The 57671-nt window shown below is 50.6% G+C and carries 53 protein-coding genes and 1 tRNA gene (1 of these 54 cut by a window edge); 20 read left to right on the forward strand and 34 right to left on the reverse strand.

Features of this window, described 5'->3' with window-relative positions; translation table 11 throughout:
• The 10 genes from BUA40_RS04135 to BUA40_RS04180 form a co-directional block, all read right to left on the reverse strand.
• Positions 1-424, reverse strand: partial view of a CDP-alcohol phosphatidyltransferase family protein gene (locus BUA40_RS04135; protein ID WP_072798704.1) — the 5' portion only. The gene continues 386 nt to the left of window position 1, outside the view; 424 of the gene's 810 nt are visible here — the first part of the coding sequence; its start codon is at positions 422-424; the stop codon falls past the left edge of the window.
• A gap of 107 nt (positions 425-531) precedes the next feature.
• A complete protein-coding gene (locus tag BUA40_RS04140) occupies positions 532-2253 on the reverse strand; it encodes an ABC transporter substrate-binding protein (RefSeq protein ID WP_072798874.1) in 1722 nt (573 codons plus the stop codon).
• Between the two features lie 179 nt (positions 2254-2432).
• Entirely contained in the window at positions 2433-4889 is a 2457-nt protein-coding gene (locus BUA40_RS04145) for a PQQ-binding-like beta-propeller repeat protein (protein WP_083585260.1), read from the reverse strand.
• 75 nt (positions 4890-4964) lie between these two features.
• On the reverse strand, positions 4965-5669 hold the full coding sequence (locus tag BUA40_RS04150) for a response regulator transcription factor (protein ID WP_072798709.1): 705 nt from the start codon (positions 5667-5669) through the stop codon (positions 4965-4967).
• 2 nt (positions 5670-5671) lie between these two features.
• Complete coding sequence (locus BUA40_RS04155) at positions 5672-7735, reverse strand: sensor histidine kinase (protein WP_072798710.1); 2064 nt, start codon at positions 7733-7735, stop codon at positions 5672-5674.
• 40 nt (positions 7736-7775) lie between these two features.
• Positions 7776-8957 carry a LysM peptidoglycan-binding domain-containing protein gene (locus BUA40_RS04160; RefSeq protein ID WP_072798711.1) on the reverse strand — a complete coding sequence of 394 codons (1182 nt, stop codon included), beginning with the start codon at positions 8955-8957 and terminating at the stop codon, positions 7776-7778.
• A 32-nt stretch (positions 8958-8989) separates the two neighbouring features.
• Positions 8990-10318 (reverse strand): hypothetical protein, encoded by a 1329-nt coding sequence (locus BUA40_RS04165; protein ID WP_072798712.1) that lies wholly within the window; start codon positions 10316-10318, stop codon positions 8990-8992.
• Positions 10319-10382: 64 nt separating this feature from the next.
• The gene (locus BUA40_RS04170) at positions 10383-12140 is read right to left on the reverse strand and encodes an AAA family ATPase (protein WP_072798713.1); all 1758 of its coding nucleotides are present in this window, start codon (positions 12138-12140) and stop codon (positions 10383-10385) included.
• A gap of 134 nt (positions 12141-12274) precedes the next feature.
• Positions 12275-13954 (reverse strand): glutamine--tRNA ligase/YqeY domain fusion protein, encoded by a 1680-nt coding sequence (locus tag BUA40_RS04175; protein WP_072798714.1) that lies wholly within the window; start codon positions 13952-13954, stop codon positions 12275-12277.
• A 46-nt stretch (positions 13955-14000) separates the two neighbouring features.
• On the reverse strand, positions 14001-15095 hold the full coding sequence (locus BUA40_RS04180) for a DUF3300 domain-containing protein (RefSeq protein WP_083585261.1): 1095 nt from the start codon (positions 15093-15095) through the stop codon (positions 14001-14003).
• A gap of 358 nt (positions 15096-15453) precedes the next feature.
• Between BUA40_RS04180 and BUA40_RS04185 the strand changes: the two genes are divergently transcribed.
• Positions 15454-17253, forward strand: coding sequence for a CotH kinase family protein (locus BUA40_RS04185; RefSeq protein WP_072798718.1), 1800 nt, complete (start codon positions 15454-15456; stop codon positions 17251-17253).
• Between the two features lie 61 nt (positions 17254-17314).
• Here the strand turns inward: BUA40_RS04185 and BUA40_RS04190 are convergent, their stop codons facing one another.
• The 3 genes from BUA40_RS04190 to BUA40_RS04200 are packed head-to-tail and all read right to left on the reverse strand — an operon-like array spanning position 17315 to position 19045.
• Positions 17315-17584 carry a hypothetical protein gene (locus tag BUA40_RS04190; protein ID WP_072798719.1) on the reverse strand — a complete coding sequence of 90 codons (270 nt, stop codon included), beginning with the start codon at positions 17582-17584 and terminating at the stop codon, positions 17315-17317.
• Positions 17585-17598: 14 nt separating this feature from the next.
• Positions 17599-18288, reverse strand: a complete 690-nt coding sequence (locus BUA40_RS04195; protein WP_072798722.1) for a hypothetical protein — start codon at positions 18286-18288, stop codon at positions 17599-17601.
• A gap of 7 nt (positions 18289-18295) precedes the next feature.
• The gene (locus BUA40_RS04200) at positions 18296-19045 is read right to left on the reverse strand and encodes a TPM domain-containing protein (RefSeq protein ID WP_072798724.1); all 750 of its coding nucleotides are present in this window, start codon (positions 19043-19045) and stop codon (positions 18296-18298) included.
• Positions 19046-19318: 273 nt separating this feature from the next.
• Between BUA40_RS04200 and BUA40_RS04205 the strand changes: the two genes are divergently transcribed.
• Positions 19319-19957, forward strand: coding sequence for an alpha/beta fold hydrolase (locus BUA40_RS04205; protein WP_072798725.1), 639 nt, complete (start codon positions 19319-19321; stop codon positions 19955-19957).
• Here BUA40_RS04205 and lnt read toward each other — a convergent pair.
• From lnt to BUA40_RS04220, 3 genes are all read right to left on the reverse strand, one after another.
• Positions 19954-21897: an apolipoprotein N-acyltransferase gene (gene lnt, locus BUA40_RS04210; protein WP_255369199.1), complete on the reverse strand. Its 1944-nt coding sequence runs from the start codon at positions 21895-21897 to the stop codon at positions 19954-19956. The two genes, BUA40_RS04205 and lnt, sit on opposite strands and share 4 nt — an antisense overlap.
• Positions 21898-21973: 76 nt before the next feature.
• Positions 21974-22657, reverse strand: coding sequence for a 16S rRNA (cytidine(1402)-2'-O)-methyltransferase (rsmI, locus tag BUA40_RS04215; protein ID WP_072798727.1), 684 nt, complete (start codon positions 22655-22657; stop codon positions 21974-21976).
• 1 nt (position 22658) lies between these two features.
• Positions 22659-23231 (reverse strand): hypothetical protein, encoded by a 573-nt coding sequence (locus tag BUA40_RS04220; protein ID WP_072798728.1) that lies wholly within the window; start codon positions 23229-23231, stop codon positions 22659-22661.
• A gap of 57 nt (positions 23232-23288) precedes the next feature.
• Between BUA40_RS04220 and BUA40_RS04225 the strand changes: the two genes are divergently transcribed.
• Positions 23289-24014: a UDP-2,3-diacylglucosamine diphosphatase gene (locus BUA40_RS04225; RefSeq protein ID WP_072798730.1), complete on the forward strand. Its 726-nt coding sequence runs from the start codon at positions 23289-23291 to the stop codon at positions 24012-24014.
• Here the strand turns inward: BUA40_RS04225 and BUA40_RS04230 are convergent.
• The 3 genes from BUA40_RS04230 to BUA40_RS04240 all read right to left on the reverse strand — a co-directional run bounded on the left by BUA40_RS04230 (position 24011) and on the right by BUA40_RS04240 (position 26318).
• Complete coding sequence (locus BUA40_RS04230) at positions 24011-24469, reverse strand: hypothetical protein (protein WP_072798731.1); 459 nt, start codon at positions 24467-24469, stop codon at positions 24011-24013. The genes BUA40_RS04225 and BUA40_RS04230 overlap by 4 nt on opposite strands.
• A 16-nt stretch (positions 24470-24485) precedes the next feature.
• Positions 24486-25235, reverse strand: a complete 750-nt coding sequence (locus BUA40_RS04235; protein ID WP_072798732.1) for a hypothetical protein — start codon at positions 25233-25235, stop codon at positions 24486-24488.
• Positions 25236-25370: 135 nt separating this feature from the next.
• On the reverse strand, positions 25371-26318 hold the full coding sequence (locus tag BUA40_RS04240; protein ID WP_072798734.1) for a hypothetical protein: 948 nt from the start codon (positions 26316-26318) through the stop codon (positions 25371-25373).
• A gap of 104 nt (positions 26319-26422) precedes the next feature.
• On the opposite strand from BUA40_RS04240, the gene BUA40_RS04245 reads away from it, so the two are divergent.
• The 10 genes from BUA40_RS04245 (at position 26423) to BUA40_RS04290 (ending at position 35106) form a co-directional block, all read left to right on the forward strand.
• Positions 26423-27274, forward strand: coding sequence for a TIGR02147 family protein (locus BUA40_RS04245; protein ID WP_072798739.1), 852 nt, complete (start codon positions 26423-26425; stop codon positions 27272-27274).
• Positions 27271-28674: a hypothetical protein gene (locus BUA40_RS04250; RefSeq protein ID WP_072798740.1), complete on the forward strand. Its 1404-nt coding sequence runs from the start codon at positions 27271-27273 to the stop codon at positions 28672-28674. The genes BUA40_RS04245 and BUA40_RS04250 overlap by 4 nt, the downstream gene beginning before the upstream one ends.
• 44 nt (positions 28675-28718) lie before the next feature.
• Positions 28719-28789 (forward strand) — tRNA-Gln (locus tag BUA40_RS04255).
• A 110-nt stretch (positions 28790-28899) separates the two neighbouring features.
• On the forward strand, positions 28900-29661 hold the full coding sequence (locus BUA40_RS04260) for an RsmB/NOP family class I SAM-dependent RNA methyltransferase (RefSeq protein ID WP_072798742.1): 762 nt from the start codon (positions 28900-28902) through the stop codon (positions 29659-29661).
• 45 nt (positions 29662-29706) lie between these two features.
• Positions 29707-31251, forward strand: a complete 1545-nt coding sequence (locus BUA40_RS04265) for a hypothetical protein (protein WP_072798744.1) — start codon at positions 29707-29709, stop codon at positions 31249-31251.
• A gap of 15 nt (positions 31252-31266) precedes the next feature.
• Entirely contained in the window at positions 31267-31866 is a 600-nt protein-coding gene (locus BUA40_RS04270; RefSeq protein ID WP_072798745.1) for a DUF1007 family protein, read from the forward strand.
• Positions 31867-31916: 50 nt separating this feature from the next.
• Entirely contained in the window at positions 31917-32564 is a 648-nt protein-coding gene (locus BUA40_RS04275) for a DUF3575 domain-containing protein (RefSeq protein ID WP_072798746.1), read from the forward strand.
• A gap of 37 nt (positions 32565-32601) precedes the next feature.
• On the forward strand, positions 32602-32925 hold the full coding sequence (trxA, locus tag BUA40_RS04280; RefSeq protein ID WP_072798747.1) for a thioredoxin: 324 nt from the start codon (positions 32602-32604) through the stop codon (positions 32923-32925).
• A 5-nt stretch (positions 32926-32930) separates the two neighbouring features.
• The gene (gene hisF, locus BUA40_RS04285) at positions 32931-33722 is read left to right on the forward strand and encodes an imidazole glycerol phosphate synthase subunit HisF (RefSeq protein WP_072798748.1); all 792 of its coding nucleotides are present in this window, start codon (positions 32931-32933) and stop codon (positions 33720-33722) included.
• Position 33723: 1 nt separating this feature from the next.
• Positions 33724-35106, forward strand: coding sequence for a TldD/PmbA family protein (locus BUA40_RS04290; RefSeq protein ID WP_072798750.1), 1383 nt, complete (start codon positions 33724-33726; stop codon positions 35104-35106).
• On the opposite strand, the gene BUA40_RS04295 is transcribed toward BUA40_RS04290, so the two are convergent.
• Both BUA40_RS04295 and BUA40_RS04300 read right to left on the reverse strand, forming a co-directional pair.
• Complete coding sequence (locus tag BUA40_RS04295; protein WP_072798752.1) at positions 35103-35936, reverse strand: radical SAM protein; 834 nt, start codon at positions 35934-35936, stop codon at positions 35103-35105. The genes BUA40_RS04290 and BUA40_RS04295 overlap by 4 nt on opposite strands.
• A gap of 2 nt (positions 35937-35938) precedes the next feature.
• A complete protein-coding gene (locus tag BUA40_RS04300; RefSeq protein ID WP_072798754.1) occupies positions 35939-36805 on the reverse strand; it encodes an NAD(P)/FAD-dependent oxidoreductase in 867 nt (288 codons plus the stop codon).
• 98 nt (positions 36806-36903) lie between these two features.
• On the opposite strand from BUA40_RS04300, the gene BUA40_RS04305 reads away from it, so the two are divergent.
• Positions 36904-38016, forward strand: coding sequence for a glycosyl hydrolase family 8 (locus tag BUA40_RS04305; protein ID WP_072798757.1), 1113 nt, complete (start codon positions 36904-36906; stop codon positions 38014-38016).
• Between the two features lie 24 nt (positions 38017-38040).
• Complete coding sequence (locus BUA40_RS04310) at positions 38041-38967, forward strand: FISUMP domain-containing protein (RefSeq protein ID WP_072798759.1); 927 nt, start codon at positions 38041-38043, stop codon at positions 38965-38967.
• A gap of 71 nt (positions 38968-39038) precedes the next feature.
• Here the strand turns inward: BUA40_RS04310 and BUA40_RS04315 are convergent, their stop codons facing one another.
• Genes BUA40_RS04315 through dtd form a run of 3 tightly spaced genes read right to left on the reverse strand, consistent with a single transcriptional unit; the run spans position 39039 to position 42179 of the window.
• On the reverse strand, positions 39039-39920 hold the full coding sequence (locus BUA40_RS04315) for a YicC/YloC family endoribonuclease (protein WP_072798762.1): 882 nt from the start codon (positions 39918-39920) through the stop codon (positions 39039-39041).
• Positions 39921-39935: 15 nt separating this feature from the next.
• Positions 39936-41729, reverse strand: a complete 1794-nt coding sequence (locus BUA40_RS04320; protein WP_255369200.1) for a homoserine O-acetyltransferase MetX — start codon at positions 41727-41729, stop codon at positions 39936-39938.
• Positions 41730-41744: 15 nt separating this feature from the next.
• Positions 41745-42179 carry a D-aminoacyl-tRNA deacylase gene (gene dtd, locus BUA40_RS04325; protein WP_072798764.1) on the reverse strand — a complete coding sequence of 145 codons (435 nt, stop codon included), beginning with the start codon at positions 42177-42179 and terminating at the stop codon, positions 41745-41747.
• 188 nt (positions 42180-42367) lie between these two features.
• On the opposite strand from dtd, the gene fabV reads away from it, so the two are divergent.
• A complete protein-coding gene (gene fabV / locus BUA40_RS04330; RefSeq protein WP_072798766.1) occupies positions 42368-43573 on the forward strand; it encodes an enoyl-ACP reductase FabV in 1206 nt (401 codons plus the stop codon).
• Positions 43574-43636: 63 nt separating this feature from the next.
• Here the strand turns inward: fabV and BUA40_RS04335 are convergent, their stop codons facing one another.
• From BUA40_RS04335 to BUA40_RS14500, 5 genes are all read right to left on the reverse strand, one after another.
• A complete protein-coding gene (locus BUA40_RS04335; RefSeq protein WP_072798768.1) occupies positions 43637-44584 on the reverse strand; it encodes an asparaginase in 948 nt (315 codons plus the stop codon).
• Between the two features lie 45 nt (positions 44585-44629).
• On the reverse strand, positions 44630-44917 hold the full coding sequence (locus tag BUA40_RS04340; RefSeq protein ID WP_072798770.1) for a hypothetical protein: 288 nt from the start codon (positions 44915-44917) through the stop codon (positions 44630-44632).
• A 2-nt stretch (positions 44918-44919) separates the two neighbouring features.
• Positions 44920-45222: a type II toxin-antitoxin system RelE/ParE family toxin gene (locus BUA40_RS04345; protein ID WP_072798880.1), complete on the reverse strand. Its 303-nt coding sequence runs from the start codon at positions 45220-45222 to the stop codon at positions 44920-44922.
• Positions 45223-45478: 256 nt separating this feature from the next.
• Complete coding sequence (locus BUA40_RS14750) at positions 45479-45613, reverse strand: hypothetical protein (RefSeq protein ID WP_255369201.1); 135 nt, start codon at positions 45611-45613, stop codon at positions 45479-45481.
• Complete coding sequence (locus BUA40_RS14500) at positions 45610-45792, reverse strand: hypothetical protein (RefSeq protein WP_178299537.1); 183 nt, start codon at positions 45790-45792, stop codon at positions 45610-45612. The genes BUA40_RS14750 and BUA40_RS14500 overlap by 4 nt, the downstream gene beginning before the upstream one ends.
• A 22-nt stretch (positions 45793-45814) precedes the next feature.
• On the opposite strand from BUA40_RS14500, the gene BUA40_RS14210 reads away from it, so the two are divergent.
• Positions 45815-46594 carry an FISUMP domain-containing protein gene (locus tag BUA40_RS14210; RefSeq protein WP_178299539.1) on the forward strand — a complete coding sequence of 260 codons (780 nt, stop codon included), beginning with the start codon at positions 45815-45817 and terminating at the stop codon, positions 46592-46594.
• Positions 46595-46893: 299 nt separating this feature from the next.
• Here BUA40_RS14210 and BUA40_RS04355 read toward each other — a convergent pair whose 3' ends face one another.
• From BUA40_RS04355 to BUA40_RS04365, 3 genes are read right to left on the reverse strand one after another with little or no spacing between them, the layout of a single operon-like run.
• Entirely contained in the window at positions 46894-47880 is a 987-nt protein-coding gene (locus BUA40_RS04355) for a hypothetical protein (RefSeq protein WP_072798774.1), read from the reverse strand.
• Positions 47877-48443 (reverse strand): DUF4416 family protein, encoded by a 567-nt coding sequence (locus BUA40_RS04360; RefSeq protein WP_072798776.1) that lies wholly within the window; start codon positions 48441-48443, stop codon positions 47877-47879. The genes BUA40_RS04355 and BUA40_RS04360 overlap by 4 nt, the downstream gene beginning before the upstream one ends.
• A gap of 4 nt (positions 48444-48447) precedes the next feature.
• Entirely contained in the window at positions 48448-49707 is a 1260-nt protein-coding gene (locus tag BUA40_RS04365; RefSeq protein ID WP_255369202.1) for a hypothetical protein, read from the reverse strand.
• Positions 49708-49803: 96 nt separating this feature from the next.
• Between BUA40_RS04365 and BUA40_RS04370 the strand changes: the two genes are divergently transcribed.
• Complete coding sequence (locus BUA40_RS04370) at positions 49804-52134, forward strand: DNA internalization-related competence protein ComEC/Rec2 (protein WP_072798779.1); 2331 nt, start codon at positions 49804-49806, stop codon at positions 52132-52134.
• Here the strand turns inward: BUA40_RS04370 and BUA40_RS04375 are convergent, their stop codons facing one another.
• Positions 52135-52842, reverse strand: a complete 708-nt coding sequence (locus BUA40_RS04375) for a hypothetical protein (RefSeq protein WP_072798781.1) — start codon at positions 52840-52842, stop codon at positions 52135-52137.
• 46 nt (positions 52843-52888) lie between these two features.
• Here BUA40_RS04375 and hisC point away from each other — a divergent pair, with 46 nt between their 5' ends.
• On the forward strand, positions 52889-53980 hold the full coding sequence (hisC, locus tag BUA40_RS04380; RefSeq protein WP_072798783.1) for a histidinol-phosphate transaminase: 1092 nt from the start codon (positions 52889-52891) through the stop codon (positions 53978-53980).
• A 14-nt stretch (positions 53981-53994) separates the two neighbouring features.
• Positions 53995-54810, forward strand: coding sequence for a histidinol-phosphatase (gene hisN / locus BUA40_RS04385; protein ID WP_072798785.1), 816 nt, complete (start codon positions 53995-53997; stop codon positions 54808-54810).
• Between the two features lie 88 nt (positions 54811-54898).
• Here the strand turns inward: hisN and BUA40_RS04390 are convergent, their stop codons facing one another.
• The gene (locus BUA40_RS04390) at positions 54899-57451 is read right to left on the reverse strand and encodes an ATP-dependent Clp protease ATP-binding subunit (protein WP_072798788.1); all 2553 of its coding nucleotides are present in this window, start codon (positions 57449-57451) and stop codon (positions 54899-54901) included.
• Between the last annotated feature and the right edge of the window lie 220 nt (positions 57452-57671).

The raw sequence follows: 57671 nt of genomic DNA on the forward strand, positions 1-57671 counted from the left end.
CGGAGAAGTGGTGGTGATAGGTGTCAGAGTCGCAGGCGTTGTACTTGGCGAGGCGCATGGCGGCGCAAAGCACGTAAATGGAGAACGTCACAATCAGGAGCACTCCGTTTGCCTGGAACCAATCCGGGGACAATGTCTTGTAGGTGAAGAAAACCGTAAAGGCCGGAGCGAGGCCAAAGGCAATCAGGTCGGCGAGGCTGTCGAACTGGGCGCCGAATTCGGAGCTTGCATTTACGAGGCGGGCGGCAAAGCCGTCCAGCTTGTCCAAGAGAACGCTCAAGATAATGAAATAGGCACCGGTACGAATAGGATCAGATGTCGTAAAGGAACTGAATGCGCCGGTCACCCAACAGATGGCAAAAACGCCAAGAAGAAAATTCATGCTGGTAAACGCATTCGGCAAAATAAAACGAGATTTACCCATAGGGGCCTCCACTAAGAAGTATCACGCTAAAAATAGTTTTTTTATAGGCTAAAAGCAAAAAAACGCCCTGTAAACGGGCGCTTTCAAAAGCAGTAAATCTGTTTTTTTTATTTCGCAGGTTCTGCGATGGGAGTAATCTTCCAAAGGGCTTTTACGCCGGCTGCGACAACGAGACTCTGGGGCGGAGCATAGGGATCTTCTTCGGTGGGGAAGTTGGTCCAATGCTTGGTCGAGAACTGGTAGTACTGCGTCGGGCGGTACATCACCGGAATCACCGGAATCGTTTCCATGAAGATGCGGTTCAGCTCGCGGTATGCCGCAATCAGGTCCTTCTCGTTGGTGAGGGCGGGAATTTTCTGGAGCAACTTGTCGGCGTCTTCGTTCTTGTAGCGGCCCTGGTTGGCAAAGGCTTCTTCGCCAATTTCCTTGAAGGAAACGGAACCCATGACCTGGTCAAAGCGGTTCCAGGGAGAAGCTGCAGAAAGTTCTGCCGTCTGAGTCTTCATGGCAAGGTCGAATGTGCCCTGTCTCAGGTTCTTGTCCCATACGCTATAGTCGACAAATTTTTCTTCGGCGGTAAGTCCGATTTCGTGGAGCGATTCCACAATCACCTTGATGGCGTCTTCCCAGTCGGTCCAACCCTGCGGACATTCGATGGTGAAGCTGCGAACGGGCTGCTTCTTCTTGTCGATTAGCTTGCCGCTATCGTCCCAGTTGTAACCGGCGGCAGTCAAGATAGACTTGGCCTTTTCGATGTCGTAGGCGTAGCCGTACTTGTCAGCATCTTCCTTGTTGAAGAACTTGGATTCGGTGCCGAAAGGCAGGATGAATCCCGGCTGAATGACGGGGGTGTAGTTCGAAACGGCGCGGGACTTGATCTTCTCGAAGTTGATGGCGTGCATCATGGCGCGACGGAGTGCCACGTCGTTGAAGGGGGCGCTCTGGTGGGCGATGAGAAGAGTCGTGATGGACCCAGGGAGGTGGTACGGTTCGTTGCGGCTCCAGGCGCGGATGCTATCCTTAGCCTTGTCCCAAATGCGGGGCAGGAACACCGACGAAATGTCCAAGTTGCCCTTGGTCATGGCGCTGTTGAAATGGTTGTTTCCGTTGTACAGGGAATGGATGATGTACTTGGGAGAGGGCTTCTTGCCGTTATATTTGTAGTTGCCCCAGTAATTGTCGTTGCGTTCCAATACGATCTGTTCGGGAGAATAGGTCTTGATGTTGTAAGGACCCGAAACGACCGGCATGGAATCGTTCTTGAAGGCAGTAATGCGGCTCATATCGTATTTCTTGCCGGACTTCGCCCCCTGGACAAGGGGTTCAAAGACTTCTTTGGGCAAGATGGAGGTTTCCGCAATAGCGTTCAGGATGATTAAGGGATTTTTGTTCTTTCCAAAGTGGAAGGAAATGTTGTTGTCGCCGTCGTCGGTGATTTCGCTCAAGAATTCCCAGTTGCCGTGACGCGGCGTGGGAAGAATGGAGTCAATCTTGAAGGTGTACAGGACGTCGCTAACGGTAACGGGCTTGCCGTTGCTCCACTTGGCCTTGGGATCGAGGTGGACGGTAATCTTGTCTTCGCTGCTGGTGTAGCTGTCGGCCAGCATGGGTTCCAGTTCGCCACTCAATTGGTTATAGGCAAGCAATGCTTCGTAGGTGATTCGGCAGTTGCCATCAATGGGGAAGTTGGGATCGTAGTCCAGCGGGTTAAACGTAGAAGGAGGCGCCCAGTCGAAACCGCCGATATACAGAGTTTCGCTACGGCTGTATTCCGATTCCACCTTTTCGGGTGCGGCCTTGCTTTCTTCGTTACAACCAACTAAAAGCATGGCCCCGAGGGCGGTCGCCAAAGTGAAAAACCTCGATGCATGTGTTTTAACCGTGCATCCCAAAGAATTCTTTATATTCCCATAATCCATACCTTAAATTTAGTGTGTTTTAGATAAAAAAACCACCAAAATTTATTTACAAGAGTTAAAAAGCACCCGTTTCAAGGGTGTTTTTTATGTTATAATGAAAATCCGTACAAAAGACGTTTCGGAGAAGCGCTGAATAACGTATGATTCAGGATAAACGGCGTGCTGGCACCGCCCGGAGTGCTGAATTTTTGTTCTTTTTTGCCGGTCTTGATGGAAATTCCGATGACTTCGTTTCCTTGGTCTATCCAGGCAAAGCCGTCTTTTACGAAAGGTTTCGGGAAAATGGCGTTCTTGCCGGTGTATTTCCACAGGGGTGCGCCCGCTTCGGTGTAAAGCAGAATGGATTGGTCCGAAAGACCCACGAGGAATTTTCTTTCGTTATGGTCCTGGATGACTTGCAATGAAGAAATCGCGTTTTCCATCAGGATTTGGAGCGGAGCGTCTTTCTTTTTCTGGTTGAAAAGGTAAAGCTTGTTTCCGCTAGCGACGGCGGTAATGGAATCTGTACTCAGCAAGTGTGAAACCTGTCCCGGTATCTTGCGGGTGGAATTTTCCTGAGTCTGTCCGGCTTCATCGTCAAGGGAAACCATTTCTCCTTCCAAATTGCAGGCGTAAATGACCTTGTCCGATTTGGAATGCAAGAAGGGTACAGAGAAAATCTTTCTGGACCAGGCGAGCTTATTGTCCGGCTTTAGAATCTTGAGCAGGAATCCGTTCCAGGTGGAAATGTAGATGGCATTCTCGGTAATGTTCATTTTGAAAGCCTTGCCGGGAAGTTGCAACGTAACGGGGGCGCCGTCCTTGTTCAGGTCGTAAATGGCGATGTTATAGCCAGTCGCGATAACCAGGGTGTTTTCGTCGTTTTCGATAACGGGGCTGTTGTCTAAGGCGCCAATGTACTTGGCCCAGCGAAGTTCCCCTGACTCGGCGTTAATGCAGAGAAGCCTATCTGCGGCGGGATCGATGGTGTACAGGTATTTCTTGCTGCTAAAGAATTGAGGGTAACGAGTCTTCGGCGAAATCGGAAGCAAGGTGACGAACTTGGCGCCGATGGCTTTGCCGTAACGGTTTAAAATCAGCTGGGTCGCTTGCGGGTTGCTACTCGAAAGTCGAACGGCTTCGGACCACGCCTTCTGTTTATCGCGTTCGTTGCCTTTATTCTGCTCCAGATAAAGGGCCTTGAAGAACCAACCTTCGGCGTTTCCGGGTTCCAGCTTGAACAGGGAATCAAGAACCGGCGGCAAGTCTTCCCATTCTTCGTGCTCGGTGATATCGGCTGCCTGTCTGGCAAGAATTTCGGAAAGCAGAACCTTTTTACCATAGTAGTGCGGCGAGAGCGATACCAACTTTCGATCGCCGAAATACAAGTAGAGATTTCCGTTGGTGAAAATGGGGGACTGTTCCACCGGCTTTGCAAAGTTAAAATGCCACAGCGGATTCAAGAGCGTGTCCACGGCAGTAATGGCGCCTTCGGCAGAAAACAGCCCCAAGGTTCCCTTGGCAAGGGGATAAATGGAGGAGGCGTCGCTTCGAATCGTTTTGCGGGTGAGACCGCTCTTTTTGTCGATGAGGGAAATTCTTCCGGAGGCTTCAAACAAGGCGAGTTCCCTTTCAAACGGGAAAATGCTTTCGATATTGCTGGCTGAAATTTTCCATACGGGCGCAACTCTCTGCTTGGGATAGTAGGCGTAAAGGTAATTGCCCGATACCAGGTAAAGCATATTCTTGTCAATCAGGACTTTCTTGATGACGTCGAACTGGGCGATAGATTTCTTGGTCATTCCGTCTTCGGACGAAATGAAGTGAAGGGCGTTATCGGTGCAGTTCAGAATGAATTCGTTAGTGGGCGCGAAGAATCCTTCGGGGACGCAGCCGCTGTACTTGTCTTCGACCTGCGCCACGATGCGCTTGTTGTTCAGAATGAAAAGTTGCTTTTCCGTTTGAACGACGGCCTTGTTTCCGTCAATCAAAAAGTGGGTGATGTTGGTAATGGGGAAACTTTTGGTAGATGTGCTTGTGTAGAAAGCCTTGAATACAAGACTGTCCTGGTCGACAGGCTGATACCAGATGCCTTGACGGTCAATGTTGAAGATTTGCTTGTTCTCGGGAGCCGTTGCGATATTCTCGATTCGGTCATCCTTGATTTTGCAAATGGTGCCGTCGTTTAAAAGCAGGTAGGTGGGGTTCTTTCCAAAAGTCCTCTGAATGGAATTCTTTAATTGAATGGGGGCGCGCAACAAGGCTTCGGGCTTGCTGCTTGTGGCGCTTTCTCGTTCTGACAGCCAGTAGGCCTTAGCGACTTCGTTTGTCCTTGCCAGGCTCTGTTCGTAGTAGAAATTTGCCGAAGTCTTGTTGTCCGAAAGTTCCTGGATTTTGCCTAGGTAAAAATAGGCTTGCTCCTTGTCGTCTTCGTCGCCTTGCATTGCGGCGTTTTCAAGCATCTTGATGGCTTCGGAAGTTTCGCCCTTCATTTCGAACAGGTAAAGAGCTTCTTGAATACTCGATTCCATTTTTTCGGCATTGGCGAATACGCCGAAAAACCACACTAGCGATAGTGCCGCCCGTAGCGTTCTGGAACAAGATTTTAATTCAAAGAAATTCACTTCCTACTACCTATTCCTCTATGCGTCAAACTTGTAGCCTGCGCCTCTCACGGAAATAATGAACTTCGGGTTGTCCAAGTCGTCTTCGATTTTACGGCGAAGGTTGGCAATGTGGTTGTCTACCGTTCTGGTCGAGGGCATGTTTTCGTCGGTGTAGCCCCAGATTTCCTTAAGCAATGTTTCTCGCAAAATGACTTCGCCGCGGTGAGCCCAGAAGAATTTCATAATCAGGTATTCGCGGGTGGTCAAGTCCAGAGGCACGCCGCCCTTGGTGGCTTCGAATTTCTTCACGTTGATGCTGATGTTTGCAAATTCAAGGACGTCTGGCACGGCCACGTTGTTATTGCCTGCTTGCGGCTCGATGCGGCGGCGGAATGCCTTGACGCGGGCGAGCAATTCAAGAATCGAGAACGGCTTCGTCACGTAATCGTCTGCACCCATTTCAAGCCCGGCCACCTTGCTCGTTTCTTCTGTCTTGGCAGTGAGCATGATGATATAGGTTTCGGGATGCTTGTTGCGAATGTAACGGCAAACTTCAAAACCGCTTTTCTTGGGAATCATCAAGTCCAAAAGCACCAAATGGGGCTGGTAGGAATCCGCTTTTGCAATAGCCTCTTCTCCATCGCAGGCAGTTTCTACGGTGTAACCCTCCATTTCAAAATTGTCCTGGAGACCCAAGCGAATGATTTCTTCGTCTTCGACGATGAGTATTTTGAAGTTCATGGTTATTCTGCCTTTTTGAATTTGACGGTGAACGTGGATCCTTTCCCAGGCTTGCTGACTAGCGAAATGGTTGCCTTGTGGGTTTCGGCGACGCGCTTGACTGTGGCTAGGCCGAGTCCCGAGCCCTTCGTGCTGCGGGTCATTTCGTCACCCACTCTATAAAAATCATTAAATATATTTTTTTGTTCAGAAGCAGCGATGCCGATACCCGTGTCGGCAACCGAGAATATGACCCATTCGCTGTCGCTCTTGACATCGACCTTGATATCGCCGGGGGCTTCGGTGTACTTGATGGCATTGTCAATCAAGTTCTGAACCAAACTATAAAGCGCCGTGTAGTCTCCCATCACGAATACGTTGGGCTCAAAATGCGTGTAGAACGTAAGGCCCTTTTCGACACCGATGTCTTCGACGGCGTCAAATACTTTCTTGGCGCAAATAGAAAAGTCTAGGCGTTCCCACTTGAAGGCGCCTGTGCCGTGTTCCATGCGGGTGTAGTTGAGAATGGCGCCAATCAGGTTTTCAAGTCGAGAGGCTTCTTTGCCTATGAGCGTGGAATATTCCTGCACCTTTTCGGCACGCTGCAAACGGCCACGGGCCATCATCTCGGCAAACATCTTGATGGAAGTCAGGGGAGTCTTTAGTTCGTGAGAAACGCTGGACAAAAAGTTCGCTTTCATAGCCAGAAGCTTGCGCTCCTGCGTAATGAATCTGAACATGAAGAACGATCCGAAAATAACGGTGATGAGGGCGAATAGCATCAATCCGTACATCAAGAACATGCGGTGTCTGGTTTCTTTATGAATGTCCTGCATGTCTTTTTCGTACAAGGTAAATTCCCAGTTCAGGGCCTCAGAAATGTAGTGCTGCGCAATGACGGGGGCGTTCTCCGGAATTTCGCCCATAATGACTTTGTCGTTGCTCTCGGTAATCGAGAAGGGAATGTTCTTGAAGGTCTGTACGACGGTTTTCAACTTGCTTTGAAGTCTGGCCTTGTACGAATCCCTGTTGATGACCGCGATGACCACCTGGTCGCCCGAAAGGTAGGGGTAGGACATCTTGAACATGGTCATTTCGTCGGTGTTCTTGTAAAGAATGCCTTCCTTGGAAGAAACATCGTCTTCTAGAATTTCATGGAACAAGTCGCGGTTGTAGTACAGAATGTCCATGTAGCCTAGCTGGCGGTTGAAGTTTTCGCGCAGGTTCCAGAAGGCTTCACGTTTTTCTTGAGACAGGTTTTCGAAAGAAAGAATCTGGGTGAAGGTCGATTCAAAGAAATACCTGGACGAAGAAATGTCGTCAATGTTCTGCTTTTCCAGGAACTGGGCCAGAACCGAAAGGCAGTAGTCCTGGGCTTCCTGGTGCTTTCTTTGATTCACTAAAATTTCAAAGTGGAGCAAGTGGACGGCGTAAGTCAAGTCGGCATGCAAGTATCCCTGCTGGTGGGGATTATTCTCAAGAATGGCGAGCAGGTGCAATGCTTCGTCGTATTTCTTGTTCTTGTAGTAAAAACGAATCAGACCGAGAATGTTCTGAATCTGTTCATCCTTGGATTCAAAGAAAAAGCTTGCGGGCCTAAGGCTGCGGGTGCGCTGTTCTAGATACAGCTTTAACGAAATACTGTCCTTGAGGCCTTTCGTTTCTTCGTGGTACAGTTTCTTGTCCAAGGTCGAAGGGACACTGTTTGAAAAGTTGGAAGACTTGAAAAACTTCTTGGAAGAAAGGTCCGGGTAAATCAGATTCCCGTTGTTGAACAGGAAGATGGCGTCAATGCCTTCGACGGACTTGAACTCGGCTGCATGACCGAAGTCCAGGAGGCCTTGAGGTTGCTCGTACAGGAACAGGGAGGCCGCTTTGGTTTCCTGGTAAATCTTTGCCTGTTCTTTTTCAATAGCGTCTTCGACTTCGTTCTGAAATGCCGTCAGGTTTTCGTCGAAGTTTTTCTGCGAAAGGTAAATCTCGTTTTGGATATTCCTGAAACTCAGGAACGACAAAATAGCCGTCGGGAGGACGATTCCTCCCGCGAATAAAAGGACGAATAGCAGATTATTACGTGAAACCTGCATTGCCAGTCCTTACGGTAATTGAGGACTTAAGTCGATGTTCTTATTGGACAATCTTTGCACGGTGGGTCACCGATACCCTGTGTCCAACTTCGATACGCCTGCTGTTGGAGTAGATTTCGCGAATCAGGATGCTGGCTTCGTTTTCAGCAGCCCTTGCGACAATGCCACGGCCAATCAAACGAGGCGGAAGAGATTCGTCGGTCTTGTCTTCTTCCCACACGGCTACAGCGTCGCCGGTGTTGTAACCCTGCTGGGCGCCCTTGTCGATAAGCACGTAGGAGAACGCTCCGATAATCAGCATGGGGTCCATGGAGTAACGGATCATGGCCAAGGAATCCATCTTGGCTTCCTTCACCTTGGAGTATCCGGCCACGTTCAGCGTCTTGAGAGGCTGTTTCATGCGGGCTTTGGACTGGCTCATCTTGATTTCGCGGAAGGTCGTTACAATCTTTGCGCGGGAAAGCGTATCACCGATGGCGGTAATCTTGGCAATGCCGGAGAGGCGGAGCAAAGCGTAACGGTCAAAGCCGCTACCCTGAGCTGCCGGAACGTCAATGGCCTTTGCGTCGACAATTTCGACGAGATCGCCACGCTTTAGGTTTGCGTCAGTCTTCTTGCCGATACCTACCACGACTTCAGTTTCGGGCATGTGAATCAGGGGTTCCTTCTTTTCGCCCGATTTGATGGAAATAAAGCGCTTGTCCTTTTTCAGGGAGTCGAGCGTATAGATTTCAGGAGCGTGCAGCTGGTAGTAGCCATTGAAAATCTTCGGAGCCGGACGCTGCTTGTAATAGTATTCGTCGTTGGCCTTGGCTTTCTTTACGCCCTTCTTGTCCTTGTCGCGCAAATTGCCGAGCATTCCTTCGAAGTCGGAATTGCGTTCGTCGCCGTTGTCGCAACCGGCGTTAGCGACAGTAAGTCCCTTGCCCTTGGGGAGGGCGGAATCCGAAATGCTTGCATTGCAGGGGTATTTGCTTTTCTTGTCGACCTGCAGAACATTGCCTTCGCGAATGGTGTCGCCCAGGTAAATGGAGTCGCCCGGATAAATCCAGTGCGGGTCCTCGATGTGGCGGTTGTTTTCCCAAAGGTCCGGCCAGGCAAAGGGGTCTTTGAGGAATTCGTCACTCAAATCCCAAAGGGTATCACCTTCTTTAACGATGTAGGCTGACGCCAACAAGGCAGAAAGTCCCAGACAGATGGATGCACATTTCAAAAATCGCATAATAATCCCTTACAGGCTGTTATACCAATAATTTAACCTTTTCTTTGCTTAAAGGTAGGGGCTTTTTGGCTAAAACGTGGAATTTCTTGCGTTTTTTGGCTAAAAACGCGTTCTTGCGGGCGCTGAATAGTTCTAGAACGCTGCTTTTGGGCCGGATTCTGCCCTAAAAGACCGACACGGTCCGGCACGAACAAGAAGAGCAACTCAAATTTTCCGGAACCTGGTTCCAGGTACAGCGGGATATTCTTGCGGAGCATGTAGCCCTCGTTGCGGAACTGTTTGATCGAACGTGCGGCAATTTCGAGGTTCGAAGTCTGCAAGAGAATGCGTTCGGGTCTCGAGAAAGCGGCTGCCTGCACAACGCCCGGAGCCAACGGTTCGTCACCGGGCAAGTTGAAGTAGAATGTCCAGCGGCCTTCATTTTCTTCTTTCCCGAAGAATTTCCCGAAGAATTCCTGTTCCACGTGGGAACGGATGAATTTCATGTTTTCACTCATGGCGCTGCGGGCATTCAGTCGAGAAGACATCATGGCGTATTCGCGGCAGTCCATGGAAACCACTCGCTTGAACTGGTTTGCAAGCGATGCCGATACAAAAGATGAACCCGAATAGAATTCAAAGAAGCAATCTTCGGCGTTGGGGTGAATGGCATTCTGGATGCGGAGGGGGAGTCCAAGCCAAGGATCGCGAATGCGGGGTGCCCAGTCCAGCACATGCATGCTGATTCCTGTTTCGCCGATGGGCATGAAATCCCTGCCGAAAGCACTCTTCGCTTCGACTTTGACAGGAGTTGTTCCTGCGGGGTCGAATACGATGTCCGGCATGCACTGAATGTGGTGGCAACTGATGACTTCAGGACAGCTTCTCTGTACAAATTCGATAAAGGTCTTGTAGCCGTGTGCCGAGAAACGCCCCTTCAGATTGACCTGGACCAGCAAGGCGTAGCGTCCGTCGCCTGTAGCGCGGAACCAGATTTGACGCAGAGCTTTTTTGAAAATATGCAAGTGCTCTTTTTTGAGCTGCTCGAAAATACTGGTGACTACTTCGGGAGCTTCCATGTCGCGGGCAGGGGCTTCGATGGAGAGCTGTTCTTGTGCACCGCGGTAGGTCTTGAGAATGCGCCAGTCCGAATGTTCGGGCACGGCGTCCGCTGTATACCAGGCCTGGATTTTGCCTGGAATGTGCTCGTTTTCGGCCCAGGCGGCAAGCTGTCGCTTGATATCTTCAAAGGTTACCGGAGCTTTATGAGCTGGCTTTTCTGCTTTCGGGGCTTCGGCTTGAACCTTGCCGCGACGTGCGGAATTTCCGCGTGCGCGATTGTTTGTGCTTCTCAAATTGTTCTTCATTCTTTCGTTCTTCATTATAAACTCATGCCTCAAAGCAACGTAGTTGCGACCTCTTTGCTCAAAGAGCCGTAGGCTCGTGCTATACAAGGAATCTCGGGTAAATCCAAGAGCATTCGCGGGCGAGCATCTTCGGGAATTCGCGGAAGGTTCCGTTAATCTGGTAAAGGTTCAGGCTGCCTTCCACCGGCGAAAGCTTGATCAGCGAGTCGGCGCGGGCTTCCAGGTAGGGGTACTCGTCCAGGTTGCAAGACGATACCACTGCACAACCCGTGAGTGCGATGATGGTATCGACCATCTGCATCAGAATCTGGTGCGGAGCGCCGTTCAGACGAGTGGATTTCGGGTTATGCAACACAGCAGAAATCGGGTCGATTACGACAACGCGGTAATCGTGGTTTTCGAGTCGCTTGGCACCTTGAATACGCTTGGCAATGAGCTGTGCGGTTTCAATGGGCGAAAGGGCCGTGCCGCGCAGGTTCAAGAAGCCGAACTTCGGAGTGCTGGCGTTCAGGTTGCGCTTTCCGCCTAACAAGTAGAGACGGTTCAGGAACACGGACTTGGTCAGTTCGAAGTTGATGAACAGCACGTCGCTCGAAGAGGTTGCGTTGCCGAACCAGTCTTCACCATAGCAGATGGAAAGACCTAAATCCATGAGTGCAAGAGACTTACCGCTCTTCGGAGGTGCGGTGAACAAGAAGAATTCACCGGCGCGGAGCATGTTTTCGACAATCGTCTGGTCTTTCTTGGGGGCTTCTTCGGTGTCGCTCGCCAGTTCAATAAGGGGCTTCCCGTCCAGGGAGTATTCCACCCATTCTTGCCATTCCTTAAAGTTCTTGGCGCCTTGTTCGAGCCCAATCAAATATTGTTGCTTTCCGCCACGGAGCACGCCCGGCATGCGGACCATCATGTGGGGGTTGCGGTTGCTGGGGTCGACCTTGAATCCCTGGGAATCCAGAGTCTTGAAGAGGAAGTCTACGCGTTCGTAGTATTCTTCTTCGTCGTTGGCAAAAATCTTGATCCATGCCTGCACGGAGTTTGCGCCTGTGTTTACCAAGGCGGCGCAGGGGAGGTTCAATGCTTTAAAGTATGCAAGCTGCTTGGCCAGGGACATCTTGGGATTGTCCACGACGGCATAGCGGTAACGCCAGGATTCGTCGGCGGCATCTTCGCCACCCTTGACGGCGTTGATGCAAAGCAGGGCGCCTTCGGGACTGTCGAGACTCTTCATGATCTTCTTGATCGAGTCATCTTGTCCGATGATGTTTGAAACGACTTCTTCGGTGGTGTCCGGCGTGTTGGAAACCTTGAACGAAATGGATTCGTCCGCGTCGAAAGTTGCTTCGAGGAGCTTGGCTAAATCTTTTCGCCAGTCAGCTGCAGGCCAAGGAATAGAAAGTGCTTCGGGGTCAATCTTGAAATTCTGCAACAGTTCCAGGGACTGTGTGTCAAGACCCATGGCCAGCATCTGTTCCATGGAAATCATATTCGCCGAGAGCGGCGTAATGATTGGCATGGCCATCGTCTGCGGAGCTGCAGCTTGAACGGGGGCGCCTTCCGCAGACGGTGCCGCGTTCTGTGCCGGCGCGGACTGCTGTTCCTGAGGACGTTCGGTAGAACGTTTTTCGGCAGAGAACGCGCGGCGAAGGGTCTGTTCGACCTCTTCGCCATCCATGCCATCGTCGCGGGCCTTGCCGCCCAGCTGGAAACTAGCGTCCATGAACGTCCAGCCTTCTTCCATGGCGGCAACACCCGCCTTGTACAGCTCGGCCTTGAGTTCGTTTACGCTGTTGTACTTGTTCTTAAGGAACAGGTTAATGGTCTTTTTTGCGTTTTCCATAAGCGCCTCAGATTCTTTATCATACTGAATGTAGCTTTTTTATGGGCCGAAAGGTAAACTTTTTTTATTTAGAACCTAAAAAACGCCCCGGAATTGCTCCGAAGCGTTCTATTTAATTTGTTTGTAGTCGCGGATTACTTCGACGGGTTGAAGGAATCCTTCAGACCAACCGTTCTATTGAAAACGAGATGGCCCGGCTTGGAATCTTCGCTATCCAGGCAGAAGTAACCTTGGCGCATGAACTGGAAACGGTCTTCGAGCTTGGCGTTGGCGAGGCTCGGTTCCACCTTGGCCTGCTTGATGACCATGGATTCCGGGTTCAGGTAGTCGTGCCAGTCTTCGCCTTCCGGGACCTGAGACGGGTCTTCGAGCGTGAAGAGGTTGTCGATCAGGCGCACTTCGGCGTCTACGGCGTGAGCGGCAGAAACCCAGTGGATGGTGCCCTTGACCTTGCGGCCGTCGGGAGTTTCGCCACCTTTGCTCAGCGGGTCATAGACGCAGTGAATCACCTTCACCTTGCCGTCGGCGTCCTTTTCGACGCTCTTGCAAGTTACGAAGTAAGCGCCCTTCAGGCGGACTTCGCCTTCCGGCTTCAGGCGGAAGTACTTCTTCGGCGGTTCTTCCATAAAGTCGTCGGCTTCGATGTAGAGTTCGCCGCTGAACGGAACCTGACGCGTACCGGCGTTCGGGTCGTTCGGGTTGTTTTCCACTTCGATCATTTCGACCTTGCCGGCTTCCCAGTTGTCAATCACGAGCTTGACCGGATCAATCACGGCCATCACGCGGTTGGCGGTCTGGTTCAATTCTTCGCGGATGCAGAAGTAGAGCAAGTTCACGTCGACCATGGAGTCGGCCTTGGAAACGCCGATGCGGTCGCAGAATTCACGGATGGAACTCGGGGTAAAGCCACGGCGGCGGTAACCGCAGACCGTCGGCATACGCGGGTCGTTCCAGCCCATCACGGCTTTCGTCTGCACCAGTTCAAGGAGCTTACGCTTACTCATCATGGTGTAGGTGAGGTTCAGACGGGCAAATTCAATCTGCTGCGGACGGTTGTCGAGGCCAAGCTCGATCAGAAACCAGTCGTACAGCGGACGGTGTGCTTCAAATTCAAGCGTACAGATAGAGTGCGTAATGCCTTCGATCCAGTCGCTGAGCGGGTGCGCAAAGTCGTACATCGGGTAGATGCACCACTTGTCACCGGTGCGGTGGTGGGTGCAGTGCTTGATGCGGTAGATGACCGGGTCGCGCATGTTCATGTTCGGGCTAGAAAGGTCCACCTTGGCACGGAGGCACTTTTCGCCGTCGGCATACTTGCCGTCGCGCATTTCGCGGAAGAGCTTCATGTTTTCTTCTACGCTGCGGTCGCGGTAGGGACTCGGACGGCTCGGCTTACCGGCATCGTTGCCGCGGTATTCCTGCATCTCGTCGCGGGTCAGGTCTTCCACATAAGCCTTGCCCATTTCAATTAGCTTTTCAGCAAAGGCGTAAATCTGGTCGTAGTAGTCGCTGGCGAAGTATTCGCCGCCCTTCCATTCGAAGCCGAGCCACTTCACGTCTTCGCGGATGGAGTCGACGTATTCCACATCTTCTTTCGTGGGGTTCGTATCGTCGAAGCGCAGGTTCGTAACGCCGCCGAAGTCCTTATACTTGTTTGCCGTACCGAAGTTCAGGCAGATGGACTTTGCGTGTCCGATATGGATGTAGCCGTTCGGTTCCGGCGGAAAACGGGTGTGCACCTTGGTGCGTTTGCCCGTGGCGAGGTCGTTAACGATAATGTCCTGTACAAAATTCGAAGATTCGGGGATTTCCATAAATGGGTCCTTTAAAAATTTACGCCCGAAATATAGAAACTTGGGGCTACTTTCTCATGCTCTTGCCGAAACCGCCACGGCTATTTCTGCTATGTCCATCGCTTCGGCTGCTGTTTCCGTTGTTGTGGTCGTGGCGGACATTTCCGGGGCGCTGCCTGTTGTTGCCTTGGTCGGAATTGTCGTCTTGCCAGTATTCGCTAGAGGTTCGGGCCATGGGCTTTGCCGTCGTGACGGGCTGGGCGGGGGCTGAACTCCGTACAGCGGGGGCCGTATGGTGGTTCATCGGAACCTTTGTGGGCTTGCTGGGCGGTACAGCGTAACGGTCGTTCCTCGACGGAGGCGGGTTATGGGTCCGTGACGGGGCCGGGTTGCGGGGCCTTGGGGGCGGAGGATTGTTGTAATGATGCGGATGGTGCGGGCGCGGCCTGTTGTGGTACCAACGGTAATCGTGCACATAAATCAGGTGCGTGTCCCATTCAAAACGGCTAGTGCCCCAGCCCCAGGTGTCGTAATAGCCACCGACCCAGACGCCTGTGCGGTAGCGCAGTCCCGGGTAGCCGTTGGAATAAACGTAGTAGACCACATGCGGGTTGTATACGGGAACGTACACGTATTCCTTTTGTACGGGCTCGATGATGATCGTCTTTTCCTTGATGATCTTGACCTGCTCGTTACTTTGTAAGTGACCGTGGTTGTAGGCGGCGTTACGCATGCGTTGCACGGCGTCCATCACAGCTTCTTTTTGTGTGGAAACGGCGTCTCCCAGCTGGTCGGTCCATACTTGGTACTTTGCCATGGTAGCAAGGACCGTCGGGAAGGGAATCAGTGCCTGAACGCTTTCGTCGTAGGGGAGGTCTTCGAGCTTGATTCGGTCGGCCAGTTCCTGGCCCTTTAAGTGCTTGTTCTGGTTAGCCCAATCGGCGGCACCAGGAATTTCGTCGCCGTGAACAGAGGCCGCAAGCACCTGTACCAGGAGCGGGTCCGGGTAGAGAGCAATCGTCGAAACGAGGGTGTCGAGTTCGGCGGGCGTAAATTGTTCATTGGCGCGGCTTGTAGCGGGCAACGCCAAAATAACGGCCATGACGCACCATAGCCACGCCTTTTTCAGGCTTACAGCAAAAATTCTAGAATCGGTAAACATAGTTACCTCCCATAGCCTTAAGTTACCAATATTATACAAAAATTCTATGCCAATTAGATGCTAAAGAATCGCTTTTGGTTGCGAACGGTCGATTTTCGGGAATAAAATTCCCATGTTGAGATTTATCCATTATGGACGAATTTATTCTTACACACTTCTTAAACGAAAATATGTTTTTCTTGTTGTTTGCGAAAAATGCGAAAATGCCCGAAATTTGCCTTAAAATAACCTTATTTCTTTAAAAATTAGGCGAATTTGGGTGATTTTTGCGTTGTTGTGAATGTCAACACATAAATAAAATTTAACTAAAAAATTTGCACACTTTAATATATCTTTAGAGTATAGATTGGAGGCATGTATGGGCCATTGGGCTAAAATTATATCTACAACGGCGCTATTTGCGTCATTTACATTTGCGCAGACATACGATTTGCCTATAGTGTTTATTGACACCAAGCAGAAATGTCTTGACAAGAGTGTCACTGAAAAGATTCCTGCAACCATGAAGGTGCTGGACGGAAAAACGAACAATGTGGCTGACAGTGCCAAGGGCACACGCTATGATATCGGTATCAAGGTTCGTGGTCAGTCTTCGGCCTTGTTCCCGAAGCCTGGTTATGGCGTGGAAGTCCGCGACGAAAAAGGCGAAGGCATGGACGTGAGCCTGTTTGGGCTCCCTCCTGGTGACGACTGGGTGTTCCACGGTCCGTATGTAGACAAGAGTATGATGCGTAATGCGCTTGCCCATTGGCTCTTTAGGCAGGCCGGGCATTATAGCCCCCGTAGCAGACATTTTGACTTGTACATCAACGGTGTTTATCGCGGTGTGTACGTGCTTCTCGAAAAAATCAAGCGCGGCAAGTATCGTGTGAACGTGAGCAAGCTTAAAGAAACCGATGTCGCGGGCGACAGCGTTACCGGCGGTTACATTTGGGCATTTGACAAGACGGGTACCAATACGGGTGGTGCAGGCAGCGGTCCCATCGAAAAGGAAGGCTTCAATACTTCGGACGGCCTGAACGTCATTTTGCATTACCCGAAAAAGGAAAATATCCAGAAGGCCCAGGAAGAATACCTGAAAAAATACCTGAACGATCTTGAAGGCTTGTTCAAGAACGGCAAGAACGGTAGCGGATACGAAAACTATGTGGACATGACTTCGGCACTCGATTACGTGTTGCACGAAGAAATTACCAACAATGCGGACTCTTACTGGTGCAGTTTCTTCTTGCACAAGCCCAAGGACAGTAAGGGCGGTAAGGTGACGCTTGGCCCGGCATGGGACTTTAACCTTGCCATGAGTAACGGAAGCCAGCCTGAAAATGGCGGTGGCCAAGGCGGCCAGGGTGGTATGTGGGGCTTTGGCGGCGGTGGAAACGGCTTTGGAAGTTCCGGCGTCACCGGTTGGCAAATCGAAAATAGCCAGAAATCAGGCAACGGTGGCATGTGGGGTATGGGAAGCTCTCTGAAAGCTCCGAACTGGCTTTTGGGAATGTGGAAAGACAGCCATTACCAGAGCGAACTGAAGAAGCGCTGGGCGGAACTCCGTAGCGGTGTATGGCACACCAAGACGATGGATGCATACTTGGATTCCATGAAAATCTATTTGAAGAACGCTGCCGACAGAAACTTCAAGCGTTGGCCGAACTTGGGCAAGGCTAGTGGCCAAAACGATACTGACCCGGAGCCGATGAAGTACTGCAATAGCCAGAGTGGCGGCTTTGGAATGGCTATGGGCGGCTATAATGCCGACACCTGGGACGGCGAGTTTGAACATCTTCGCAAGAAAATGAAAGAAAGAATGGCCTGGATGGACCAGCAACTCGGATTTACCGAACCGGCTAATCCGATTGTAACGGAACCCGTGATTCATGATCCGGACTGGCAGAACGACGAAAAAAACAAGACAGACCCCCCTCCGATGAATGTCGGTTTGGATGATTTCAGCAGACTTTCTCCGACGAACTTCTTTACTGTAAATGGCGATTATCTTGAAATTCAAACAAGCCTGGGCGGAACCTTTGCACTCATAGACTTGAATGGCACAGTGTTGTTCAAGACCCGTATCAATAAGGGACTCACGACTCTGAGAATTCCGTCTAAGGCCATGAACAGGCACTGGATTGCGACGCTCAACGGAAAAATGCTGAGTAAATAGTAGTACGAAAAAAGGGAGTCTGAATTCAATTCCGAAATCTGAATTCAGATATCCGGAATCGCTATAGATAATGCTTGACCTTGTTTACAGGGTCAAGATTTTCTTTTGGGGGCTTGGGAACATAAATCTTGACGGCGTACACGTAGTGGTCGGTTTCGACCAGGATGTCGCCTTCTTGCATGTCTTCGTTGATGTCTATTTCGATTTCTACACCGTCGCGGGCGATGCGGCGGATAGAGTGTTCCTTAAGTTCGTGTTTTTCGAACAGAACGTCGACGACTTTCTTGTAGGTGCCGTGATGGATGGTGCCCAGAATGCTATTGCAAATCATTTATAATTCCCGTATTAAACCGCATCCATGGTATCGACCTGGTTTACGATTTCAGTGACGGTCGCAATATAGCTATTTATGCTTTCGATGAAAGCCTTTTCATTCCGGCTACTGATGGGAGCGCGGAGGGCGGGGTAGGCACTAAAGATCTGCTGGTGGTTTTCGGGGTAGACCTTATGAATCAGGTAGTAAACCCCGTACATAATGGGGAGTAGCGTCGCATTGGCGCGGGCAAAGAATCCGAGCGGGTTGCGATCTTGCTGCAGGTAGATGTAGGCTTCGCGCAGGTGAATGAGCAGGCCGCGGAGCTCGCGTTCGCATTCAAGACGCAGGCATTCTACATTCGGCTGGTAATTCGGCAGGGGCTTTGCTCCGGCGAGGGCTACGTTACGGTTTGCGATATGCAAAAATTCGAGAGGGAATACGTCTTCGGAAGTTTGGATTTCTTTAAGAGTAAAGAAATAGCGAAACTCGATATTTTCTTTCTTGGCTTCGCGCAACAGGTTCTGCAGAGGCTTGATGCTTGCCGTAGAATTGTTTCGCAAGATAAAGCTTATGGTCCAGGGACTTTCGAGTGCGTTGAACCCTTCGACTAGGCAGTCGCCATGAATGAATGCCGAAATTAGGTTGTCGCCCAGGGCTTGTTGCAGCATGCCGGGCCAGTTGGACCTTTGAAGTTCTACGATGCTCAGGTTCTTTTTCATAATCACCTCACCAGGAATTCCTGTTCCCGAATCCGCTGTTGCCAAAACCGCTTCCAAATCCACCGCCAAAGCCTCGTGGACTGCTTCCGAATCCGCCGCCGAATCCGATTTCGGGTTCGTCCTTCTTTTTGTTCTTGATGGCGCCGCCGAACAGGAACCAGAAGATTCCGTTGCCGCGTCCGCCGCTGAACTTTGCCATCAGCAGCAAGAACGATACAAAGAGGATAAACAAAATCATGAGCGAAGATGTACTGTTCGTGCTGATTTTGTAAGGGGTTTCATCAATGTCAAGCTTGACGCCTTTTGCCTTCGCCCCCATCTGGGCGATAGCGTAAGAAAGGGATAGAATGCCTTCGCCGTAGTTGTATTCGCGGAATGCAGGAAGTAGAGTCTTCTTTTGGATTTTGGCGAGAGACTTTTCGCTGTAATACTTTTCTGCACCGGGAGTGACGACGATATTTTTCCAGCGTTGCTTCTGGGAAACGAAAATCATGACGCCTTCGCCGCTTTCTTTGCCAAGTTGCCATGCGTCTGCTGTATTTTGGGCGTACTTGTCGCCTTTTTCGAACTGGTTTGCGTGTCCGATGTCGTCAACGATGACGCAAGTGAGTTCAATTCCAGTCTTTTTGTAGAGTTTGTCTGCTAAATCGTCGAAAAGACGAGTCTCAGTCGCATTAAGCAGGTGGTTGTCGTCGTAAATATTGCTTTCGGCGGGCTTTAAAGGGTATCTAGGCGCTTCAAAAACTGCCTCTGCCATTGCCCCCTGTGCAAGACATAGGCAGAGGAGTGTAATACATATGGAAAATCGCCTTAATAGAAACATCACTTTGAAAATATAAAGTTTATTTCCAAAAAGGTGAGCGTGAACTTAATTTTTCATATGATTTTGGCTATAAAGTTTATATGTATCTTATGAAATGGAATATTCCTACTTGGAATATGTTTTTTTTTCTTCAATAGGTGTTCTATCCAAAAAAAACTCTATATATTTAGGAGTGGGTTACGAATAGAACAATAGGATTGGATAATTATGAACGAGAAATGGACATGGCTCCCGGATTTTGCCTCGAATATGGGGATATGGGAAGATGATCTGATCGGCGTTGCGCCTGATGCAGAACATGTTTTTGTACCGTACGAAAACATGGTGTCTGTTCTTGATAATATTTACGAATTGCCTGAAATGGCCGAGGCGTCTACCATTGTCGGATGGGGTTTCGGGGCGTTTGTACTTTTGAAAAATGCAAAGAATCGCCCTAAGAACCAGAAATGGATTCTGCTTTCGCCATATGCCGACTATTGTTCGGAACATAGTGAATGGAATAACGAGAACTTGTCGTTTATTGCCCACCAGACGAAGACCGCTGTCGATGCGACTTTGAATGCCTTTTACGAATTGATTGAAAATGAATTCGGCGAATGGCAAGACGACTGGATGAAAGAGGCTAAAAAAATCAATCCGGAATCGATGTACAAGGGACTCTTGTATATTGCCAAAAACCGAATTGAAGAACCTGTTCCTATCACAGGCGAAACCCAGGTGCTCTATGGCAGAATGGACGGCGCCGTTCCGTCGGCCATGACGCTGGAACTTAAGGAATTCCTGCCTGGCGTAGAATTCAAGGAACGCCCCAAGGCGGGTCACTGGCCGCCCATGTTGTTGTTCTAGCCGGCTTTGCGCTTTTTAAGGGCGCTCAACAGGGCGGTTAGCAGGTAAACAGCAAAGAAGAAGAGCAAGAAAATTTCAACCGTATCGCCAATGTGGCTGTAAAGGGTGTCGCGAGTCTTGAGCGGCACCTTTCTCTGTACAACGCGGTCGGTGAAAATTTCAGTGTTCTTGTCGAAGTGTCCGTACTGGTCGATGAATGCGGAAACGCCACTGTTGGCGAGGCGTGCCACCGGCATGCCGTTTTCGATGGCGCGGTAGCGGATCAAGTTCAGGTGCTGGTAAGGGGCGGTGCTCCGGCCGAACCAACCATCGTTGGTGATGTTGACCATGAGGCGGGAGCCTTCGCGGATAGCTTCGCGTACCAAGTCGCCAAAGATGGCATCGTAGCAAATGTAAGGCGTCCACAGGAACGGCTGGTAGACGGGAGTCTCTTTACCGGCGACAAAGTCACCTTCGCCCAAGTCGACATAATTCAGGATGGGGAATACCTCGTCGAAGGGAATGCGTTCGCTGAAGGGAACCAGGTGCTTCTTGATGTAACGTTGCGGGAATTTAGGAACTCCTGGCGTAAACAGGAAGGAGGCATTGTAGATGTCGAACTTGCGAATGCTTTCGCGCGGGTTGCGGCGGTAATCCAAGGCGCCTGCCAGAAGCTGAGCGTTTTTCTGGTCGGCAACGCGGTGAAGCCTTTCGATGACACCGGGCTGTCGGCGGATATGGTCGGGAATGGCTGTTTCGGCAAGCAGGATCAAGTCGGCGTGTTCCTGGATGCTGTCGTTTACCATGCCGAGAGTCTTGTTGACGATGGAATCGAAACGGTCCTTGCTCCACTTGGCGCCTTGTTCGATGCTAGGCTGCACCAGGGCGATGGAGGGATTGCCTTCGGCGTCTGCGTTATAGAACGGTTGCGCTTCGGTTCTGGAAAGAACAATGGTTCCTTGAATGAGCAACAGTGCGAAAATTGCAACTGGAACCGCTAAAACGGGAATGGCCTTTTTGATGTCCTGCACCTTGCAGAGCGTTTGTGCCACGGCCTGGTTGGAAGCGACCACCAAAATGGTATAGCCGAAAATTCCGATATAGGGGAGCATCTGCAAAAGTTCGAGGCTGTTGCCGAAAACATAACCCAGGTGACTCCACGGGAAGGCGAAGTCGCCGTAGGTGCGGGTCATTTCGAGACCGGCATAAAACACGGGGAAAAGAATCAGCAGAAGAGTGCGAATTTTAGCGGGGGCGTCTTTTGCTAAGGTGTAGACGAATCCGGCCAAGGTGTTGTAGGCGCTGAAGAAGGCGATGAGCAGGAACAAACCGAAGAGAATGAGGCCGGACGGGGCTGTTTCAACATGCATCACATTGTAGATCCAATAGTAGTTGATGGTGTTGTACAGCATGCCAGACCAGAATGTGGCGAACATGGCTTGTCCGCGGTTGAATCGGTTGAGGACGATGAACCACGGCACTAGAATCAAGAGTGCTGCAGGGCCCAGGGGCATGGGCGGGTAGGCTAAAGCGAACAGGCCCCATGCGAAACAAGAAAGAATGAGCGCCGTGCGAGATTCTTTAGTCTTGATATGTTTGAAGTTCCAGCGGGCAAAAAGGGTAATCCAGAAAAGTCCGATGGGGCATGCGGTTAATATAATCTGAATCAGGCCGGCGTGTCCCACGTTGTTCTTGTCACCCAAGTTGTAGTCGAGAGCCAAAAACAGGAAGGAAAGTAAGGCGAATGCGTATAGGGTAGGCTTGAAATTCTTGCGGATGTTCTTGAAGAATAAAAATGGAAGTGCCGCTAGCAACGGCAGGCATTGAGCGCCGTGGGTGTAAAGCCCGGGGGTGCTTGGATGCTGCGAAAACGCGATGATCTCGGCAACAAAGAGTACCGCTATATAAATCCAAAAAATTTTCGGAAAATCCTTGAGCTTTTGTTTAAATCGTTTAATCATTGTCACCATTAATCACTACCAACAACCAACTGCCTACTGTCTACTTCCTACTGTCTACTTCCTACTTCCTACTATATTACAGTCCGCTTTTGTCTTGAGGATTGAATATCAGTACGAATTCGCCTTTGGGCGGGTGAGCCTTGAAATGAGCCGAAATCTCGGAGGGCGTTCCAATGAGGTGCTCTTCGAATTTCTTAGTGAGTTCTCGCATCAGGGCAATCTTGATTTCGCCAAAGACTTGACCGATTTCTTCGACGAACTTGTCGATGTTGTGGGGACTGGCGTAAAAAATCTGGGTAGCTTCTTCGTCTTTCAGCTTTTCGAGTAGGTGAATGCGTTGTGCACTCTTTTTAGGCGAAAAATACTGGAAGGTGAAATGGTCTGTCGGCATGCCGCTTGAAACAAGTGCGGTAATCATGGCGCACGGGCCGGGAATGGCGCGCACGTCGATTCCTTCGCGGACGCATTCGCGTACCAGATTGAAAGCCGGGTCTGCAACACCGGGAGTGCCTGCGTCGCTGACCAACGCGATGTCGCCTTCATTCTTCAAGTATTCCACATACTTGGGTGTCACTTTTTCCTTGTTGAAATCGTGATAGGCTTCCATGGGCGTATTGATGCCGAAATTGTCAAACAGCACGCGAGTGTGGCGCGTGTCTTCGGCAAGCACCAACGGGACTTCCTTTAGTATCCGCACGGCGCGGTAGGTGATATCTTCCATGTTCCCGATGGGGGTCGCGACGATATAGAGTGTATGCATATCAGTAGTCTTGCGCTAGGTTCAAATCGGTGCTGCGACCGAGACGGGTTTCAAATTTCAGTCGTTCCAAGAGCTTGCGGTGCATTTCTTGGGAGGCGTTGTTTACCAGGTCGGAGCGCATGCGCCCGTACCAGAATGCCTTTACGTGCTCGCTTTCTTCGAATTCGACCTTGAAGGTCAATGAGCCGTGACAGAAAATTCGGGCTTCCATGCGGTAGTGCCAGGTTTCGCTTACAGGAAGTGCGGGCCAAAAGGGAATGATGGTGGCGCCGATATTCCAGGAACTGGGCTCGTTGTCGGGAGTGACGCTTGCGTCAATGTGGGCGACTCCGCGGCAACTTTCCATGGGGTAGCTGGCGGTGTCGACGGCAAGCGAGTAAGCTCTTTGCAGGTTCGTGTCCAGGTACGCTGTGGTTCCTGCATAAGAAATGGTAATCGGCTCGAAAAAGGGAATCGTTTTCGGGTATTCCTGCAAGTCGTATTTCGTGAGACTCGTGGAACAGCCTGCGAAAAATGCGGCTAAAACGCCTGCGCATGCCACGAATACCGATGATTTTGGTAAGGATAATTTCATCGCCATAAATATAACTAATGACCAATGACTAGAGTCCAATTACTATATTCTTTTGCGATGAACTTGTCTGCTTACTTTATTTCGGATGCACACCTCGGGGTAAACCCGCCGAGGGCCGTTCCCGATCGTGAAAAAGCGCTTGTCCGGTTCATTGAATCGATCAAGGGCAAAGCTTCGCATCTGGTAATTGTGGGCGATTTGTTCGAATTTTGGTACGAATACAACGATTATGTATGTCGTAACCATTTTGATTTGTTTTTTGCTTTGCACGAACTGGTAAAATCCGGCTGTGAAGTCCATTTATTGCAAGGAAATCACGATTTTGCCTACGGAGATTTCTTCCCGAAGTCCATAGGAGCCCAAGTTCACAAGGAATTGGTGCTAGAGATCCAGGGAAAGCGTGTTTATTTCCGTCATGGCGATGGCGTGGCCAAGTCCGACTTCGGTTACCGGTTGTTCCGTCGCATTCTAGATTTTCCGCTGAACCGGTTCCTGTTCCGTCAAATTCATCCGGATTGGGGAATGGCTCTGGCCCGATTTGTGGGCCGCAGTAGCCGTAAGGCGGGGGAGTCGCGCGTCATCAAGATGGAAGAGTACCTGCAGTGGGCCAACCGTATGCTCAAAGAGACGGGCGCCGACTATTGCGTCCTAGGCCATCATCATATTTCGGGTATCTGGAATGTGGAAAACGGCGTAGTGGCTTCTGCCGGGGACTGGATAAAAAAACTCACCTGCCTCCAGATGGATGCAGGCGAGATTAATATTCTGAATTTTGACGATTAATCGCCGGATCCTGCGTTGTTCGCGCGGGTTTCTGTCGACTTCATCATCTTCTTGCTGGCGTTTTCACCCCAGATCCAAGCCACAATATCGGTATTCGAGAAACGATCCCACATGTCGTCCACCCAGCACCAGTGATGGGTTTCGCCCTTTTCGTCGGTAACGGACCACTTCTCCGGAGTAGCGGAGAAGGTCATCTTGATCGGCTGCGGCTTGCTGTAATTGCCGTATCCATCATTCACGGCAGTAGTTTCCGGCGGATCGATCTCGATGGTCCAGGATTTACCTTCGGTTCGTTTGTAGATGCCGACATTGTACACTATAAGAAGGATGCCTACAATAATGGCCCCCTTGAAGTTCTTCTTGGACAAGAAGAAAATCAAGAGCATGAGCATTAAGATTGCTAAAGCACCCAGGTTATAGTGGGTCGTATAAAACAACTTGAGAATGTCGATCATATTATTCCTCGGCTAATTACTTCTTGGCGCCCTTTTCGGCGGCCTTCTGTTCGGCGACCAGGGAGGCTACGCTGAAGGTAACCGTCTTGCCTTCGACCTTACATTCGGTACGGAAGCTCTGCTTGGGGAGGGCGAGTCCGTGGGAAGAGAAGGTTCCCATGAAAGAGGCGTTGGCATGACTTGCGATGGTGCGAACGTTGATGAAACCCTTGTCCTTACTGAAGGACAGCTTGAAGACCTTCTTCGCGCGATCGTAATCGGCGATCATGGTCTTGTTCACCTGGGTGTTCACGGCGTCTCTCGTGTGACGGTCGAAAATGATGGTTCCGCGAGAGTCAATGGAAAGCATTGTTTTGTTAGCAATGGAATTGCGGCAGGCGATCAGCTTCCACGGGCCTTTCTTCTTGGTAGAATTCCTGCTGGTGAAAATGTACTTGTTGCCTTCCTTTTCGAGTTCGTAAGGACCGGTCACAATCTTTTCGCCGATGGCGTTCAGGGCGCCATTGAAGTAGAGGAACTTGGACTTGGTGGAGTTGACACCCACGATGAAACGGAAAGACGTTGTCTTGGCTTCTTTGGTGGGGGTGATGGCGACGCGCTTTCCGATGGGGTCTACTTCGATGTCGGCATAGGGACCGATCTCAACGATTTCACCCTTCTTGGAAGATTCCTGCTTTGCCATCTTGTCGAGTTTCATCGTCTTGATGGCCTGATCCGGAAAACGCAGAAAACCGCGAATATCCATTTTTACAATGATCGTTTCCATAAACACCTCTTTTTGTTTATTTGTGGTTTTCAATGTAAACTAATAATTTTTTCAAATACGGGCAATACCGATAAGAAAAAAAACAACAAAATCTGTTCCCAAAAGGTTTTCTTGGGAATTAGAGTTTGTAAGGGTTTATTGGAATAAATTGCCTTTTAGAGCCGAAAAAAGCAGTTTTTGCAGGTTTTCTCCGTTGCGGAGAATCAGTTTTGCGTTTCCCAACTTGGAATATTCCAAGTAAGTACGAGCTTCAAATTGCTTTTTGTCACTGACTACAGTTGTGTTATTTTGTGCGCTTTTTAGCTTGTCTGTGGCAGCCTTGAAATTTGTTCGTATGAGGAATTTCGGGTACAGAAAACCATACTTTTGGTGAATTGCGTCAGCGATATCCAGGATGGGATCGATTAAGATAATTTGTTCGTTTTTTGACTGCTGGTTAATGGCGGCGATTGCGCCCATGCCGCGTCCCACAAGGGCTCGCGGCCATTGGCCGTTGACTTGGGCGGCGCATTCTGCAATTTGTGCGGCGTCTTGTGCGAAGGTTTCTTCACTGGGGGTTCCCTTGTTTTGAGCGGAACCTCGATAGTTAAATGTGACGACGCTCACACCCGGAAGCGAATCGATCTGTGCTAAAAATTGTGCAGCGTCTTCGTCGGCTTCTGGATAATAAAGTAGTGTGGGATCATTTTCGTTTCCGAGACTGAATCCGTTCAAGACAGTTCCGTCTTCCAGAGTACAAGAAAGCAGTTTCACTTTATTCTGGATTGCCTCGTTCGCTTCTTTATGATAGATTGCTCGCGGGAATGCATTTCTGCGTTCGGTCAGTGCGAGGTAAAATACCATGCTCACATATATGACTGCAAGAATCCCTGCCAGGCGGAGAATGCGGAATAGGGTGTTCTTCAGAAACGAGGTGATTTTGGAACTGTGAGTCATCGGGCGCAAATTTAGAAAAAAAAGAAAAAAGGGGACTATAAAGAAAAAGGACTTTCGCCTGGTTCCAGACGAAAGTCCAAAGGATGGGATTGGGTGTTCCTTGAATATATCTAAAAAAATCGGCAAGCGTATCACTTCTTTTTTCAAAAGTGTTCACGAATTGTTCTTTTTTGCAAGATTTACGGGAATTTACAAAACTATTTTGAAAAAAGGTGTTCCCAAAAATTGACAAAAAATTTATATTTAGACTGATGAACGTATACGCTTACTACAACTACCGAAAGTTCTTGCAGGACTATTACGACTACCGTAAGTCCGTGCAACGATACTTTTCTTATAGGTCCTTTGCCAAGAAGGCGGGGTATTCCTCGTCTGGCTTTTATTTGGACCTGGTCCGCGGGCGCAAGTCCCTTACGCCCCAAATGTTGCCCAAGTTTATTGCGGCTTTAGGCCTTAACGAAAAGGAAGGCCGCTACTTCACGTTGATGGTGGACTTTACGCACGCCACCACGCCGGCTTCCAAGCAAGCCATCTTCGAGCAGATGTCCGCTCTGCTCCCGAACGCCATCAAGTCTTTGACCAAGAGCCAGCAGGAATATTATAGTAAGTGGTATTACGTCGCCGTCCGCGAAGCTCTGTCCGTCTTGAACGTTGGCCCGAAGAATATTCAGGAACTGGCTTTGTTCCTGAACCCCCGCATCACGCTGCCGCAGGCAAAGCAGGCTATCCAGCTGCTTTTGTCGATGCAGTTGATTGAACTGGACGAAAAAGGTTTTTATCGCTCGGTGAACAAGGCTATCTTTAGCGGTTCTGAAATCGCTCCCTTGTTTGTCCACCAGTTCCAGAAGCAGATGATGGACTTGGGCAAAGACGCCCTGGACCATTACAGCACCGAACGCAGAAATGTATCTTGTATGACGATGAGCGTTTCTGCCGAAGGCCTGGAACGCATTATCAGCAAGATTGACTTGTTCCGCAAGGAAGTGGTCGATATCGTTCGTTCGGACGAAGGTGAAACCATGGTGTGTCAGATGAATATCCAGTTTTTCCCGCTCAGCAAGGAAAAGGTGGACCTGCCGCCAGAAACCGAGGAGGAAAAATGAGCAAGAAGTTTTCTTTGCTAGCATGCCTAGCCTCGTTTGCGGTTGCCTTTATCGCTTGCAGTAACGAAAAGGTTGCCGGCACCGTGACCGATACGGGTAACACGGTTACCGCCGAAACACAGGTGACGGGTGTCGTTCTCCGTGTAGACGGAACTCCGGCTTCCGATGCGATGGTCCGTATGGCCCGTATGGCCGTTTACGATTCCGTGCTGCATCTTCCTGAACAAATCGAAGTGCTGACGGACTCTGCCGGTGTATATGCATTTGATTCGGCTCTGTCCGACACGTTCCAACTTGCCGTTATCGATACGTCTGCCGTGGAAGTGTTCTTCTTGCCGCGTACGACCTTGCAGGCCAAGGCCTACGATAGCATTAAGCTTGCCAAGGCTGCCGTGGTTTCGAGCGTGCTCTATTTTGAAGAAGTCGAAGATTCCGCCGTGTCGGTGGGCGGTCACTTTATGACCTGCCTGTCGGGTACGCCTTTCTGCGAAGATGTCTTTGCTGCGGATAGTTTCTATATGCTGGTTCCGGCAGGCAACTGGAATATGGAAATCTTCCCGGGTGATTCCATGATGGTGGCCCGTATGCAGTCTCTCGGCTTTGACGACAGCCTGATTTACCGCAGCTTGAGCCTGGAACGTATTTACGAAGGCGATACGGTGAGCCCGGGTCCGATCGTGTGGAGCACGACGGCTAAGGCAGATACACTGATCAAGGAATCCGAAAAAGAGACGAAGAATGTCGCCCGCATTTCGGGAACGGTGCTTTGCAAGGGCGATAAGCCTTGCGCCGATGTCGAAGTGATGACGATTCGCGATATTTATGGATTCGAATTCGTGGAAGGCGATTCACTTGAATTTTTGGCACAGACCAAGACCGATAGTTCTGGACGCTGGTGGCTGCCTGTTCCCGATTCCTTGCCGTCGGATTCGTTCCGTTTTGAATTCCGCAGAGTGCAGGACGGCGAAAAGACTTTGGTCGGCGTATCCAGCTACCTGACCAAGAAGGATATCGAAGGCCTGAAGGATACCTTGGACATCGGTAAGTCTAGCTTGGCGAAGGCATCGTCTTTGTTGAGCGGTGTGAAACTGGTGGTTGACCGCGAAGACACGACCCAGTCGAACAACTGCATGGTGAACAGCGTGGTGGTGGGTATCAAGGGTACCTCGCATTTTGTGCGTGACATGACCTGCTACATGATGGTCATGGATGGTCTGCCTGCCGGTGAACAGCAGGTGGTGCTCTACTCTGGCGACCCGAAGGTGATGGCGAAATTGCGTCAGTCGGCAACTCCGACGCAGTTCTATGTGACATTTACGCCCGTGTCGCTCCCCGAAGGTAACACTTTGGAGCAGCAGTGGATGACTTACACCCCGCCTAATCAAAATATTTTCAAATAACCCCTTGCCGAAGTGAATTTCTTTTACTAACTTTGGGGGCGCATTGAGCTATGGTGTAATGGTAGCACAACAGATTCTGACTCTGTTTGTCTAGGTTCGAATCCTGGTAGCTCAACGAATAACTCTTTGCTCGTACCCCTGAGCAGAGAGTTTTTTTTTAAGTTCATTAACCACGAATCACTGTCTACTTCCAACTTCCTATTGTCTACTATATATATTTATTCTATGGAATTTTTCGATTACTACGAGAAGCTTTTTGGCGAACGTTGGCCAACCTTGCTGGAATCCCTGAAAGGCGAGGGCTGCGCGACGGAACTGCGTTTTGGCGATGGCTTGGAACCGTATTTTTTGGATGAAGCATCTGTGTTCGCGGCAAAAGCGCTGGGTGTGGAACCTGGTGACGATGTGCTGGACATGTGTGCGGCTCCCGGCGGAAAGACTCTCGTAATCGCCTCGATGCTTAAAGGTGAAGGCTCTTTGCAGAGTAACGACCGCTCGCCGGATCGCCGCTTGAGGCTCCAACGCGTGATTGAAAATTCCTTGCCCGAAAGCTGGCGTTCCGTTATCAAGGTGACGGGTTACGACGGCATGAAGTTTGGGCTCCATAAAAAGGAGTGCTTTGACAAGATCCTGCTGGATGCACCCTGTTCTTCGGATAGGCATGTGCTGAATTCGCCTGCGCATTTGGAAGTTTGGTCTGCGAAGCGCGTTAAAAGGCTTTCGGTGGAGCAGGGCGCCCTTTTGGCCTCGGCGGTAGACGCCCTTAAGCCGGGAGGAACCGTTGTCTATGGCACTTGTGCGCTGTCGCCGATGGAAAACGACGATGTTGTCAAGAAAATTTTGAAGAAGCGCCCCGCCATGCGTTTCGAAAAAATCGAGGAGCTGTTGCCCGGCGCTGACCGCACCGAATTTGGCGTGCATATTCTGCCGGACCGTTCCAATGGCCGCGGCCCCATTTACTGCGCTAAGCTCGTGAAAGAAAAATAGCGAGCCAAAACGACTTTTAGTCGATTTTTTATTTATCTTTACAATATGTTTAAGCGAATAGTTTTTTCGTCTTTTTTTGCGTTGGCTAGCGTTTTCGCATTTGCCGATGATGCTGTGACTGAACAACCTGCTCCGCAGGTCGAGTCTTCTTCTTCGGAGGCCTCGTCTTCTTCTGTGGCGGTGTCTTCTTCGTCGGAAGAACCCGAAGGCCCCAAGTACCGCGAGGTTCCTGTTCGCTACTGGGTGAATGGGGATTCTGTAGAGCTGGAAGCGATTTTTGTCAAAATCGAAAATGACACGGTTTACTTGAAAAAGCCGACCGAAGCCGAACTCAAGCATATCGAGCATATTACCGACCAGCAGGCGATCGCCTTGCAAGAAAGTAACGGCCAGGAAGTCGAACAGACCGAGGATGAAAACGAAGAAGTTGATTTGAATGCGAAACCCGCTGAAATCATTATGACGGATGCCATCAAGGATTCCATGGCGGCTCAGTCGGATACGACGAAGGCTGAGGCTGCTCCGGTAGATGATGGCGCTGACGACGATTTGGAAACGGCTCTTCAAAAAGAAGACAAACGCGTGAAAATGGAAGAAATCGCGAAGATGGAACAGGAAATCCGTGAACGCGAAATCCAGGATAGCATTGCCGCCGCTAAAAAGAATCCTTATATCAAGATTTTCAGGTTCGAACTCAAGCGTCTTTACAATATGGAAGACGAAGTGATGATCGACTTGTCCCTTTCGAACTATGTGGTTCCCGAAAAGAGGGTCATCGAAGAGACGATTGAACTTTATCCGCCGGGAAATGCCAACTTGCTGGTGGTTTCGGAACCGGCTGCATGCTCGCTGTTTGTGAACGGAATTCCCTTGAAGCAGGTTGCCCCTGATACCATTAGGAATATCAAGCCGGGCAAGTACACCATTTCTGTGATGAAGGTTCTGAAGGACGTGGAATGGTGGGGTTCCGCTGTGGTGCGCATTAACGCCGACAGCGTGAACAAGGTGACTATTCCCGTGCTGCGCCCCTCGACCCGTTTGACGCTGAACTCCAACCCCGAAGCGGCTGAAGTTTACGTGGGGGAGGCCCCGTCTTTGAACAAGATGCCGCATTACATGACCGACATGATTGTGGATAACGTAAAGCCGCAGGTCAAGACGACGGTATACTTTAGAAAGGTTGGTTACCGCGATACGTCCGTGACGACGGAAATCAAGCCCTATATGCCGAACCTGGTGTATGTTGACATGACTCCGGTGCTGGATGACCTTGAGTTTATTGAAGGCCAGAACGCCTTTAACAAGGAACGTGGTTTAAGGCGTATCGGTCGCGGACTTTTGTGGAGTTCCATTGTTCCGATTATTGCCGGTGGTGTCATGTGGTATCTGGCAGAACGGGATTGGAGCAAGGCTGCTGACAAAAAGCACGCCTATGAGCGTTTGTCTGCATTCGATAGTGACGACACCCGACAGATGGTCAAGGATAACCATGAGCTGAATGATAGCGGCGACACCAAGTGCGGTGTAGCGATCGGTCTTGGCGCCTTGGGCCTTGGGCTCCTTACGGCAGGCATTATTCTTGCGTTCTAGCATTGTAGGCTAGCGATGTCCTTGAAGTCCTTGCTTGTATGTTTGCTTTGCGGGGCTTCGCTGGTGTGCGCGCATCCTCACGTATTCGTAGATGCGAAAATCAAGGTGGTGTTCGACAACGCCGGTTTTTCGGCGGTGAAGAACCACTGGGTCTATGATGAAATCTATAGCTCCGCGATGATGTCGTCGGGCGACGCGGACGGTGACGGAAAAATTTCGGAGTCGGAGAACAAGTGGTTCTGCGAAACGATTCTTGGTCCTCTCAAGGAATTCAATTATTACAACTACGTCCAGTCGGGCTCGGTATTTTTGAAGGCCCAGGGGCTTCCGAATTTCAAGGCATCGTTTAAGAACGGCAGGCTGATTCTTGATTTTGATGTGAAATTTACAAGCCCCGCAGACCCTTCTGGAGGTGCGGATTACACGATGCTCGTGATTGCGGTGGCAGACCCGTCCAACTACATTCAGGTGACGGCCGACATGGAGAATGCCGATGTGGACGGACCTGAGTCTTTTGATATCGAGTTCTTTAATGATGGCCTGCAGGGACTGACCCTGTTCCGGGCTTTCCGTTCGGATATTGAAGGCCTATACTTGAGGTTTAAAAAGAAATAATTCGGGGTGTTTCCTTGTTTTTTCTATTTTTGCAAAGACAAGGAGATGATATGATGAAAAAGTTTATTGCGGCTTGCCTGTTCGGCATTACCTTCGCTTCGGCTCAAGTGGTGGATGACCCTTATGCCTATACCTCTGGAGCACAGGAAAAAGAAACTCCTGTAATGGACATCAACCATACTGAAAATGACGAACCGATGTTTGCGGTGTCTATTCATCCGATATCCATGTTGATTTTGTCGTTGTTCGACATCCCGTCGATTTACTTGACGATTGAAGGAAACCTGGGAAGCCACATGTCCTTGATTACTCGCCCCAGTTATATCTGGGCTGAATTCTCGGATAGTGACGAAGATCTGGATATTTACTTGTTCGGCATTTCGGAAGGCTTGCGTTTTTACTTTGACGAAGGACACCGCGGTCTGTATTTGGCGGGACATTTCAATTATGCTCGTGTAGGCTTGGAATACACGTACGATTACGACCATGACGAGGACTATGAGGCTCACGCGAATGGTTTTGGTTTTGGGATTTATATCGGTCATAAGATCCGTGTGGGACACTTTACGTCGTCTTGGGATATCGGATATTCCTATATGAAGTACTCTGCTTCGGGTAAGGAAAAGGACGATGTAGAAGATGTCTCTACCGTGGGCTCGGGCTACGACATAAATTATACGATCGGTTTCGCTTTCTAGTCGTATTTTTCTATTTTTGCGAAAAACGGAGATTTTTATGCCAGCAATTCATTTGACTGCAGAAAATTTTGACTCGGTGATTTCTTCGGGCCAGTTGGTCTTTGTGGACTTCTGGGCAACGTGGTGCCGTCCGTGCATGATGATGGGCCCGATTGTCGATGAACTTGCCGATGAATACGATGGCCGTGCGGTCATTGCTAAAATCAACGTGGACGATGCCGGTGTGAGCGATATCTGCGCCCGCTTTGGCATTACCAACATTCCCAACATGAAGCTCTTCAAGAACGGCGTGGAAGTGGGCAATGTAGTAGGTGCCGTACCGAAGGCAACCGTTAAAGGCGTTATCGACCGCAACCTGTAGGCCCCATGCTGACCAAACGATTGATTGTATGCCTTGATGTCCGCAACCGCAAGGTGACGAAGGGCGTCAAGTTTAAAGGTAATATCGATATCGGTGACCCTGTAGAAATGGGTGCGCAGTATAGTGCCGACGGTGTCGATGAACTTGTGTTTTATGATATTACCGCGAGTGCCGAAAATCGCCCTTGCGATATGGAAATGATTCGCCAGATTGCACACCGCGTGTTTATTCCGTTTGCGGTGGGCGGCGGTATCCGCAACTTGGACGATATGCACGAAGCCCTTTTGGCCGGCGCCGAAAAGGTGAGCGTGAATAGTCTTGCCGTGCTTCACCCCGAAATCATTGCTGATGGCGCGAAAGCTTTTGGGCGCCAGTGCGTGGTGCTGGGCATGGATGCCAAGTTCGTGGGTGTTTCGGACAAGTTTAAAAGCGGCTACGAAGTCTATATTCGCGGTGGTCGCCAGGCGATGGGCATCGATGCTGTGGAATGGGCCAAGAAGGCCGAGGACTTGGGCGTCGGCGAAATTTGCCTGAACGCAATCGATACCGACGGCGTCCGCAATGGCTATGAATTGAATATTACGGACCAGGTGGCACGTGCGGTGCAGGTGCCCGTGATTGCTAGCGGCGGTGCCGGAACTCCGGCTCATATTGTGGACTTGTTCCGCAAGACTTCTGCCGATGCAGCCCTGGTGGCTTCCATGGTTCATTTTGGCGATTACACGGTGCCCGGAATCAAGAAAGAAATGCTTGCGGCAGGAATCCCTGTGCGCAAGAAAATGAACGGCGAGGTGTAGCTTGAATCCTTCTGTTGCAGTTAAAATTTTTGAAGCAGGCAAGAGTGCCGGTGCGGATTTTGTCGAGATTTTTGAAGAAGAAACTCGCAGTTCGATGCTTGGACTGAAGTCGAGCCAAATTGAATCTGCAACAGCTGGAACCGAATACGGCATAGGCATCCGTCTGATTTACGGAACCGAGGTGCTTTACGGCTTTACCAGCGACGATTCCGAAGAGGCCCTGGTAAAACTCGTACAAACTCTCGCTTTTGGCCGCATTGCAGGCCAGTCTGCGAAACCCTTTGAATTTGCACCGCAAAAGCGCGTTGCAGATTACAATGTGGATGCATTCAAGGATCCCCGCGTGCTGGGGCAGGCGGTGAAGCAGGACTTCTTGTTCCGCGCAGATCAGGCTGCCCGCAAAATTTCGGATAAAGTAGTGCAGGTGGGTGCCTCGGTGACGGATTCTTGCTCCACGATTTCGCTGATGAATAGCGAAGGGCTGAATTTGTCGATGAATCGCGCTCGTTTACGTGTAAACGTGACGGTGACGGTTTCTGATGGAACCGAAAGATTGACCACCCACGAAGCGCCCGGTGCCTTGGGCGGCTATGAACTTTTGGCTAATTATTCGCCTGAAGCGTTGTCTACCGAAGCCGCCGAGCGCGTGCTCCGTATGCTTTCGGCAGGCTACATTAAGGGTGGCCAGATGCCTGTGGTGATGGGTAACGGCTTTGGCGGCGTGATTTTCCACGAAGCTTGCGGACATCCGCTGGAAACGGAATCGGTCCGTCGCGGCGCAAGCCCGTTCTGTGGAAAATTGGGTGAGGCTATTGGCCAACCCTGCTTAACCGCTATTGATGACGGTACCATGGATGGTGTGTGGGGTAGCCTTAAGTACGATGACGAAGGTACTCCGGCTCAGCGCACAACCTTGATTGAAAACGGTATCTTGAAGACTTATATGAGCGACCGCGTGGGTGCCAAGGAAGTGGGAATTGGCCTTACGGGTTCTGCCCGTCGCGAAAGCTACAAGTATGCACCTGTAAGCCGTATGCGCAATACGTTTATCGCCCCCGGTAAAGATACGCTCGATTCGATGATTGCAAGTGTCGATAACGGTCTTTATGCGGCTCGCATGGCGGGCGGTTCTGTGAATCCGGCGACGGGCGAATTTAATTTCGCGGTTGACGAAGGCTATGTGATTCGTAACGGCAAGATTTGCGAACCGGTACGCGGCGCGGCCCTCATTGGCAAAGGCCACGAAATCATGCCCCGCATTAGCATGGTGGGTTCCGACTGGGATGTGGCTGCCGGTGTTTGCGGAGCAAGCTCCGGCCATGTGCCCGTAACGGTGGGGCAGCCTTCGATTAAGGTAGACCAGATTCTGGTCGGCGGCCGCTAGATTTTAGCCCAGCGTCTTTTGGGATTGGGGCAGTGGTCCTCGTGACCATCTGGCCAAATCCAGACTTCATCTGTAAAAGGACATTTTTCGCAGGATCCGCTCATGGGGCAGGATTCTGTGGGGTCTTCCAGGAATAGGGAACCTTCGTACTTGATTTTGTCCGAATGGAGAGAACCTTCAAGAAGTTCGTGGCGGAGGGAATCAAGTTCTTCCTTGCTTAGCTTGAAACGCCTTTCGAGGATTGCCGAATCCGGGATGAATACGGCCGGATTCCATTTGATGCGATGGACGCCTGCTTTTTCGGCCCAGGAGACGAGATCCTTGTAGTCTTGATGGTTCTCGCGGTGCAATGTCACTTGCAATGAAATGGTGGCACTGGAATCTAGTCGGCGCTTGCGGCATGCGATGAGTTTTTCGACGTTTTCGCGCCACAAGTTGCGCAGGAATCCGCCCATTTCGTAAGCGAGTGTGCTGACTTTGATGTCGCTACAGGCTTGAACCAGTTCGAACATGACCGAAGGCGTGCCCCACTTGCTGGGGAAAGTCCCGTTGGTGGTGAGGTTTATCTTGACGCCGCTCATTTCGCAAAGATGCATCAAATCTTCAAATTTTGAATAAAGTAAAGGTTCCCCCATGGTGGAGGGGATGACTTCCTTGAGTAGGGGCTTTCCGGATTCGTCAAGGTCGGCGGCGTATTTTTCGATGGCGGCCTTGGCGGTTTCAAAGGGCATTTCTCCAGCGTAGGAGACGATGCCACGTTGCCTTAAAAAGCAGAGGGCGCAACGTAGATTGCACTTGTCGGGGTTGGTAAGTAGAGTAATACGATGCACTATCAGGCCCTATGCTCCCTGATGTACTTGATGGCGGCGAGTCCTGCCTTGGCGCCTTCGCCTACGGCAACAGCAACTTGGAGCGTTCCGCCGGTGCAGTCGCCTGCAGCGAAAAGGCCGGGGAGCGTTGTCTGGAAATCGTTGTCGAGAACCAGTGTGGGGCCGTCAAAGCCTGCGCCGGCTTTCTTGGCGAGATCGGTTGCGCTGGCACTTCCGAGGGCGACAAAGAGTCCGTCGAATTCTTCTTCGGTGCTGTCTTCGTAATGCACGCCCTTGAACTGGCCTTCGCCAACCAAGGATTGCAGGTGACGATTTTCGATGCGGACACTGGGCGGGAACGATGTGGCCAAGGCGGCTCCGTTCGTAAGGAGCGTGACACTCTTGACAACGGGCAAAAGTTCCTGGACTTCGTGGAGGGCGTATTCGCCGCTACCCAGAACAGCCACGTTTTTCTGACGGTAGAAGAAAGCGTCGCATACGGCGCAGTAGCTTACGCCGTGGCCTTCCAGTTCTGCCATACCGGCGACCGGGTGCTTGTTGCGGGCGGCACCAGTTGCCATGATGCAGACTTTTCCGTGGTATTCACCGACAAGGCCCTTGGCAGAAAATCCGGTGCCGTCAAACATGAGGTCGGTGATTTCGTCGTCGATAATTTGGGCTCCCAGGGCTATTGCCTGCTTGTGGCCCACTTCTAGAAGTTCTTCGCCGCTAAGGGGCTTTTCGAGTCCGTAGTAGTTCTGGATCATGTGGGCTTTGGCGAGAGCTCCGCCGTCTTTACCGACGAGTTGAACGGACAACCCGGCTCTCAATCCGTAGAGAGCGGCTGAAATTCCGGCGGGACCATAGCCCAAAATCAGCATATCTGTCATAAAATCCTCTAAGTATCTTTATTTTTTACAATGTTAAAATACAAATTATTTATCTTATGGAATAGGTTGTTTGTGGTAAAAAAACATAAAGGATAACAATGGAACGATTGATACCACGTGATATGTTTGTTGAAGCTGGGTACGGTCCCAGTTTTGCTGCGCAACTTATACAAAATGCCTATAGCAAGCTATTTGAAGGGGATCCGATTAACGAACGCGTCTGCTTTGATGCTTCTGATGATATGAGTTATATCATTGATATTGGGCATGACGACATTCGTTCCGAAGGCATGAGCTACGGCATGTACATTACCGCACTGACGGGGCATGAACGTCAGTTCGACAAGCTGTGGAATTTTTCGAAACGTTACTTGCGTAACGATGACGGTCCGCACGTGGGTTATTTTGCTTGGCAGGTTTCGACGACGGACTTTTGCAAGATGGACCCGGGTGCAGCTCCCGATGGTGAAGAATACTTTGCCATGGCCCTCTTGATCGCTGCAGAAAAATTCAATCGCCCGGACCTCAAGGATGAAGCCATTGGCCTCATTAATTGGATGCGCAACAAGCCGAATAACGGAATCGTTGGTCCGATGATTGATCCTGAACGGAACCTGGTGAAGTTCTCTCCTGTATTGGGAAATGACTTTACGGACCCGAGCTACAACACCATTGCCTTCTACCGCGCCTTTGCAGAAGCGACGGGCGACGAAAGGTGGTATACGACTGTAGAACAGAGTCTTGAATATTTGCAGAAGGCTGCTCACCCTGTAACGGGGCTTTGCAGCGAATATTCCGAGTACGACGGCACTCCGCGTGCAACGCCCTGGTACCCCGAAAGTGATTGCTTTAGCGGTGACGCTTGGCGTGTGGCCATGAACCTGAGCTTGGATTATGCCTTGTTCAAGGGTCATGAGTGCGAAAAGCAGATTTGCGAAAAGATGCTCAATTTCTTCAACAGCAAGCGTCCGTACCTTGCAGACTATGCCATTGATGGTGGCGATTTCCCGCGTCCGGGCCGTAACGCGACTCCGGGTGTGATTGCCATGAATGCGGCTGCTACTCAGGTGTTGCCGACGGATGACCCGCGCATCAAGCCGTTCGTGAAGGATTTGGCTGCTTTGTCGGTGCCTTACCGTTTCTGGCGCTATTATGACGGAATGCTTTATCTGATTGGACTTCTTGCTACTGCAGGAAAAATCAGAATTTAAGTTTTTTGAAAAGGAGTAGAAGAAATGAACAAGATAAATGCGCTGATGGTTTCGGGGGCTGTCGCTGCAGCCTTGATCTTTGCGGGTTGCGAAGATGTTCGCGTTGAGAATTACCCTAGCGGAAAAGTCCGTATCGAGACGACCTATGTCAAGGACAAGAAGGAAGGTCCCGAAAAGGAATATTACGAAAACGGAAACGTAAAGCGCGAAGCGAATTACGTGAATGACCGCCGCGAAGGGGTAGTGAAGGAATTCTACGAAGACGGAACGCCTGAAGCGGAATACACTTATGCCGACGGTTACATTGAAGGCCCGGTGATTCGCTACCATAAGAACGGCAAGGTCGCCTCGAAGGCTGAATACAAGCAGAATAAGCAGATTGCTTTCGGCGAATACTTTGACGAAAATGGTGAACCGGCAACGAGCGGTTCTTACAAGGACCCGCGCGATGGTTACTCTTACGAATGGATTCGCATTGGCTCGCAGCTTTGGACTGCCGAAAACATGAATTATGGCACGGCATCGGGCTCTCTTTGCGCCCAGTGCAACCATTGGGGCCGCCTCTACAATCTTGAAAATGCCAAGAAGGCTTGCCTTGAAGGCTTCCACATGCCGACCAAGCAGGAATGGAATGAATTGCTCACTTTTGCGGGCAAGGAAAAACCGGTGGGCGTCGTACTGAAGGCTGGCTATGGCTGGGACCCGATCAAGGGTACGAACAACTACGGCAATGGCAAGGATGAACTCGGATTCGGTGCCAAGGCCGGTGGCGGTCACTTTGCCAAGAGCGATGTCCCGCTGAAGGAGCGCAAGTTCGAAGCTGCTGGCCAGAAGGCTTATTTCTGGACGGCTGAAGGCGAAGTGCTCGTGTTCTTCCACGACAAGGACATAGCCAAGTTCGAAAAGTTCAATCCGGAATACGGCGCAAGCTTGCGTTGCATTAAGGACTAATTTGATTTAAATTGAAAAAAAGAAAGGCGCTCCGGTGAGCGCCTTTTTTAATGGTTTGAAATGTGTCGCGATTATGCGATATTGAGGCTCTGTTCGCGGATACATTCGACTTCGTTCTTGAGTTCGATGGCGAGGGCGGCGATGTCGGCACTCTGGCACTTGGTGCCGAGGGTGTTGGCTTCGCGGCCCATTTCCTGCAGAATGAATCCGAGGTTCTTGCCTTGGGCGCCGCCTTCCTTGAGGGCGTTCAAGAAAAGCTTATTGTGGCTGCGGAAACGCGTGATTTCTTCGTGGATGTCGAGCTTGTCGGCCATGATGCAGGCTTCCTGCAGCAGGCGGACGTCGTCGATTTCGCTGTCCTTCAGGAGCACGTTGATGCGTTCCTTGAACTTGTCTTTCCACACTTCGATACGCTGCGGGTCAAGCACTTCGATCTTGTCGAGGACGGCGTTCAGGTGATTCACGCGGCCTTCGAGATCGCGGGCGAGGTTGGCGCCTTCCTTGGCGCGCATTTCATTCACCTGGTCGAGAGCCTTGTCGAGTTCGGCGGCGAGGTGCTTTTCAAGCGCTTCGGAGTCGGCATCGGCATCGGTGAATTGCAATACTTCGGGGAGCGCAAGAATGTTTTCCAGAGTGATATTGCCTTCGATGCCGAACTTCTTTTGCATGGCACGCGTGATGTCAACGAACTTGGCGATGGCAGCTTCGTTATAGGAAACCGGAATGTTTCCGCCAGTGCCTGCGCCAAGCGTCACGCTGAAGATGACCGAGCCGCGGACCAGCTTGTCCTTGATCTGATTCTTGAAGCTGTTTTCGAGGTAGGCAAGGTTCTTGGGCAACTTGCAGGAGATGTCCAAGAAGCGGTTGTTTACGCTGCGGACTTCAATCACGCAGCTTGCGCCCTGGTACATGGACTCGCTTTTTCCAAACCCCGTCATCGATAAAATAGCCATAATTAATCCCTAAATTTATTTCTTGCTCACCATGGCAATCACGTGTTCAGCGCCGAAGGTCGTGAGGCCGATAGCCGTCAGGAACTTGCTGAACTTATGTTCGTTCTGGTAATGAATGGTTTCGACCTTCAGGCCTTCCTTTTCGCAAAGAGTATAGAAATCTTTGAGCGTGAGCACACGGATGTTCGGCGTGTCATACCATTCGTAAGGCAATTCCTTGGACTTGGGCATGCGACCGCGCAGCATCAGGCTTCCGCGAGTTGTCCAGTGACCGAAATTCGGGAAGGTCACAATGGCGCGCTTGGCCACACGCAAAAGTTCGTTCAAGAGAGCCACCGGGTCGCGGATTTCTTGAATGGTGCGGTTGATGATGGCGTAGTCGAAGCTGCCGTCCTTGAAGTCACGGACGCCGCTTTCGTCAAGGTCTCGCTGGATCACGGGTACATCGTTTTCGAGGCAATCCATGATGCTCTTGAAGTTGCGTTCGATGCCGAGAACTTCGACATGCTTTTTCTTGTTCAAGAAATCGAGCAGTTCGCCGTTACCGCAACCGAGGTCAAGCACCTTGGTGTTTTCCTTGACGAGGCTTCCGATGTAGTCGAAGTCTTCGGTGTCGTGGAATACCGGCATGACCTGCGTATCGGCCGAGGCCGGAATAATCTTGCTGTCGAGGAAACGGCCCACGGCCTTTCCGAGGTCGCCGACTTCGATAAGGAAGCCGTCGTGGCCGAATTGGGTGTCGAGTTCGAGGCTGGTGACCACTTTGCCGGTATTCAAGAGTGCGCTTGTGATGCGGCGCGATTCATGCGGCGGGAAAAGCCAGTCGGTACTCAGGTTGACATTCAGGAATTCTGCCTTTACGCCCTTGAAAGCATTTTCGAGAGAGCCGTATTCCGTTTCAAGATCGAAGCTGTCGGTAGCGTGTGCAATGTGCAGGTAGCTGTTGGCGTCGAAACGGTCGACGAATTTGGCTCCCTGGTAACGCAGGTAGCTTTCGAGCGGAAGATTCAGGTCGAAAGGCGTGCTGTAGGTGACAGCGTGGTTGCGGCTTTCCTGGTCTTGAGCGCGCTTGAACTTTTGTTCCATGCCCACAGCGCTGAGGTAGGTAATGTGGGCGAGTTTGCGGGCGTTCGAAAGACCGACATCGGGGTGGGCGGATTCGTAGTAGTCGCCACCGTTAAAGTTCGGGTCTTGGGTAATTACGTCTCGGGCGACGATTTCAAAACCGAGAGCCTGGCTGCTGAAACGCGGAGAGCTTGCAATCACGATGCAGCGGCGCACGAGATCCGGGTAGTAAATGGCCCATTTCATGGCCTGGAAACCACCCATGGAACCGCCGATCACGCAGCAGAGCTGATCGATGCCGAGTCCCTTGGCGAGTTCGCGCTGGGCGTTCACCATGTCACCGATGGTGATCATCGGGAAGGTGCTGCCGTAGGGCTTGCCGGTGCGCGGGTTGATGGAGGCGGGGCCAGTCGTGCCTTTGCAGCCACCCAAAATGTTACTGCACACGACAAAGAACTTGTCTGTATCGACCGGCTTTCCGGGGCCAATCAGGGCGTCCCACCAACCGGGTTTCTTGTCGTTTTCGGTATAGTAGCCGGCAACGTGAGCGTCTGCTGTAAGTGGAGAACACACCCAGACAACATTGCTCTTGTCGGCGTTTAGCGTTCCGTACGTTTCGTAACGGATGGTCAGCGCCGGAAGGGTCTTGCCACTTTCAAGCTTAAAACCCTCGTCCCCATAATCCTTCGTAAAGGTTTGGGGCACCACTGGGCCGACGCTATATTTATGCAAAAATTCACTCATATGCATAAATATAGCTTATTCCAACATAATCGTAAACGGTCCGTCGTTGGTTAAACTCACCTGCATGTCAGCGCCGAAGCGCCCTGTTTGCACGTTTGGTATCTCTTTTTTGCATTCCGCTATAATATAATCATATAGCTCGCTTGCTAGGGTGGGGTTCCCGGCTCCGTTGAACGTGGGGCGGTTTCCTTTGTTGCAATTTGCGTATAAAGTAAATTGCGAAACGAGCAGGAGTTCGCCGCCGACATCTTTGATGGAGAGATTTGTCTTGCCGTTTTCGTCGGCGAAGATGCGGAGCGCAAGCATTTTGCGGATGTAGCGGTCGGCGACTTCTTTGGTGTCGCCTTCACCCACTCCGATAAGGATCATGTAGCCCTTGCCGATTTTTCCGACGGTTTCTCCGTCGATGTCAACTTGGGCGTTGAGAACTCGTTGAATCAGGAATTTCATAGGCCTGCAAAATAATAAAAAATTCCTATAGCAGCCCCAAGGAACGGTGGAATCTGTCAGAAATCTTATAAAATTATATTTTCCTTACAAAAATAAGGGGGAAGGCTCCAAAAGGGTGCAAAAAAATCCATTCTTTTCTAAATTTGGCCGCGGTTTGTAAACAAAAAGTTAATAAAAGAGGTGTAAAGATGGTCGTAGAACCGATGATTCGCAGCAATATGTGCGTGAATGCTCACCCTCAAGGCTGCGCCATGGATGTGAAACGCCAGATTGAATACGTACAAAAGAAGCGCGCTGAACGTGGTACCCCGAAAGATGCTCCGAAGACGGTTCTGGTGTTGGGATGTTCGACCGGTTATGGACTTGCTAGCCGTATTTCGGCGGCGTTTGAATTCGGTGCCGCAACCATCGGCGTGTCCTTCGAAAAAGAAGGTGTCGATGAACCTCGCCAAAAGAGTGGAACTCCGGGTTGGTACAACAACATGGCTTTCGACAAGTTCGCTCATGAAGCGGGCCTCGAAGCGGTAACGTTTAACGGCGATGCATTCTCCCACGAAATGCGCAAGAACGTTATCGATACGCTCAACAAGATGGGCCGTAAGGTGGATTTGCTGGTGTACAGCGTGGCATCGAGCGTGCGTGTGGATCCGGACAACGGAACGCTTTACCGCAGCGTGTTGAAGCCGATTGGCGAAACCTTTACCGGCGCAACCATCGATTGTATGACAGGTGCTATCAGCACCATCAGCGCAGAACCCGCAACAGACGAAGAATCCGCCAATTCCGTGAAGGTGATGGGTGGCGAAGACTGGGCGCTTTGGGTGCGTCAGCTCAAGGATGCCGGCGTGCTTGCTGAAGGTATTAAGACAGTGGCCTATTCTTACATCGGCCCGAAGCTTTCTCATGCGATTTACCGCGACGGTACCATCGGTGGCGCCAAGAAGCATTTGGAAGCAACCGCCAAGGAACTCAATGCGGAACTCCAGAAGGAATTGAAGGGCGAAGCTTATGTGTCCGTGAACAAGGGGCTGGTGACGCGCTCGAGTGCCGTGATTCCTATTATTCCGTTGTATCTTTCGGTACTCTTCAAGGTGATGAAGGAACAGGGAACTCATGAAGGCTGCATTGAACAGATGGAACGCCTGATGAACGAACGCCTTTATACGGGCTGCGCCGTTCCTACTGATGAAAATAACCTGATCCGTATTGATGATTGGGAATTGGACCCGAAGGTGCAAGAGGAAGTGAACAAGCGTATGGCAACGATCACCCAGGAAAACCTGGCTCAGGTGGGTGACTTGGAAGGCTATCGTCACGACTTCTTGGCCACGAACGGCTTTGACATTGAAGGAGTGGATTACTCCGCCGATGTGAAGAGCATGATGACGATTTAATTTGCGTTTTATGTTGTGAAAGCTAAAAAAGGCGCGGGTAAAACCGCGTCTTTTTTATGGTCTTTAAAGGGCGAAAACTCGCTTGATTTCGTCCACTTTCGTGGTGGCGGTGAGTGCAAGCCGCAGTAGCACGGCGGCTTTTTGCGGCGGCAAGCGGCCGGCGCAAATGCGGCCGGGAGCAAGCGATTCGTTCAAAGTTACTAGCCCGTGGTGGATTCGTGTCGAAACGACCACGGGAATGTCGATGTTTTCGAGGACTTTCGCCCAGGCGAGGCTGAATTCGCCCGAACCTGCGCCTGCGATGACAAGGCCGTCGGAGACGCAGGCGGCGTATTCCAGAATCTTCGGATTCGCATCTACGGTAAAGTAGACGACGTTGACGCGGGGGAGGCTTTCGAGCTTGGAGACGTCAAAGAAGTTCTGTTCTTTGAGGGCGTTCCAGTTGGAGCCTTCGCCGGGAGCGTTGACGCCCATGGCGTTGATGGCCGAGGCGCTGCACTTTTGTACGCTCCGGGCGTCAAAAAGTTCGCCTGCAAAATACACCCACACTAAATTTGCCGGAGGATCGTCGTCGACGGCGAAGCCGGCTGCCGCACGTACGGCACCTAATAAGTTTTCGGGACCATCAGGGTTCTTGGCGGTAGCGGGCTTCATGGAGCCTGTAAAGATGACCGCCTTTTCGCACTTGACCGTAAGGCTTACGAAGTAGGCCGTTTCGTCCATCGTGTCGGTGCCGTGAGTGACGACGATGCCGTCTACGGTATCGTCTGTTTGCAAATCAGCGATGCGGTTCGAAAGCTTGATCCACAGCTTGTCCGTCATATCGTCGGAATTCACGTTGCAGATTTGTTCGGCGGTAATATCGGCGTACTCCGAAAGTTCCGGCACGGATTTAACGAGGTCTTCGGCGGAGATTTGCCCGGATACGTAACCCGTATTTTTGCCGGGTTCACCGACACCGGCAATAGTGCCGCCCGTTGCAAGAATCACGATGTGTTTTTTCTTTGCCATAGAAATCCTTGAGAGAAATTTAAAAAGATTTCAAACAAACCTAACCTAAATCTTCATCAGATTGGCGAGAATCAAACCGTGCTCGCGGGCGTAAGAGATAAAGTCCTTCTCTTCTTTTGTGACGCGCATCTGAATTTTTAATGGTTGAGAAAATTTTGGCTTTCGACCTGCGTTTTCTCTTGCTCCGCCATGTCCGAAAGTCTTTTCGTAATAAGCGAGACCCGAAGCTTTCAGGTATGCCTTTTCCGAAATGATTTTTTCACCCTTGCAAACATCAGACTTCAACTTCTTGGAAACATAACCTTCTGAATCTTTGACATATACGTACTGCATTATTAAACCTCTTTCAGCCTTTGCTTTGCAAGTTTGATTTTATCCTTCGGCGTCTTTTGACTTTTCTTGACAAAGACAACGCCAATGACAATGATTTTACCTTCTTGATACTTAAATAGGGAACGCAATTCCTTTGATTTAATCTCAAAAATTTTGTTCTGCAGATGTTTGACACGAACATATTCAATACCCTTTGTTTCTATCAGGTCATATTCTGATTTCAACAGGTCTTGTTGCTCTTGCGGCAGTTCTGCAATTTCTCTATTTACGGCATCAAGTTTTATAACCTTGAATGTGTTATCCATAATATACATTTTCATCTTGAATATGTCAACATAATCAAGATGTGGGGTAGGCGGATGAACCTCCGTCAGGCGAATAGAGACCGTCCCTATTCATATATATACACGCTTATTTCGAACGTTTGGTGCACTTTGGGGGAGAAATTTTACAATGTTTTACCAAAAGCAGATGGCTTGGCCTCGATTTATATATATTTAGGCGAAGATAGGTGCTTATGAGATTTATTGCCCCCCCCCCCGCGTAGCCTTTAGGCGTTTTCTAGTCGCGAGCCTTGCTGTGTGCGGCATGGCACTGGTTGTTTCTTGTGGCGACGATTCGAGCGACAAGTCGCCAGTGCAAGTTGCCGAAGAATCCTCGTCGAGCGAATTCGAAAGGTCCAGCAGTTCTATTCAAAATGTCACCCCCGTCTCGAGCGAAGCAACCCGCTCTTCATCGAGTATTTGCGAAGATTGCGATGAGTCTTCGTCCAGCGTCACGCCGCAGTCGAGCAGTAGCGAGACAAGTGTGTCCAGCAGCAGTGCGAAGTCAAGCAGCAGTTCGGCGAAGGTTGAAGATTCTTCAAGTTCTGCCAAGGTGGATGAATCATCGAGTTCGGTGAAAAGCGCAGAATCATCCAGTTCCGTAAAGGTTGAGGAATCTTCTAGTTCTGAAAAGAACGAGATATCCTCCAGTTCCGAAAAACCTGTAGAATCCAGCAGCAGCGAAAAGGTTGTGGAAAGTTCTTCAAGCGAAAAATCGAGTAGTTCCGCAGGAATTCCTTCAAAACTCTACGATTGCGAAATATATAAGTGTGTCACAACAAAATATCTTAACCCTGATATTGAATATGGCGAATATTTGGATGTGCGAGATTCTCAAGTGTATAGAACAGTGCAAATTGGAGAGCAGGTATGGATGGCGCAGAATTTGAATTATAAATCAGACATGCAAAGTTTCTGTTTTGACAACGATGACAATAATTGTGCGAAATGGGGACGTTTATATACTTGGGCGCAGGCTGTAAAAGCCTGTCCAGAAGGATGGAAATTGCCAGATTCTTCTGAATATGGTTCCTTAGCAATATTTTTGAAAGATTCTACTGGCAACAAAAATGTTGGAAAATATTTGAAAACGGGGAAAAATAATTTATTTGGTTTTAGCGTATTATTGGGGGCCGGTTATTTTGTTGGAGGACCAGACTATTTTAATGAGGGTGGAGAGACATATGGTAGGGCATATTTTTGGACAGCATCCGAAACTGATGAACAAAATACTCTTGAACCTCCCGATAAATACGCTATTATACGAAGTTTGAAATATTCGAATGATATATTCGGAATACTTCCATGGGAAAAGCAAGATGGATTGTCTGTAAGATGTTTAAAAAATTTGTGATTGAACAATTGAATAAATAAGGGATCTTCTATTTTAATTTAAGGATTAATCATATGCTCAAAAACATCCTCTTCTGGCTTGATGTTTACAAGGAACGGAAAGTCAATAAATAGCCGCATAAACGCCACCTGATTTCACCTGGAGCGAATCTTGACAAAGACTCGCTCTTTTTTAAGCCAAGACAAAGCGACGGCGAATGCCTGGCCGCTAAGCGGTAATGACTCTTTCTCGGATGGGAAAGGAGGTCCCGGGTCAGGCCCGGGAAGACATGTTGGAGCCGTGGGCCGATTAGAGACGGATCATCGAACTTCATCGAGCAACTGCTGCGCGGTGACTCCGTAGAATTTTTGGAGGGCTTCGTCGTTGCCGAGGGTGCGCATGCTTTGAATGAATGTTCTGAAGTGTACCAGATCTGCGTTGCGGGCCAAAAGGCGTTCCACCATGGCCTGCGAATACCAGTAGAGCTTTACGGCGGTGCCGGTGTTGTTTTCGTTTACGAACGGTGTCGAAAGGGCTTCGATGCTGGGGACGCCGCCGTCGGGCCGTTGCATGCCCGTGCGCGAGGCGTCAATCACTTGAGCAATGCCTTCGTTGACCCACAGCGGTATATGGTGGCGGGTCATGGCGCGGATAAACGCGTGCGTCAACTCGTGGAAGAACATCGGACGGTATATTTCGCGGTAAGCCATCACGTTTACGGGAATGCGAAGCTTGCCGTCAAATACGGCCCCCACCCATTCCGGGCGCGGCCCGATTCCCTGATACTGTGTCGATTCGTAAAGCACCAGGTTCATCTTGTTTTCGGGGTGGAAATCGAACAGGTGGCAGAGCGAATCATAAGCGACTTCTAGCACCGCCAAGGCTTCCATAATATCTTTGCGGGCGGGACGTCCTTCGAATTCCACGCGGAAGTGCATGGAACGTTCCAAGCCCAATGTCTCTATTTCGCGAATCAGGGATTCGCTTTTCTGCTTTAGGTAATTCAAATCTTCGTGCGAGAACTTGCGCGACTGTACATAAGCAATGCAGTCTTCGTAGCGTTCCTGCTCGAAAAGGATTCCTGCCAGGTGCAGTTGTAGGTTTTGGTCGTCAGGCGTTTCTTTGAGGAGTGCGCGTACATTCTTTTCGGCGCAGTTCCATTCGGCCATGTCTAGGCATTCATTGGTCTCGGCGATGAGCGCTTCGTGCTTGTCAAATGCCTCTTTGGCCGCCATTTGCTGCATAAACCAGCGGGCTCCAATAAGCAAGACGATGACGCCTACGACAATCGAGATAATGTTTTTCAAAGTCTTACCGCCGCTTCGTTAGAAGAATTTTTCCCGCTGCCGGCTTTCTTGTAACGTTCGCGAATGAGTTGCAAGTCGTGCTGGTAGGGATTACGCTTAAAGTCTTCGAAGGCCCAGGCGGTGGGGTGGAATTCGCCCTTTGCATAAGTCAGGAGCATGTCGAGCCACACGCCCTTTCCGGCGTAAAGTTTGAATGGTCCGCGCTTGTAGCTGGGAAGTACCACTTTGTCCAAGTCCATATAGCCGATGTCGATGTTCACGCGACGGGCTTCGGGGTTGTCTGCCATGGCCATCGTGAGTTCCAAAGCGTTGCTGCGTTCTTTTTCTTCAGCAATGGTTTCGGGCGGAATGGTCTTTTCAAAAGAGATGACTCCGCGGTATAAGCCTTCGCCCATTTCGGGGGTGTAATAGGGAGTCTTGTCGAATGCGAAAAGCTTGCCCTTGTGGCGGATTTTGCCCCAGGTACGTTCTAGGGCGTCAATCACTTCGGGGAGCCAATCGGCACCGGGCTGCAAGACAAATGCTAAAAGCTGAGCGTTTTCAGAAAATTGCGAAGACTTCATAACGTTAGTGCGGGAAAATCATCAGGTTCTTGCGGATCATATCAAGCTGTTGCTTGCTGAACGTAAGCACCTTGTCCTTTACGGTAGTGGGGAACATGTAGTTGTCGGCGTCCGGGCAATTGTTGACATTGAACGTGGACGTGTTGCTTGCAATATAAATGCGGGACAATCCAGGAACTTTGACAATGTCGGTGTTCTTAATTTTCATTAAGGACTTGGTGTAGCCTGCTCCGCAATAAGGTGTGTCGTCAAGACCGTCGTCTAGATTCGAATAGTCCCCGATGTCGTAATCGCCCCGGAGGATTTCTATGTCAGCCTTGGTGGCAGTGGTGTGACGGAGTCCAAAGAAATGCCCGGTTTCGTGCAAGGCTGTTTCTACAATGTCTTTCATGGAGAGGGGGTCTTCGCCGTAGGGAGTCTTGATATGGGTTCCCAAAACAACGGTACTGCCGGCACCTTTTCCTAGGTTGGCGCTGAAGGGTTTTGAGTAGCCCAATACACCTTCGTTTTTAATGTAGTGGACCAATACGATGTCCAGGGCGTCTTCAATACCGGGCCAACCGCCGAGTTCCGAAAGGAAAAAGTCTTCTGAGGAGGATCCTGCCAGCCAAGGTTCGTTTGCCGGATATTTGGCACCCAGAGTGGGGTGCTTGGAGGCGTAGTTGATATAGAGCGTGTCAATCGTTACGGAGGTGTATTGAGCGCGGAATTCTTGCAACAGGTTTGATGCGAGTTCGTCGATGGTGTAGCCTTCGATTTCTTCTTCGATGTTGCCGACCAGGATCAAGTTGATTGAAAAATGGTCAGAATAGGCTCCATTCCCGGTGAAACGAATGTTTGAAACTTTCCCTTCGTAGTAGTTTTCGTCAAGGGCCAGAGAAGTCACCCATTCGGTAAACGAGTTTTCTTCACAGACGAAAGAGTAAACGTACCGTCCGTTTTCGACAACGGGTTCCAGAGAACGGACTCTGCTGCCGTGCCATTCCGTTTGGTCCTTGTTCAGGTAAAGCCTAAAAAGCTGCAGCGTAGGTGCGTCAAAATTGGGATCTACGTCGAAAGACAGCTGGTAGGTAGCATTAGGATGGACCACCAACGTAATGCCATGGGCAATGTTTGCTGCGGCAGAATCGTTTTGGGCCAAGTCATTGGGGTAAAGCCTGCGGAGAAAAATATCGCCTTGGTTGTCTGGATAAAGAGTGAAATCTTCAGTTTCACTCTCGGCACAACCGGCAAAGAATAGCACAAGACCGATAAAAGACAGCAAACAAAATTTTTTACAAAAATTTTTCATAAAAAAAGGCTCCAACATGCCCAAAAAAGCGTGTATAGAAGAGGGACTCTTTTAAGGGCGTCATTAATTATGAAATCTAGCAAAAAAAACAAAAATCTGACTGAGTTACAGAACCTTCTCACCCCGCTCATGGGAAAACCGGCTTTATTGAGCGCAATCGTGGTTACCACCATTTTTGCGAGTCTTGATGAACCTGTTTACGCCTGTGTTCTTTTGCCTATTTTGGCGACTTTGACTCATTTGTTTCCGCGAACGTTACAATGGGTGGTGCTGATTAGTCTAGCGATAGGTGTCGTTAGCCATGAGTATTTGGGGCAGCAAAAAGAAAATTCCTTGGATGTAAATATTTCGACGAATGCCTGCGGGGTGGTTGAGTCAACGCAGCAAAAAAAGAGCGGTATGACTTCTATTATCAATCATGGTTATCGCGTTCGCTTGACTGAAAAACGGAATTTGCCGCGGTACCCTCTGCCGGGAGATTCGCTTTGCTACGAAGCCTCTTTTTATCCAGTGACGCCACCTACGGTGCCGGGGGCGTTCGATACGCAGGGGTGGCTTAAGTCGCAAGGACTTGTGGCCTATGGAAAGTTCGTCCACTGGACGGTTCACGGCGAAACCTGGGTGCCGGAGCGCAGCTTTTATCAGTTCCGCAAATGGATCGGGTCGCGGTTTAGCGAATATCTGGATCCGTCAGAAACGGGGCTTTTGCTGGGTCTTTTGGCAGGGGATAGGAGTGGAATTCCCGATGCATTGCGCAGTGACTTTCAGCGCTCGGGGTTGGTGCATGTGCTTGCCATTAGTGGTTTTCACGTGGTGCTTTTGGCGGGAATGCTGATGATTTTCTTGAAGGCGACGGGGCTCCCGCATCGTGTGGTGCGAATGGTGGCGATTGCGTTGCTGTTCCTGTACATTCCGGTAACGGGAGGTTCGCCGGCCGTAAGGCGGGCGGTGCTTATGTTTGCCGTGCCGCAGGTCGGTGCCTTGTTCCAAAGGCCAGCCAATACATTGAATAGCTTGGGCGTTGCGCTTCTCTTTATTATGATTCCCGAGCCTTCTGTTATCTGGAATCCGGGCTTTCAGCTTTCGGTGGCGGCGACTATGGGAATCTTGATGGGCGGCTTTTGGAACCCGCTAAAGAACTTGCCTGAAGAACTCCAGAAGAACAAGTGGTGGACTCGCTTGCAATCGCTTGTGGTGGAACCGACTTATGTGACCTTGTGCGCCACACTTTCGACGTCGCCCTTCTTGATTCACCATTTCAAGACGCTTTCGCCTTTTGCTTGGCTTGGCAACATCGTGGTGGTGCCGGCGATTTCGATGGGGATGCAGGCGGGGCTTTTTGCGTTGCTTTCTCCGGTTGATTTTTTACGGGAATATTTCTGCTATGCGGCGAGGTTCTTTTTACGGCTAGCGTCGTTATTGACGCGCTTGTTGTCGGATTCCTCGCAGGCGTCTGTGACGGTAGGCCCCTTTGAACCGTGGGTGCTGTTGTTGTGCGGCTTCTTGATTGTGGTGGTTCCTTTTTTTGCCAAAAATCGCATCGCCAGGCGCTTTTCGTTGTGCAGTATGTTGCTGTTCGCGGCAATCTTTGCCTATAAGGGGTATGGCGCGGTGATAACGCCAACGTGGAAATTGACGACGATCGATGTGGGGCAAGGAGATAGTCACTTGCTTACTACACCTTCGGGAATGCATATTTTGGTGGATGCGGGCGATACGAAACGACAAGATTCCGGTAAAGACATTGTAGTTCCGTACCTGCATCATATCGGGGTTTCTAGCTTGGATGCCTTAATTGTAACCCATGCGGACCAAGACCATTTTGGCGGGGCGTATTCTATCATCAAGACGTTCCCGGTCAAGGAACTTTGGATTTCCGAATGCGCAAGGATTGACGACAAGGAAAATTGGCAGCAGGTGATTGCTGAAGCGTATCGGCGGGGTATTTTGATCCGGGATATTTCTCGAGGAATCCTGTACAAGGAACGCTTCTTTGAAATCAAGGTCGTGCATCCTGAAACGGACCGCTGTATAGATGCCAATACTCAGAGCATTACTTTCAGGGCGAAGGGGCTAGGGCATTCCGCTTTACTGACGGGAGACTTGACGGTTCAGGGTGAAAAAGAAATCATGAAAACGGATGCGTATCTGAAAAGCGACGTGCTGAAGCTTGGACATCATGGCTCTAAAACTTCAAGTGGCAGAAAGTTCTTGAAACAAGTGAACCCGAAGCTGGCCATTGTATCGAGTGGTCGCAAAAATCGATTCCGCCATCCGAGTAAGCAGGTGATTCAGAGGCTAGATTCGCTAGGGATTCCTTATTTGAATACAGCTGAAAAAGGAACGATCGATATTATCTTTCGTTCCGATACAATGCTTGTGAAAACGATGTTGCGGTAATTAGAGAGCTGTTATCACGTAGAGGGCGATGCTCTTTTGGTCGTTGTTGTCTTCTTGCATGATGCCGATATCGAATTCTACGCGGACGCGGGTTCCGCCAAAGGCAGCTTCCAGCTTAGGAATGATGTCTACCATAAAGTCGTCCTTTAAATGGCCGGCACTTCCGCTAGAGGTGATTTCGATGATGCACAAGACGCTTCTGCCAAAGTGAAGGGTGGGCGAGGTTCCCAGCGAGAATTTCACGTAGCCGTCTTCTCCCGTAACGCCTTCCATAAAGCCTGCACGGGCTTCGTAGAAGTTGGAAAAGTTGCTGGCAATGTAAACGTCTTTACCATAGGTCAATACGACGGCGCTACCGTTGTTGCGGTTGAGTCCGAAATAGCCGTCGAGTTCAAGGAAGCGGCCTGCGCCCATACGGTATCTTCCACCGATGTCGATGGAGGCTTCCATGTTGTCCATCTTGTTGTAGGTGTACATGTCCACCTTGGCGCCCAATTCCCATTCTTTGTTTAAGGCACCCATGATGTTGATGGGGAAGAGTACATTGTCGCCAAAGTCGGAGCGCATGCCGACGCCAGCAGCAAACTTGGGCGAGGGGCGTGCTTCGGGGCCAAAAGTGTAGCGCATGTTCCAAATGCGGTCCAAGGCGAAGACGTTTTGAACGCAAAGGCTTGCTAGGGCGAAAAGAATGATGCGGGAAAATCTCATACGCCTTAAAAATAGCTATTTTTTAGGCGCAAAAAAAGAGGATATCATGATTGATCCGCGTCCAGAGCTTTTGAAACTTTCTGATTACGTTCCCGGCAAATCCATGGAAGAAATCCGTGCCAAGTACGGTTTGACCAAGGTTGTGAAGCTGGCCTCGAACGAAAACCCGCTGGGGGCTTCCCCCAAGGCTATTGAAGCCTATCGAGAAATTGCGGATATTTTACATTTGTACCCGCGTGGTGATGCTCCCAAGTTGATTAACGCTATCGCTGATTTTTATGGCGTTAAGATGGAACAAATCGTTATCGGTAACGGTTCCGACGAAATCATCGACATGGTGGGCAAGGCCTTCATTCGTCAGGGTGACAACTGCGTCGGTATTACGCCGACGTTCTCGGTCTATAAGTTTACCACGCTTTCGAACGGCGCCGACTTTATCGGTGTCGGCGTGGGTGACCAGAAGACTCCGCTTTCGGAACTTCTGAAGGCTATCAACGACAAGACTCGCGTGGTCTTTATCTGCAGCCCGAACAACCCGACTGGCGTGTACTACAATAAGGAAGAACTGGTTGATTTCTTGGATAAGGTGCCGAGCAACGTGCTCGTGTTCCTTGATCAGGCTTATTCTGAATTTGCAACGGCAAGCGATTACCCTGTGCTGATTGACATGCTTGACAAGTACAAGAACTTGTTTATCAACCGTACGTTCAGTAAGATTTACGGCCTTGCAGGGCTGCGCATCGGTTACGCTTTCGGTAATGTTGAAGTTATTCGCGCCTTGTGGAAAATCAAGCCGCCGTTCGACGTGAACCAGGCTGCCCAAGTTGCTGCCATTGCGGCCCTCTCCGACAAGGAACACGTCAAGCGTACGCTTGAACTCAACGCCGCAGGCATCAAGTACTTGACTCTGGAATTTGAATCGCTCGGCTTCAAGGTGCTGCCGACGCAGGGTAACTTCATTTGCATTCACATTGGCCCTAAGGCGAAGGACCTGGTGCTGTTCCTCGAACAGAACGGCATGATCGTTCGTGGACTTACAAGTTTCGGCTTGCCCGAACACATCCGCGTGACGCTCGGCAAGCGTGAAGAAAACGAACTCCTAATCAGCCTCGTCAAAAAGTGGAAGGCGGAGAATTAATCGCCGGAGGTGTTATGGCAGCGACTGCTGAAAATCAAGAACTCTTGAAGATTGCGCTCAAGGCTGCGGATCTTGCCCAAGAAAATATCATGAAGTATTTTCAGGCAAGTGTTGGCGTGGAATGGAAAAAGGACAATACTCCTGTAACCATCGCCGACAAGAGCACCGAAGAAATCGCCCGCAAGTTCTGGGAAAAGGAAACTCCGGGCTTCGGCGTGATTGGCGAAGAGTTTGGAATCGAAAATCCCGATGCCGAATACCAGTGGGTGATTGATCCCATTGACGGCACTAAGGCTTTTATTCATGGCGTTCCTCTATTCGGTACGCTGATTGCCTTGTACAAGAAGGGCATGCCGATTGCAAGCCTCATTCGCATTCCCGCGATGAACACGGCGGTCTGGGCGGTGAAAGATGGCGGCGCGTTCTTAGACGGCCGTGAAATCAGCTGCTCCAAGGTTGCGGCCCTTTCCGAATCGCTCGTACTTTCGGGCACCGTGAATACCATGGAAACGGCGGGCTACGGCGAAAAGTACGCTGCCGTACGTCGGGCTGCCAAGCTGCACCGCGGCTGGGGCGACTGCTACGGCTACTACTTGGTTGCTGCCGGCCGAGCCGAACTCATGATTGACCCGGTGGTTTCGCTGTGGGATATTGCCCCGTATCCGCTTCTGTTCAAGGAGGCGGGCGGCAAGTTCAGTACCATCGATGGCATCACGGAACTCTTCGATGCAAGCGGCAAGCCTGTTGCTCCGATTTACGAAGGCTACACGAGCATGGCCTCGAACGGACTGATTCACGACGAGGTCGCGAAAATCATGTCTGCCAAATAAAACGCTAATCAAAAGACATTAAAAAATGACCCGCATCGTTTAGGATGCAGGTCTTTTTTTGTTAGGGAGGGATGATTGGAGGAGAATTTTACTTCACCGTAAACGCGGTTCCGTCGTAGTCGATGGTTACCGGCTTTGCGGCACTCACTTCACCAGCAAGGATTGCATGGCTCAGCGGGCGTTCCACGTTCCTTTCCAGGTAACGCTGGATCGGACGGGCACCGAATTCCGGCTGGTAGGCACCATCGGCAATCGCTTCGAGCGCCTTGTCGGTCAACGTGAGTTGCAAATCCTGACGGGCGGCGCGTTCGGCGAGTCCCTTGAATTTGAGTTTCACGATGTCCTTGATCTGCGGTTTCGTGAGGCTCTGGAACACCAGCACTTCGTCCAAGCGGTTCAGGAATTCCGGCCTGAAGAAACCACGGAGTTCCGGCTCGATTTCCTTCAAGGTCACAGGCTTTGCATCGCCCGCGCGGTTCTGGAAGTGTGCGGCCCCCAGGTTCGACGTCATGAGAATCAAGGTGTTCTTGAAGTTCACGGTACGGCCCTTGCCATCGGTCAGACGACCGTCGTCAAGCACCTGCAACAGCGTGTTGAACACATCGGGGTGAGCCTTCTCGATTTCGTCGAGCAGAATCACACAGTACGGATGCGTACGCACGGCTTCGGTCAGCTGGCCGCCTTCTTCGTAACCCACGTATCCCGGAGGCGCACCGATCAAGCGGCTCACGCTATGCTTTTCCATGTATTCGCTCATGTCGATACGCACCAGGGCCGCTTCGCTATCGAACAGTTCGGTCGAAAGCGCACGGGCGAGTTCCGTCTTGCCCACACCCGTCGGGCCCAGGAACAAGAAGCTACCGATCGGCGCATTCTCGCGGCTAAGTCCGCTACGGTTACGGAGAATTGCTTCCGAAACCGCTTCCACGGCCTCGTCCTGGCCAATCACGCGGGCATGCAGACGTTCGTCCAAGTGCAACAACTTGGCCTTTTCGCCTTCGCAAAGCTTGGTCACCGGAATTCCGGTCCAACGGCTCACCACGAGGGCAATCGTCTCTTCGGTCACCTCTTCGCTCAAGTCGCCGTCGCTGGCGGACTTTTTGATTTCTTCCGTCTTCGCGGCGATTTCCTTTTCGAGGTTCACAATCTTGTTGTACTTGAGTTCGGCGGCACGGTTCAAGTCGTAGCGTGCTTCGGCCTGCTCCATCTCGTCCTTCGCTTGCTGCAAGGACTTTTTAAGGCCCTGCAATTCGGCGTTTTTCGCACGGCGTTCCTGCCAGCGGTCCTGCATCAGCTTGACTGCAGCATCTGTCGTCGCGAGTTCTTCGCGCAACTCTTTCAGGCGCTTTACGCTGGTGTCGTCGGTTTCCTTCGCCAAGGCCTGCTCCTCGATTTTCATCTGGAGTTCCTTACGCTGCAAGGTGTCCAAAGCTTCCGGCACCGTATCCATCTGCGTCTTCACTAGGCTTGCGGCCTCGTCAATCAGGTCGATAGCCTTGTCCGGCAAGAAACGGTCACTGATGTAGCGGTTCGAAAGTTTCACCGCCGCCACCAGCGCATTGTCGTGCAGACGCACGCCATGGTGCGCATCAAAGCCATCCTTGATGCCACGGAGAATCGAAATAGATTCCTCTTCGCTCGGTTCGTCAACCTGCACGGGCTGGAAACGGCGCTCCAGGGCGGAATCCTTCTCGATGTATTTGCGGTATTCCTGCGTGGTAGTCGCACCGATGCAGTGCAGTTCGCCACGGGCGAGTTTCGGCTTGAGCATGTTGCCCAAGTCCATGGAGCCTTCGGTCTTGCCTGCACCCACGATGGTGTGGATTTCATCGATGAACAGCAAGGTATTGCCGTCTTCTTCAAGGGCATCCAGCACGGCTTTCAAACGTTCCTCAAAATCGCCACGGTATTTTGCACCCGCCATCAAGGCAGACAAATCGAGCGCAAACAACTTCTTGCCCTTCAAAGCGTCAGGCACATCGCCGCGGTAAATACGTTCGGCGAGGCCTTCCACAATGGCGGTCTTACCCACACCGGGTTCACCGACCAGGCACGGGTTGTTTTTCGTCTTTCGGCTCAAGATCAAGATGACGCGGCGGATCTCTTCTTCACGGCCAATCACCGGCGAAAGCTTTCCGTCGGCAGCCATTTCTACAAGTTCACGCCCGTAGAGTTTCAGCGGGGACTGTTCCTCGGCATTCGCGGCACCCGCAAACGGGTCCGACAGCCAAGTTTCCACAACTTCTACGCTGCCCAGTGCATCTTCGAACACCTTCGCAAGGCCACGGTCGCCCGAGAACTTCATCAATGCCACGAGCATATCGCCCGGGGTCACCATACGGTTCACCTGACGCGCCGCCTGCACCGAGGCACGCAAAATGCGGTTCAAGTCGTTATCGGGTTCCACGTCGGGGTTCACGCCTTCCATACGGGGAATCTTCTGCACGAACGGTTCCAGCTTGCCGCGAAGCTCGTTCGTCTTCGCGCCTTTGGACTTATAAAGTTTCTTCAGGGTGGCATCCGGGCCTTCAACTAGCCCCACGGCCAAATGTGCCGCACCCAGGTAGGAATGCGAGCAACGGTCGCGCAGGCTCTGCGCCTTGGCCAACACCTTTTCTGCATCGTTATTAAAATCGGACATATTTTCCTCTCTTTTTTACCGCCATATATATGCAAAGGCCGTGCCAACGCCCCGAAATAGGGAAAAATGGCTTTTTTTTGACGATTTTTAGCCTAAAAACAGGTGCTTTACAACGGTTTCTTTGGGGCTGTTTAATAAAAAAATGCCGTTTTTTCAAAAATTTACGCCATTTTGGCTCATTTTGAGACGTTGGGGTGTTGTAAAGTACAACAACACTTTA

Origin of the sequence: Fibrobacter sp. UWT2 (assembly GCF_900142545.1) — a bacterium.
GTDB lineage: Bacteria > Fibrobacterota > Fibrobacteria > Fibrobacterales > Fibrobacteraceae > Fibrobacter.

Excerpts from the sequence above, each read along its gene's own strand:
- BUA40_RS04310 (WP_072798759.1), top strand. The coding sequence starts at position 38,041 with ATGAACAAGATAAATGCGCTGATGGTTTCGGGGGCTGTCGCTGCAGCC.
- BUA40_RS04230 (WP_072798731.1), bottom strand. The coding sequence starts at position 24,469 with ATGATCGACATTCTCAAGTTGTTTTATACGACCCACTATAACCTGGGT.
- BUA40_RS04300 (WP_072798754.1), bottom strand. The coding sequence starts at position 36,805 with ATGACAGATATGCTGATTTTGGGCTATGGTCCCGCCGGAATTTCAGCC.
- BUA40_RS04170 (WP_072798713.1), bottom strand. The coding sequence starts at position 12,140 with ATGGAAAACGCAAAAAAGACCATTAACCTGTTCCTTAAGAACAAGTAC.
- BUA40_RS04265 (WP_072798744.1), top strand. The coding sequence starts at position 29,707 with ATGTTTAAGCGAATAGTTTTTTCGTCTTTTTTTGCGTTGGCTAGCGTT.
- BUA40_RS04155 (WP_072798710.1), bottom strand. The coding sequence starts at position 7,735 with ATGCAGGTTTCACGTAATAATCTGCTATTCGTCCTTTTATTCGCGGGA.
- hisN (WP_072798785.1), top strand. The coding sequence starts at position 53,995 with ATGGCAGCGACTGCTGAAAATCAAGAACTCTTGAAGATTGCGCTCAAG.
- BUA40_RS04140 (WP_072798874.1), bottom strand. The coding sequence starts at position 2,253 with ATGCTTTTAGTTGGTTGTAACGAAGAAAGCAAGGCCGCACCCGAAAAG.
- BUA40_RS04345 (WP_072798880.1), bottom strand. The coding sequence starts at position 45,222 with ATGGATAACACATTCAAGGTTATAAAACTTGATGCCGTAAATAGAGAA.
- BUA40_RS04370 (WP_072798779.1), top strand. The coding sequence starts at position 49,804 with ATGAAATCTAGCAAAAAAAACAAAAATCTGACTGAGTTACAGAACCTT.
- dtd (WP_072798764.1), bottom strand. The coding sequence starts at position 42,179 with ATGAAATTCCTGATTCAACGAGTTCTCAACGCCCAAGTTGACATCGAC.
- BUA40_RS04360 (WP_072798776.1), bottom strand. The coding sequence starts at position 48,443 with ATGAAGTCTTCGCAATTTTCTGAAAACGCTCAGCTTTTAGCATTTGTC.
- BUA40_RS04340 (WP_072798770.1), bottom strand. The coding sequence starts at position 44,917 with ATGCAGTACGTATATGTCAAAGATTCAGAAGGTTATGTTTCCAAGAAG.
- BUA40_RS04160 (WP_072798711.1), bottom strand. The coding sequence starts at position 8,957 with ATGCGATTTTTGAAATGTGCATCCATCTGTCTGGGACTTTCTGCCTTG.
- BUA40_RS04190 (WP_072798719.1), bottom strand. The coding sequence starts at position 17,584 with ATGATTTGCAATAGCATTCTGGGCACCATCCATCACGGCACCTACAAG.
- BUA40_RS04200 (WP_072798724.1), bottom strand. The coding sequence starts at position 19,045 with ATGGCAGAGGCAGTTTTTGAAGCGCCTAGATACCCTTTAAAGCCCGCC.
- hisC (WP_072798783.1), top strand. The coding sequence starts at position 52,889 with ATGATTGATCCGCGTCCAGAGCTTTTGAAACTTTCTGATTACGTTCCC.
- BUA40_RS04175 (WP_072798714.1), bottom strand. The coding sequence starts at position 13,954 with ATGGAAATCCCCGAATCTTCGAATTTTGTACAGGACATTATCGTTAAC.
- BUA40_RS04305 (WP_072798757.1), top strand. The coding sequence starts at position 36,904 with ATGGAACGATTGATACCACGTGATATGTTTGTTGAAGCTGGGTACGGT.
- BUA40_RS04235 (WP_072798732.1), bottom strand. The coding sequence starts at position 25,235 with ATGGAAACGATCATTGTAAAAATGGATATTCGCGGTTTTCTGCGTTTT.
- BUA40_RS04150 (WP_072798709.1), bottom strand. The coding sequence starts at position 5,669 with ATGAACTTCAAAATACTCATCGTCGAAGACGAAGAAATCATTCGCTTG.
- lnt (WP_255369199.1), bottom strand. The coding sequence starts at position 21,897 with ATGATTAAACGATTTAAACAAAAGCTCAAGGATTTTCCGAAAATTTTT.
- BUA40_RS04320 (WP_255369200.1), bottom strand. The coding sequence starts at position 41,729 with ATGAGTGAATTTTTGCATAAATATAGCGTCGGCCCAGTGGTGCCCCAA.
- hisF (WP_072798748.1), top strand. The coding sequence starts at position 32,931 with ATGCTGACCAAACGATTGATTGTATGCCTTGATGTCCGCAACCGCAAG.
- BUA40_RS04390 (WP_072798788.1), bottom strand. The coding sequence starts at position 57,451 with ATGTCCGATTTTAATAACGATGCAGAAAAGGTGTTGGCCAAGGCGCAG.
- BUA40_RS04275 (WP_072798746.1), top strand. The coding sequence starts at position 31,917 with ATGATGAAAAAGTTTATTGCGGCTTGCCTGTTCGGCATTACCTTCGCT.
- BUA40_RS04270 (WP_072798745.1), top strand. The coding sequence starts at position 31,267 with ATGTCCTTGAAGTCCTTGCTTGTATGTTTGCTTTGCGGGGCTTCGCTG.
- BUA40_RS04335 (WP_072798768.1), bottom strand. The coding sequence starts at position 44,584 with ATGGCAAAGAAAAAACACATCGTGATTCTTGCAACGGGCGGCACTATT.
- BUA40_RS04180 (WP_083585261.1), bottom strand. The coding sequence starts at position 15,095 with ATGTTTACCGATTCTAGAATTTTTGCTGTAAGCCTGAAAAAGGCGTGG.
- BUA40_RS04185 (WP_072798718.1), top strand. The coding sequence starts at position 15,454 with ATGGGCCATTGGGCTAAAATTATATCTACAACGGCGCTATTTGCGTCA.
- BUA40_RS04375 (WP_072798781.1), bottom strand. The coding sequence starts at position 52,842 with ATGAGATTTTCCCGCATCATTCTTTTCGCCCTAGCAAGCCTTTGCGTT.
- trxA (WP_072798747.1), top strand. The coding sequence starts at position 32,602 with ATGCCAGCAATTCATTTGACTGCAGAAAATTTTGACTCGGTGATTTCT.
- fabV (WP_072798766.1), top strand. The coding sequence starts at position 42,368 with ATGGTCGTAGAACCGATGATTCGCAGCAATATGTGCGTGAATGCTCAC.
- rsmI (WP_072798727.1), bottom strand. The coding sequence starts at position 22,657 with ATGCATACACTCTATATCGTCGCGACCCCCATCGGGAACATGGAAGAT.
- BUA40_RS04195 (WP_072798722.1), bottom strand. The coding sequence starts at position 18,288 with ATGAAAAAGAACCTGAGCATCGTAGAACTTCAAAGGTCCAACTGGCCC.
- BUA40_RS04250 (WP_072798740.1), top strand. The coding sequence starts at position 27,271 with ATGAGCAAGAAGTTTTCTTTGCTAGCATGCCTAGCCTCGTTTGCGGTT.
- BUA40_RS04220 (WP_072798728.1), bottom strand. The coding sequence starts at position 23,231 with ATGAAATTATCCTTACCAAAATCATCGGTATTCGTGGCATGCGCAGGC.
- BUA40_RS04315 (WP_072798762.1), bottom strand. The coding sequence starts at position 39,920 with ATGGCTATTTTATCGATGACGGGGTTTGGAAAAAGCGAGTCCATGTAC.
- BUA40_RS04260 (WP_072798742.1), top strand. The coding sequence starts at position 28,900 with ATGGAATTTTTCGATTACTACGAGAAGCTTTTTGGCGAACGTTGGCCA.
- BUA40_RS04245 (WP_072798739.1), top strand. The coding sequence starts at position 26,423 with ATGAACGTATACGCTTACTACAACTACCGAAAGTTCTTGCAGGACTAT.
- BUA40_RS04225 (WP_072798730.1), top strand. The coding sequence starts at position 23,289 with ATGAACTTGTCTGCTTACTTTATTTCGGATGCACACCTCGGGGTAAAC.
- BUA40_RS04205 (WP_072798725.1), top strand. The coding sequence starts at position 19,319 with ATGAACGAGAAATGGACATGGCTCCCGGATTTTGCCTCGAATATGGGG.
- BUA40_RS04165 (WP_072798712.1), bottom strand. The coding sequence starts at position 10,318 with ATGAAGAACGAAAGAATGAAGAACAATTTGAGAAGCACAAACAATCGC.